Here is a 57,671-nt window from a genome sequence, read left to right on the forward strand (position 1 = left end):
CCCCAACCAGCGTAAGGGCGGCATGTTCAATCTGAAACTGATTTTTGCGAACCACGGTATAAAACAGCAGCAGAAACAACGCAGGCAACAGCAATGACGTGCTGCCTCCGGTACCGATTGGCACGAGGTTCGAAAAATAGAGAGACGGCCAAATCAGGCTCATCATTAGTACGTAGCCGACCAGTCCTGCGAAGCTAAACAGCCGCAGTCCAGCCATTCGTAAAAATTCGTACAATCCTATCGAGGCTAGTAGCACAATGAGCAATGAATACCATTCTTCTCCTGCATAAACAAGGGACAGGAAAATGATGCCACCAATCCCTCCCGTGATGATCCGCTGCTTCAATTGATCCCACCTCTTTATGAGTTACACCGAACCGTAGCGACGAGCCCGTCCTTGATAATCGGCGATGGCTTGATAGAAATCTTCTTTGCTGAAGTCAGGCCAGAGCACATCGGTGAACCAAAGCTCCGTATAAGCCATTTGCCACAGCATGAAATTGCTCAGACGAATTTCGCCACTTGTGCGGATCAAGAGATCAGGGTCCGGAAATTCGCGTGTATACAGGTGTTGTGCGATCAACGACTCAGTAATCTCTTCCGGCTCAAGGCCCCCTTCTTTTACCCGTTGAGAAATCTCTGAAATGGCACGCACAATCTCGTTGCGCCCGCCATAATTCAAGGCAAAATTTAGCTTCAGGCCCGTGTTATTCAACGTTTTTCTTTCGGCTTTTTCCAATGCATCCCGCGTGAAAGACGGCAGCTCTTCCTTGCTGCCCACCATGCGGATGCAAACGTTCCGTTCAATTAATTCATCCAATTCTGTCGATATAAATTCCTGCGGCAGTTTCATCAAAAAATCAACTTCATCCCGCGGACGCTTCCAGTTTTCGGTAGAAAAAGCATACAAGGTCAGAATTTTGATGCCGATCTCATCGGCAGCTTTCACAATCTCCTTGACCGTCTTCATGCCTGCACGATGACCAGCAATGCGCGGCAAGCTGCGCTGTTTCGCCCAGCGGCCATTTCCATCCATAATGACGGCAATGTGCGCGGGCAGCGCCTCCCGATCACGAACTGTATTTTCATTATTAGATTGCCGTTCTTTTCGCGTGAGCATCTGCGAGAGCTTCTCTAACATTAAGCTTTCCCCCAAAATGAGAGATATAGACATAATTCCCCCTCAAACGAGGGGGAAGCTGCATTGGTCTACACTTCCAAAATGTCTTTTTCTTTGTCTTTCACAACTTTATCCACTTCAACGATAAATTTATCTGTTGTTTTTTGGATCGTTTCTTGGTGGCGACGAGATTCGTCCTCCGAAATGGTCGCAGCTTTTTCGAGTTTTTTCAACTCGTCGTTCGCATCGCGGCGGATGTTGCGGATCGCAACTTTCGCCTCTTCAGCGCTCTTGTTCGCGACTTTTACTAAATCTTTGCGGCGCTCTTCTGTCAGCATTGGCACTGCGATGCGGATGACGATACCATCATTTGTCGGCGTCAAACCGAGGTCAGATTGCATGATGGCTCTCTCGATCTCCTTCATCGCACCTTTGTCCCAAGGCTGGATTTGCAGCAAACGCGGTTCTGGCGCATTGACGTTCGCCAGTTGGCTGATCGGTGTCGGCGTGCCGTAGTAATCAACTACGATTTTATCGAGCATGGCTGGATTTGCGCGGCCAGCGCGAAGCGATGCCAAGTCCCTTTTCAGTGCTGCTACCGCTTTGGTCATCCGTTCTTCTGCGTCTTTCAATACCGATTGTGGCATCAGGCATCCCCCTTGACAATAGTTCCAATTTTTTCGCCCATAACGGCTCGCTTGATGTTCCCTTCTTCGGTAATCGAGAACACCATCAACTGAATATTGTTGTCCATACACAAGCTGGAGGCAGTCGAATCCATTACACCCAGACCCTGGTTCAAAACTTCGAGGAACGTGAGCTGGTCGTATTTCTTGGCTGTCGGGTCAACGCTCGGGTCAGCAGTATAAACGCCATCAACTTTGTTCTTAGCCATCAAAATGACTTCTGCTTCAATTTCAGCAGCTCGAAGTGCTGCCGTCGTGTCTGTCGAAAAGTATGGATTCCCTGTACCAGCAGCGAAAATGACAACGCGGTTCTTCTCCAAATGGCGAATGGCTTTTCTGCGTATGTACGGTTCCGCTACTTGGCGCATCTCGATCGAGGTTTGCACCCGCGTTGGCACATTTACTTTCTCAAGACCGTCCTGCAGAGCCAGCGAATTCATAATGGTGGCGAGCATGCCCATGTAATCGGCTGTAGCGCGATCCATGCCTTTGGAGCTGCCAGAAAGCCCTCTCCAGATGTTGCCTCCCCCAACTACGACTGCTACCTGTACACCTAATTCGACGATCTCTTTGATTTGATTGGCGATGGAAAAGATAATTTTCGGGTCAATCCCGTACCCCACTTCTCCTGCCAGGGCTTCTCCACTCAACTTTAACACAACTCGCTTATAAGCAGGAAGTGGCATTTACAGCGGCCTCCATTCATCTACACATTCTCTTGTGCTTCTTATGATTCCTTTAAAAAAGGGAACACATAGGTGTTCCCTTTATTTTGTCTTACTGTTTATTTACTTGCGCCATTACTTCAGCAGCAAAGTCTTCCTGTTTCTTCTCGATACCTTCGCCAACTTGGAAACGAACGAAAGCTTTCAGGGAAGCATTTGCTTCCTTCAAGAGTGCGGAAACTTTTTTGTCCGGATCTTTTACAAACGGTTGCTCTACCAAGCAGTACTCTTCGAAGAATTTGGAGAGACGACCCTCTACCATTTTCTCAACGATGTTTGCTGGTTTGCCTTCTTGCAGCGCTTGGTTTTTCAACACTTCGCGCTCACGTTCGATCTCGTCTGCAGATACTTCTTCACGGTTTGCGAAACGAGGGTTGGACGCTGCTGCGTGCATTGCGATGTCTTTTGCCAGTTCTTCGTTTGTGCTGTTTTCGATCGCAACGAGGGCACCGATTTTACCACCCATATGTAGGTAGGCACCGAACGCGCCGTTGTCTGCTTTTTCCAAAACTGCCATGCGGCGGAAGGAGATGTTTTCACCGATTGTCGAGATTTTCTCGCTGATCACGTGAGCCAGTGTGTTTCCTTCACCTTTGAAAGCTTGCTCCAGAGCAGCTTCAACAGTTGCTGGGCGTTGTCCTACAACATGCTCAGCGATGTCTTTTACGAGTTGTTGGAACTCAGGGTTTTTCGCAACGAAGTCTGTTTCACAGTTCACTTCTACGATTGCGCCAACGTTGCCGTTAACTGCAACTGCAGTCAAGCCTTCAGCCGCTACGCGACCTGCTTTTTTCGCTGCTTTCGCGATACCGCGCTCACGCAGCAGGTCAATCGCTTTTTCCATGTCGCCGCTGGTTTCTTCCAACGCTTTTTTGCAATCCATCATACCTGCGCCTGTTCTTTCGCGCAATTCTTTAACTGCTTGTGCACTAATTGCCATGTTTTTTACCTCCCTGGTTTTCGTACGTCCATAGTCTATCCTTAAAAAAAGAGTGGACGAGGTTCTGAAGCCCTCAGTCCACCCTCGCATGTCTTACGCCGTGGTTGTTTGTTCAGCGCCTTGGCTGCCTTCCAACAAAGCGTCAGCCATTTTGTTGGTCAACAATTTAACAGCGCGGATTGCGTCGTCGTTACCAGGGATCACATAGTCGATCTCATCCGGGTCGCAGTTTGTATCAACAATTGCAACGATCGGGATGTTCAATTTGCGAGCTTCAGCAACAGCGATGCGCTCTTTACGTGGATCAATGATGAACAGAGCGTCAGGCAGGTCGTTCATAGTCGCGATACCGCCCAAGAACTTCTCCAGACGATCCATTTCTTTACGCAGTACGATTACTTCTTTTTTCGGCAGTACTTCGAAAGTACCGTCGGTTTCCATACGTTGCAGCTCAGCCAGGCGAGCAGTACGTTTTTTAATGGTTGTGAAGTTTGTGAGGGTACCACCCAACCAACGTTGATTGATGTAGTAGTGGCCTGTACGTTCAGCCTCTTCCTTCACAGCTTCTTGAGCTTGCTTTTTCGTACCAACGAAGAGGATTTTGCCTCCGTTAGCAGACAGTTCGCGAACGAAGTTATAAGCTTCTTCGACTTTCTTTACTGTCTTTTGCAAGTCAATGATGTAGATACCGTTACGTTCGGTGAAGATATAGCGATCCATTTTTGGGTTCCAGCGACGAGTTTGGTGACCAAAGTGTACACCAGCTTCGAGCAGCTGTTTCATGGAGATAACCGCCATAGCAACACACCTCCTTCAAGAAATGGTTTTTTGTGCCCACCCCCAACCGCATCTCCTACCAAAACTGCGAATCTCGCAGCACCGTTGGCAGGATTGGTTGACGTGCGTATTGAACTGAACACCGTAGAAAACTATATCATATGGCAAATCCAAATGCAAGAAACCCCGCCTTATTTTTTCGGCGGGGTTGTAATACGTTTCACAATATCGTCAATGCTTGTGCCTTTAGGGATTTGATACGTGTTTGCACGGATGCGGTCGAGCTTGCCGGCAGCGCGCAGCGCGTTTACCAGTTGATCCGCGGATTGGATCAATCCTGCATCTGCAAGTAGCTTTCCGGCAGCAGTCGCATTGGTTGCCCCCGGGATGCGCACGGTGACCAATTCCACCGGTATCTCAGGTGATGCAGGTGATGTCGTCTGTGGCTCCTGTGCGGTTGGCTGTGTCACTTGCGGCGCTGCTGATGCGGAATCTGGCTTGCTTGGTGCTGTTGTGTCAGGCGCTTTGCCCGCCTGTGTCGCAGGTTGTACAGGTGTTAATGGCTGCCCCAGCTGTGTGGACGGCGTTGCATCGCCTGCTGCCGGCTGTTTTGGCGCTTGTGTCTGCGGTGCGGTTGGCGAAACAGGCGCTTTCGCTGGAGCTGCTGCGCTCTTATCCGTATTTTTGAGCTTGTCGTATTCCGCCTTGGGCACCAGCACAAGCTGCTTTTGCTGGGCGATAGACGCAAGCTCCTCCTGTGTCAGCGCCTTCTGTCCGGGTAGCGCCGGGTAAAACCACATGACCGCAGCAGCTACAATCAAACCGCTGCCCAATCCATATAAAAAAGAGCGACTACTCATGGGCCCGCCCTCTTTCTTGCGGCGTGGCCAAAGAGAAGATCAGTTCAAGCTCACCGCGGCCTGCTCCCAGCTGTTTAGCGATTTCATCAAGGGACAACCCTTCCCGCTGAAGCGCGAACGCGCGTTGAAACCGTTCCCGCAGAAAGAGTGTATCCTCGTGAACGCGCGGCACTTCTTCGTTGCCCATGGAAAGGGGTTCTTTTTGCGTTTCGCCCATACTGCTGGCTAATTGCTCGCGAACAGCACCAAGCTCGCTTTCGAGGGTCTGGATACGCTCCTCCAGCTGATCCAAATCCGAGCGCAAATTTTCCTTGGTTTTACGCAGGTTCGCGACCACCAATTCGTTTTCTTGCTTCACTTGATGCACAAAGCGCTGCAAGCTCTTCTCCATTTCTTGACGTTCCTGCAGCTTTTGCTCATGCGAACGCGACTGCTCTTGTCCAGAAGCTCCTTTTTGCCGGAGGGTTAAGAACAATGCGATAAGAAGGATAAGAAGGCCTGCACCCATCAAAAGATAGATTGGTTGTTCCAGCATACTCACACACACTTTCTGTTTTTACAATGAGATGTCAACGTGGCGTCCACGCAATGGATCTTTCATCGGAACATGCGGCTTACGCTCTTCCTCTTGTCTGCGTTCTTCCAATTGCTCCATCGCTTCATGCGATTTCCTGCGTTCGCGCTCTCTGTCTTCTTTATTGTACCCTTTTGCCGATTTTTCCAGCTCTTGCGTGCGGACCCTGTTGTGCTGGTCCTCCTGATTCCGCTCGGTAATCATCGACTGCTGCTCATGCCACAGGCGCTGTTGATGATTCTCCTGTTGCCTCGCCAGCTCCTGTGTCCGGGGGATTGCCACCTGCAGCTCCACTGCCTTTAAGCTCATGCCTGTCTCACTCCCCTTACAGAAGTGTCGATGTGCTGATCTCGCCGTCAATCATTACAAATCGGGTATGTGAAAACTCCTGTTTGATAAACCGTACCATCCGTCCGAATACAAGCTTGATGCCTGGATACATCACTGAAAGGATTTCCACCGCTGCTGGAGAGTCACCCTCGATCAGCTTTTCGATTTCCTGTCGTCTTACATCCATTTTCTTACCATCTTTCTCCATGGTAAGACGCGTGTTGGTCAACTTGATTTGCAATGCTCGCTTGTCCGGCGTCAGGTCTCCTGTTGTCTGCATCAATTGGTTCAGAACATTCAGACCTTGATCGGCCTTGCGCATATTTTCATGTATCACTTGTAATTCGCGTTGAATCGTCGCCAATTCGTTACGAAGCTCAGGTTTTGCCCCTACTTCCAAGACGGTCGGAGTTGCACTGGCGTTCCCGAAGACGCGGGCCACGATTTTTTCGCCAGCTTGCAGCGTCCCCCCGATAATGAAGCCTTTGGCACCGCGGCAAATGATGTTTTTTCCCGCACGCACATTGGAAAACATGATGCTCTGCGAAACGATGACATCGCCTTGAGCCGATACGTTGCCATTTTGGATGAATGAAGTCTTGATCGTATTGCCTGCGACGACCGAGCCTTTGTCCTGGGCCACGATGCCGCTTTTGATCTCAATTGATCCGGTTGCTTCCAGTTCAGCACCTTCCACGCTTCCCAAAATACGGATGTCGCCAGACGCCTTGATGCGAAAACCGGTCGGTACATTGCCCCGAACCACAACCGTTCCAACAAAATCGATGTTGCCCACGCTAAAGTCGACGTCGCCTTTCACCTCAAACACGGGGAACACGTTGATTTTTTGATCCTCGGAAAAAGAGACTTGCCCGTCAATTGCAGAGTACAAGAGCGATTTGTCTTCATTCAATACGACGTTTTTACCCGGTTTGATGATGACCTCTTTGCCCTTTTTCGCCATAACAGCTGCTCCTGTAATGTCACAGCCGTCAATACCTGGCGTAGGTGGCACTTTGCGAGCCAACAGCTGCCCACGTGCCACATTGGGAATGCTGACGATATTATAATAATCGACACGGCCATCATCCATTTCTTTCGGTTTCGGCTCATCGCTCATCAGCGATTGGAAAGCAAACTCGACCCGTCCGTCCGTTCCTGGCACCGGCGGCATTCCATCTGCAATTGGCTGGGGCTGGTTCACATAGCGCCGCGGATCATCGCAAATTTGTTCAATCACATGATCCAAAATTCCGAATTTTACCTGCTGGCTCTTTAAAAACTGATGAATCTCACTTTCCGTAATTTCGATTTGCCCAATTTCAGAATGGATGATCAAATCGGCTTGCATACGGTCAGGCGATACCACCAATTCCAAAGAATGTAGCTTTGCGTCCTGCAAACGACTCCCTCCTTGGCATTCAAAATGAAAAAACTTCCTTCGAGGCTGTCCACCGGTGCAAAGCCGCAAATGCTGCGACTTTTGCATTTACGTGCATCAGAACCCCCTTGAGAAGTTACAACTTGCGAATACAGGAAGAAAAACTTCTTGAAGAAGGCCTGAAACATGCTGGTCCAAGCCAGAAATCTGACTTGGTGCCTTGCCTTCTTCTGGAAGTTTTTCTTCCGTCCAAAAAGATTTCATCTTTATTAGTGCCAAAACCTTCTTTTTCGATCGAAAAATATCATCTATTGAAAAAGCTAATTGTTCATTAGCTGATTTTTCCAACGCTGCAGGGCAGTGCGCATACGGAAAATCGCCTTGGAATGCAGCTGGGAAATGCGAGACGGCGACAGACTCATCGCTTCGGCGATCTCTGATAGAGTCAATTCCTCGAAGTAGAATAAGGACACGACCAGCCGTTCTTTTTCCGGCAGTTTATCGATTGCCAAAACAAGGATTTCCTTCAGGTTGTTCTTTTCCGCAACCGATTCCGGCCGCTTCGTTACTTCATCCACGATATAGGAATGGCGCGCCGTCTTCTGCTCGTCTTCATCACCAACCACTTCATCAATCGAAATCATAGAGGCGAGAGATGTGTCATAGACAACCTGTTGAATTTCCTTCTCCGTCATGCCCAAGTAATCGCATAGCTCGCCTTCGCTCGGCGTACGCAAGTTTTGCTGCTCCAGGAGGGTGTAGGCTTCCTCGATTTTTTTTGCCTTATCGCGTACGGTACGAGGAATCCAGTCATTTTCCCGCAAGCCATCAATCATCGCTCCACGGATTCGCCACATCGCATAGGTCTCAAATTGCAAGCCTCGCGTGTGGTCAAATTTAGACAGTGCATCGAGAAGGCCCATTCGTCCATAGCTGACGAGGTCATCCTTGTCCACGTTGCTGGGAAGGCCAATCGCCAAACGATTTGCCACCTTGCTCACGAGCGGCAAAAATTGTGTCACCAAGTCAACCTCGGCTTCTCGACTGCCTTCTTCCTTCCACATTATCCACTTGTCGAATTCTTTTGCTTTGTCTTGGTTGCTTACGCGAGTCATGCAAAAACCACCAACCTTTATTCATCAGCTAACCGCCTAATGATATTTGCAATCTTATCAGGGTCTTCCTCTACTTCCGTTCGGTCCAGCCGCGGTGGCTGAAACGGCGAAAATGATTCTGCTAGATCACTTTCCGCTTCCGCACTTTGAGAGACATGCTCCCCCGCTTCAGGCGTGGCCAAATCGACGTGATTGCCGACATCCGGCGTTACCGCTGGAGAAGCAAACAAGCTGACCAACCAGCGGACAATATAGGTTGCGATAAAAAAGACCAAAAATGCGATGAATGCGCGCCAAAGCGATACCGACCACACATTTTGAAAGACCGCGGAAAGAAACGTGAAGACAAATGCGGCCGCTCCGACAGCGAAATTCAGCACGATTGTTCCCGCCATCGTCTACACTTCCTTTATCCCTTGATTTACGGTGCGTATTTGCAGGATGCCGGTTGTTGCATCCATTTCTATGGTTCGTCCACAATTCCCACCCGTATCCTCCGCCACGATGCGTATGCGTGCCGAGTGCAGCATCTCCTTGCACGCCTCCACATTGCGCGGACCGATCCTCATCGTGTCATTCCCGGACATGAAGGCGAACATTTGCGCCCCGCCGGCCAATTTGGCAATAATGTTACGGGTAAAAGCCCCAGCAGCTTCCATGTCGGCAATCAGTTTCGGGATTGCTGTATCTGCATATTTTCCGATATTGAGGTCGGCAGTTTTACCGAGTGAAGAATCAGGTAGCATGACATGCGCCATGCCAGCGATTTTTTTTGTTTCATCAAAGAGGACAACCCCTACACACGAACCCAAACCGGTTGTGCGCAGACGATCGGGCGGAAATGCGATGCCTAAATCAGCCATACCTATCTTAATAATTTCCATCGAGTGGGACTCCTAATGAGATAAATAGTTTTTCAAAAGAGTCAGGGTCCGGAATTAAGAAGAAATGTCCTTTAACCTGGTTATTGCCTTCAAAGAAGGAGGTGTTGATCGTCAGGGCGAAGTCGCCGGAGCGACCCAACTCAATCAGGCCGTAGCTCAGTACGGCGCCCGCCATATCGATTGCAAGGGCCGGTACCGATGGCTGTAAGTTCAACCTGGTGAAATCCGCCAAGGACGACAAGTACGAGCCGATCAGGATATTACCTATCTCGTGGAGCGCAGAAGCCTCCATATCAGTTAGGCCATAATCATCGCTAACTTCCATTCCCAAAAGCTCTTTGAGCAAATTGCGCGCCGATTGCAAATCGACAATGAAAAACATGCTGCCCGGGCAATCGCCTTCGACACGCAAAAAGACCGTAACGACCACAGCTTCCATTCCGCCAACGAAATCTGCAATCTCGTCAAAGCTTATGACTTTGACTTGCGGCACCTTCATATCCACTTCTTTTTGAATCAGCTTGGAGAGGGCGGTCGCTGCATGCCCCGCCCCAATATTTCCAATTTCCCGAAGAACGTCCAATTGAAAATCTCCATAGTTCGAGAAGTTTGTCATAAGTTAAACCTCAAACGCATCAAGCTGTTTGATTTCTTCTGTATTCAGCACTTTGTCCAAATTCAGCAAAATCAACAGACGTTTCTCTAATTTCGCTACTCCGCGCAAGTAAGCAGCTTCCACGCCTCCCACAACTTCTGGCGGCGGTTCGATGGAGCTGAGTGGAATATCGATGACATCGTTTGCGGCATCAACGATCAGCCCAACTTCCAACTCGCCCACGGCAACGATGATGATCCGTGTCGATTCGGAATACGTCGCTTCATCAAGTGCAAACCGGCTGCGCAGGTCAATGATCGGCGTAACCACGCCGCGAAGGTTGATGACGCCTTTGACGAATTTTGGCGTCCGCGGTACACGGGTAATGTGCTCCAGCTTCTCAATGGATTTTACTTGGCTCACTTCAACGCCGTACTCTTCATCCTTTAACCGGAACACAATGACTTTTACTTCTCGGATAATTTCTTTTTGCTCGATCATTTATGATTCCCTCCTTTACTTGATAAGCGAATTGCAATCGATAATCAACGCAACCTGACCGTCGCCCAAAATCGTGGCACCCGAGATTGCGAACACATTAACCAAGTATTTGCCCAGCGATTTCAGCACGATCTCTTGCTGACCGATAAACGAGTCGACGACGAGGCCAGCCATTTTTTCGCCTTTGCGTACGATGACAACCGCCACCTCATCTTCCTTCGCTACTCCGTTGTCAGGAATTTGGAAGATTTCTTTCAAGGAAACAAGCGGCACTACTTTTCCGCGGAAGTCGATCACTTTTTGGCGATGTGCCATCATGATCTCATCCTGACGGAAGACTGCAGTTTCGATGATGGAGCTGAGCGGCACGGCGAATTTCTCGTCTTCGACCTGCACCAGCATCGCGGAAATGATCGAGAGCGTAAGCGGCAGCTGAATCAGGAAGGTGGTGCCTTGTCCTGGATTCGAATCGACGCTCACAGAACCGCCGAGGGATTCAATTTTTGTTTTCACGACATCCAGTCCGACACCGCGTCCGGAAATATCGGAAATTTGTTCAGCCGTGCTCAAGCCAGAAGCAAACAGCAGTTCATAAATTTGCTTGTCAGAGAGGGAATCAGCATTCGTTTGATTGACGATGCCTTTTTCGATCGCCTTTTTCAATACGCGATCTTTGTTTATCCCTTTTCCGTCGTCTTTCACTTCAATAAAGACATGGTTTCCGCTATGGTACGCTTTCAGCTGGACCGAACCTTCTTCGGACTTGCCTGCTTTTTTGCGCTCGTCTGGCCACTCTACACCATGGTCGATCGAGTTGCGCAGTAAATGTACCAGTGGATCGCCGATCTCATCGATAACGGTCCGATCCAGTTCGGTTTCCGCGCCGAAAATTTCGAGATTGACTTTTTTGTTCAATTCTTTTGCCAAATCGCGAACCATGCGCGGGAAGCGGTTGAACACTTGCTCGACCGGAACCATGCGCATCGTGAGGATAATGTTTTGCAAATCACCGCTAATGCGGCTCATATGCTCAACCGTTTCCTGCAGCTCGCTTTTGCCGAGTTCGCGCGCCAACTGCTCCAGACGGCCGCGGTCGATCACGAGCTCGCTAAAGAGGTTCATCAAAATGTCGAGGCGCTCGATATCGACACGAATCGTTTTGCCTGTAGAAGCTTTTTTCACGGCAGCCTGTCCGCTGTCCGCTTCTTTTTTGCTTCCGTTTCCTGCATCCTCCGTCTTTTGTGGAGCGGATTGGGTAACTTCTGCCTGCTTCTTTTGCAGATCTGCTTCTACATGCTCCTGGAGTTGTACAACCTCAATGAGCACTTCCTCGATTTCGGAAATGTTTTCGATCGCCTTTTTGATTTTTTCGACTGGCTGAGAGGAGAGAAACACCACTTCAAAGAACGAGTCGAATTTCTCGTTCTCGATCTCCTCTGCACTCGGCAGCGATTTGATCACCTCGCCAAGCGACTCCAGTGCATCGAACACCATATACGCACGCGCTGCTTTCAGCAAGCAGTCTTGGCGAAGTGTGACGCGGATGGAATACGGGACATTGCCCGATTCCTTGGATTGGCGAATGATGGTGATTGCATAATCATCCAGTCCGTAGTCGCGGGAGCTTACCTCTACCTTTGCTTCTTCCGGAGCAAACGCGACGGCGCTCGCCGCCACTTCCACAATGGACTGCTCCACTTCCGCTTGCGGCTTTGGCACATCGCCAGAGACGATCGCACGCAATTTGGCAACCGGTTCGGATACGTCCGCTGCCCCATTGCCGCCATCGATGATGTTGTACACCATTCCCTCCAGCAAATCTACACTCTTAAAAATCACGTCCATGAAATCGCTGTTGATTTGCAGCTTGTGGTTGCGAATCAAATCGAGCACATTTTCGGTCTCATGGGTCAGGCTTGCCATATCCTCAAAGCCCATCGTCGCCGCCATTCCTTTGAGCGTATGTGCGGAACGGAAAATCTCATTGACGATCTGAATGCTATTCGGATCATTTTCCAAAAGCAGCAGGTTGGAATTGATGGCCTGCAAATGCTCCTTGGACTCTTCAATAAACATGTCTAGGTATTGATTCATATCCATGATAAATCCACCTCCCAATCAGTTGACGAGCCTTACTAGCGTCTCCGCGATTTTTTCTAGGGGTACTACATGATCTGCCAATCCGGCAACGACCGCCGAACGCGGCATACCGTATACGACGCAGCTTGATTCATCCTCGATGATGCTCGTCACTGGCCCGCCCTCTTTCATTAGTCGTAATCCCTTAGTCCCATCGCTTCCCATGCCTGTCATGATAATTGCCCATTTGCTAACATTTGTCAACTTGCTCACTGATTCGAATAGTACGTCTACTGATGGACGGTGACCACCGCGCGGATCTGCCTGATGTAAATGAATCGTAAGTTGTTTCCCGCTCTGTTCGGCGACTTCCATATGGTAGCCCCCTGGAGCTATGTAGACGGTTCCCGCCTCCAACGCTTGTCCGTTTTCCGCCTCGACGACGTGCAGGCCGCAAAGCGTATCCAATCGTTGGGCCAAGGAACGGGTAAAGCCAGGCGGCATGTGCTGTACGACCACAATCGGCGCCGGAAAATGGGCCGGTATCGCCGTCAGCAGCGTTTGCAGCGCTTTCGGTCCGCCTGTCGATGTCCCGACTGCCACCAGCTTCGAGAACGAGGTACCCAACTGTGAGATCCGATTTTGTTTGATCGGACTTACAGAAGGAGCCGTCGCTTGTGCTGACGCGGTCTCTCTCTCAGCCTGAAACGAAGACGGACGCTGAAAACCTACTGGCTTTTCTGACGGTTGCGGTTGCACAGTGGGACTCGGCGCTGATGAAGAAAACGAAGATTGACTGGACACTGAAGACTTGGGTGCGAATCCGCCCGGCCTGCGCTGTCTCAATCTGGTCAAAGCCGCCGCTTTCACCTTTTCCACGATCCCGTCTGCCACCTTATGTATATCCAAGGAAATCGATCCTGATGGTTTGGTAACGAAATCGATTGCCCCGAGCTCCAACGCATGAATAGTTTGCTCCGCCCCCTCTCTCGTCACGCTACTGAGCATGACGACTGGTACGGGATGCTCTTTCATCAGCTGTTCCAATGCTTCCAAGCCATTCATGATCGGCATTTCAAGGTCGAGTGTGACGACGTCCGGCTGAAGACTCTTCACTTTTTCTACGCATTCTTTTCCGTTTTTCGCCCGATCAATCACTTCGATCGACGGATCTTCTGACAATATATCGGATATGACTTTCCTCATAAAAGCTGAATCATCTACCACGAGAACTCGAATTGTCTTCATTACAGCTGCCCCCTCTCCCCATAAGCCTTTTTCATTCCATCCTATCGAATCATGTTTCTCATTTTGGCGAAAAAGCCTTTGAGTCCGCCTGCTCCAGTTTCTATCGACGAAACAGCCCCAACGCCGCGTGTATAAGCCGAAACCAGGTCTCGGATGCCTTTTGCCGCAGGTGATTGCGGATACGTCAGAAAAAAGGGTTTCTGCTGCTTCACCGATTTCGAGACAATCGCATCATCCGGAACATACCCAAGTGTAGATAGCTCCATGTCGAGAAACCGTTTGGCGACCATCGCCAGTTTGTCTGCCGTCTGCTTGCCCTCCTGATTACTGCTGACACGATTGATCACAAGCCGGATCGCCGTTTTCGGATTTTGCGAATGGATCATTTTGATCAGTGCATACGCGTCTGTAATGGATGTCGGTTCAGGAGTCGTGACCAAAAGAACTTCGTCCGCTGCGAGAATAAACCGCATAGATTCATTGCTGACACCTGCTCCAGTATCGAACAGGAGTATATCGGCATATCCCTGCAAGTTTTCAAGCTGACGAAACATCGTGTCAAGCTTTCCGTCATCGACTTTCATCATTTGTGAAAAACCCGTTCCTCCCGCAATAAACTCTAGCCCGCCAGGTCCTTTTTCGAGAATATCCCAAACGGTTGTCTGCGGTTCGAGCAATTGCAGCAAATGCTTTTTGGAGCTGATCCCCATCAGCACATCCAGATTGGCAAATCCAAGGTCTGCATCGAATACCACTGTTTTTTGCCCGCTCTCCAACAATCCCAACGCAAAATTTAACGTGAAGTTCGATTTGCCGACGCCGCCTTTTCCGCTCGTTACGGTGATGAGCCTCGTCGGCTTCCCTTCCTGCGATTTCTGCAGCCGTTCGCGCAGCTGCGCGGCCTGATCACGCATACGCCTGCTCTCCCAATATCAGGTTGGCGACGACTTCCGGGGTCGCAGTGACGATGTCGTCCGGCACGTTTTGCCCGATTGTAATGTAGGAGAGCTTTAGTCCGAATTCATGTGTCACATTCAGAATGGAACCAAAGATTATCGTTTCATCCGCTTTTGTGAAAATGACTTTATGAATCGGTACATCTTGAAAGTTTTGCACAATCGGCTTCATATCGCTATAGCGGGAAGTTAGGCTTAAAATAAGGTAGTTTTCACTGTCCGTTTCCTTCTCCAATAAGTCCGTTATCCCCTTGACATACTCATTGTTACGGTAATTGCGCCCGGCAGTATCGACTAAAATCAGGTCGCAATGTGCGAGACGATCCATCGCAATCGGCAAATCTTTGGCAGAAAACACAACCTCTATCGGTACGTTCAAAATATTAGCGTATGTCTTGAGCTGCTCCACCGCTCCGATTCGGAACGTATCAGTCGTGATGAAACCAACTTTTCGCTTTTCCTTGAGCATCGCGTCGGCTGCTAGCTTCGCGATGGTCGTCGTCTTTCCAACACCAGTCGGACCAAAGAAAAACGCTACCTTTGTCGACCGGCTAATTTGCGTGGAAACGGGTGCAGCAGCGGTTAATTGCTCTTGGATGACTGTTGCGGCAAGCTGACTCGCATCATCAAGCGCAAGTGATTCAGCCTGTTCAAGCCGTTTAGTCATCTCTTGCAAAACAACCATACAGAGCTCCGGCAAAAGCTCCTGTTCAGCCAACCGATCACGCACCTTGCGAAATGCATCCGGTAGCACCTCAGTGCCATCTGGTTTCAACAGAAGCTTTTGGAACACTTGCCGCATATCGCGAAGCTCTTGGGCGAGGTCTCCGCCTGCCTGCACCACAGCTTGTGCCGGCGCGTGACTTTCTGTGCCAGCCTTCACGCTTGACACCTGTTGCGGCGACGATTCCACGCGGGCAATCGCTGCTTCTGCTTGCGGGACCGGTATGGTCCGTGGCGTTTGGTCCATTTCCGATTTTTCTTGAACCACAACCTGATGCAGCGATTCTTCGGCTTGCGCGACCAGCTCCGCCACAGCAATTGCAGATGATGCAGCAGCCTTGGTCGTTTGTGATCGTTTCGCTTCTGCCAATTCAGGCGATGAACTGCCGACAGTTCGCTGGTAGGCTTGCTTGGCAACATAGGAATTGACCGGAGCAGCCGCTTGCGCAGGCACCCCTTTTTCAGAGCGGTCGTTCGCCTGCTTAGCATCGACCGCCGCGATTACTTCAATCTGCCGCTTGCTGAACAAGCCCATGAAGCCACCCGTTTTCACTGGTTTGGTATTTAAAATAATCGCGTCCTTGCCAAGATCGATCCTGATCTTTTCCAAGGCATCAGGCATCGAATCCACCAGATAACGTTTCACCCTCACTGCACATTCACCATCCCTACACTTTGCACTTCCACATGTGGTTCAAGCTCGCTATACGAGATCACCGGAATATCCGGCATCATGCGCTCCATCAACTGCCGCAAATACATGCGGATCGCAGGAGACGCCAGTAAAATCGGCTGCTGCCCAGAAGCGGCGACTTTGCCAACCTGCTCGGACATGCTTTGGTAAATTCGCTGGGTCGTATCTGGGTCCATCGCCAGATAGCTTCCTTGCTCGGTCTGTTCGATACGATCCGAGATCGCTTTCTCCAGTCCTGGGCCAGCGGTGATCACGACCAGCGGCTGACCGGGCTCGGTAAACTGCAGCGTAATTTGCCTTGCGAGCGCCTGGCGCACATATTCGGTCAGCACTTCCGGATCTTTGGTGTACATGGCGTTATCGGCCAATGCTTCCAAAATTGCTGGCAAATTGCGCACCGAAATTTTTTCTTTCAGCAGCTTTTGTAAAACTTTTTGCACATCACCGACCGAAAGCATTCCAGGAATCAGCTCGTCGACTAGCACCGGCATCATTTCCTTGATGTTGTCGATCAATGCTCTCGTCTCTTGGCGACCCAACAGCTCATGCGCATGACGTTTGATGATCTCTGTCAAATGCGTAGCAACGACCGACGGCGGATCGACCACCGTATAGCCGGATAGCTCAGCAACATCCTTATACTCTTCTGTTACCCATAATGCAGGCAACCCAAACGCGGGTTCTTGCGTCGGAATCCCGACGACGGAATCGTCATCGAATCCTGGGCTCATCGCCAAGTAGTGATCCAGCAGAATTTCTCCCTTCGCGATTTGGTTCCCCTTGATTTTGATGACATATTCATTCGGCCGCAATTGAATGTTGTCGCGAATCCGAATGACGGGAACAACGATACCCAGCTCCAACGCGCACTGGCGACGGATCATGATGACACGGTCGAGCAAATCTCCGCCTTGCTTCGTATCTGCGAGCGGGATCAAACCGTATCCGAATTCGAATTCGATCGGATCTACCTGCAACAGATTGACGACACTCTCCGGCGAACGGACTTCGTCCATTTTTTGCTCCGCTTCCTGCTGAGCTGTTTCCACCACTTTTGTATTCGCCCTTCGCTGAAGCTGCCTGCCTCCATAGGCGAGAATCCCTGCAATCGGAAGCGTTGCGAATATCCCGATTGGTGTCAAAATTCCGAGGAAAGCGATGGCCCCAGCCACGATGTACAATAGTTTCGGATGACCGAACAGCTGACCAGTAATGTCAGCCCCCAAGCTGTCATCGGATGTCGCACGGGTTACGATAATCCCTGTCGCTGTTGAAATCAGCAGTGCGGGGATTTGGCTCACAAGCGCATCCCCTACGGAAAGATTGGTGAAGTGTTTTGCCGCTTCTCCGGCACTCATATCGAGAAAAGCCATCCCTATAATGAAACCGCCGATGATGTTGATGATGAAAATGATAATCCCTGCGATGGCGTCCCCTTTAACGAATTTGCTGGCACCATCCATCGCGCCGTAAAAATCTGCTTCCCGCTCGATTTTTTGACGGCGATTCCGCGCTTCTACGTCCGTGATCATGCCTGCATTCAAATCCGCATCAATACTCATCTGTTTCCCCGGCATCGCATCGAGCGTAAAGCGTGCGGCTACTTCCGCCACGCGCTCCGAGCCTTTCGTGATAACGATGAACTGGATGATGATCAGAATCAGAAACACGATAAAACCGACCACCTGGTTTCCACCGACAACGAATTGGCCGAAGGCCTCGATGACCCTACCGCCCTCTCCGTGTGAAAGGATGTTCCGCGTGGTCGATACGTTCAATGCAAGTCGAAATAGGGTCGTTAACAGCAAAAGCGTAGGAAAGATCGAAAATTGCAAAGCCTCTTTGGTTCTCATCGATACGAGCAAAATCGTCAATGCCAACGAGATATTCAAGATCAACAATAGATCCAAAAGGGCAGGTGGGAGGGGGATTACCATCATGACGACGATGCTGATCACAAAGAATATAATTCCAAGTTCTTTTGCCCCCACGACTGTCTCCTCCTTTTTCGGTTATTTCACTTTGCCCTGCAGCTTGTAGACGTAAGCGAGCACTTCCGCTACTGCTTTGAACATCTCTTCCGGGATTTGCTGGCCAATCTCAACCTGACTATAAAGCGCACGCGCCAACGGCTTGTTCTCCATAATGACGATGCGATTTTTCTTGGCGATTTCCCTGATTTTCAGGGCGATGTAATCCTGTCCTTTGGCGATGACCGTCGGCGCACTCATGGCACCGGCTTCATAGCGGATGGCGACGGAAAAGTGCGTCGGGTTTGTAATCACCACGTCCGCTTTGGGTAATTCCTGCATCATCCGCTGCATCGCCATTTGACGTTGCCGCTGCTTAATCTTGCTTTTGATGAGCGGGTCACCCTCGCTTTTCTTGTATTCGTCCTTGATGTCTTGCTTGGACATTCGCAAGCTCTTTTCATACTCGTACCGTTGATAGACATAGTCGCTTACCGCCAATATGAGGAGAAGAATCCCGATGAACAAGCCCAATTTGACGACTTCATCACCCGTGAAAGCAAGTACGTCTTCCACAGAAGTGAGCGACAGCTTGATCAACGTATCTTTTGCACTCCACAAAATGGTGTATGCGACATAAATCCCTGCCGAAATTTTCAGGATTGATTTCAGCAGCTCCACGATCGTTCGCATCGAAAAAATGCGTTTCGCACCTTGGATCGGATTGATCTTGTCCAGCTTCAGCATCAATGGCTCCGTCGTGAAGTTCACACCGACTTGCATGTAATTCACAGCCAAGGCGACCACGATAGCAAAACCAAAAATCGGCCCCACGATCTTGATCGCCTCAAAGCCGATCTGGCTTACGATTACGCCGAGGTTTTCCTGATTGACGTCCCACAACAGGTATGTTGTCAGCGTCTCCCGGAGTATGCGTTCAAACGAATCGAGCATGGACGATCCGAAAACATACAGCAGCGTGAAAATGCTTGTGATCGCAAAGGCAGGAGACAAGTCTGAGCTTTTGGCGACCTGCCCTTTTTTCCGCGCATCCTGTTTCTTTTTCGGGGTCGCTTTTTCGGTTTTCTCCCCGTTGAAGTATTGGAGATCGACGGGGAAGCGCAACTGGATCCGCAGCATCGTCATCCCCCCAATAGCCTCAGCATCTCAACTAATGCGCGGAACATCCGTTCGAACAATCCGCTGATTACCAAAAAGAAAGCTGGCATTACCACAATCAATAAGAGAAAGCCAGCAATTAATTTTATTGGTAAACCGACAACAAAGATATTAAATTGCGGCACCGATTTGGCGATAATACCAAGAGATAGGTCTACAAGGAACAGCGAGACGACAATCGGGGTCGCCATCAAAAAAGCGCTCGAGAACATATACTCAAACGCCCGCACGATAAACCAGAGCATTTGTTCGCTATTAATTGGAACCCACACTTTGTCGATCGGCACCATCTTGTAGCTGCGCAGCAAGCCATCGATCAGCACGTGATGACCATTGATGCTCAAAAAATAAAGAGTTGCCAGCATGCTTTTGAAGTTACCGGTAATCGGCACATACGCCCCTGTACGAGGGTCGATCACATTCGCCATTGCCAACCCGAGCTGCATGTCCATCAGACCACCGGCAATTTGGATCGCAAAGAAAAACATCTGGCATAAGAAACCAAGCATGACACCGATCAATGCTTCTTTAACGGCTAACATCGCAAAGGTCAAATCCAGTTGAATCGGTTCTACGACTATCACATAAGAAAAACTGATCGCTGCCACCACAATGCCAAACCCGATTTTGAACTGGTTAGGGACACCTCGGTTTGAAAAGATCGGGGCAGAGACGAAAAATGCCGTAACGCGTACTAATACCAGCAAGTAGATCGGAAGAACTTGTAACAAAAATTCCATGTCCCTACCCTACAAACCGATGCAGATTGCCAAAAATATTCATCGTGAACTCGACGAGAATGCGCAGCATCCATGGTCCGAACAACAGCAGTGAAACCATAATCGCTACAATTTTTGGTATAAAGGCAAGCGTTTGTTCCTGGATTTGTGTGGTTGCTTGAAAAATACTGACAAGCAAACCGACAACGAGCCCAATTCCCAGTGCCGGCGCAGAAACCAACAAGATTGTATAGACGGAACTTTGCGCGATCTGCATGATTAATTCCTGTGACATGTCGGCCTCCTTTGCTTGTTAAAAACTGGTCAACAGAGATTTGACGATCAGGTACCAGCCGTCCACCATAATGAACAAAAGTATCTTGAATGGTAGTGAAATCATGACTGGCGGCAGCATCATCATCCCCATCCCCATCAGCACGCTGGAAACGACCATGTCGATTACAAGAAACGGGATAAATATCATAAAGCCGATTTGAAACGCCGTCTTCAATTCGCTGATGGCATACGCAGGCACGAGCGCGGTTAACGGGATGTCTTGAATCGTCTTAGGTCTATCCGCTTTCATATAATCGAGAAAAAGCTGCAGATCTTTCGCCCTTGTCTGCTTGGCCATAAATTCCTTGAACGGAATCGATGCTTTAACCAATGCCTGTTGCTGTGTTAGTTTGCCTTCCATGAAAGGCTGCACCGCCTGTTCATTCACAGCTGAAAAAGTCGGTGTCATGATAAAAAACGTCATGAATAGCGCTAAGCCGACCAGCACCTGGTTTGGCGGCATTTGCTGCGTGGCGAGCGCATTTCGGACAAAGGACAGCACAACCACGATACGAGTAAAGCTCGTCATCAATAAAAGAATCGCCGGTGCTACCGAAAGCACAGTGAGCATCAGCAAAATCTTTAAGGTTGTTGCCGTACCTGATGGCGTTTTATCACCATCGCCAATTTGGAAATCGATCGATGGGATCAAATTCGCAGATCCCGCTGCACCTGCTGGAGCGGCAGATACCATCGTTGGAACGACGAAGACCGAAGCGCTTGTCACAACGAGCAAACAAAGCAGCAGGAGTATGTGATTCTTTTTCATACCTAGTCCCCTTTACCTCGTTTTGACTCATCATCCCAAAGCGCGATTCTCGTTTTGCCCCCGACCTCGTCCCACTCTTTGCCCAACATTTCATCGAATGATCGGGACGTGTCCAGCTCTTCTGTCACTTCAAAACGATCGCCTTGCGGTTTGCGCCGCAATCGGGCGAAGATCTCTTCCCATTTGCCCACACCTGTCGGAGCAATTTCCACATCTGCGAGAATTGCGTCCATTTCATCGCCCGCTTCGATATGGCGTAAAAGCGAAATACTATCGCCCACACCGACTATGTAAAGCGAATCGCCGATCTGAACCACTTGCATTGACTTGCCATTCCCAACAGAGACGGAACTGATGACTTTCATCCCGCCGTTACGTCCTGCTCCGCCAATTTGCCGTTTGGCAAGAAAACGCAGCAGGAAGTAAATCAGGAGGATGATGAAGCCAAGGGAAAAAATGAATTGCACCAGAAGGCCCCATCCGTCCGAGCTTGGAACAAGCGGAGCGTCTTCTGATTTGGTTGGGGCGGTCTGGCCATTTTTCTTCTGGCTATCTAGCTTCAGCTGATCAGCCACAGACATGGAGCCAGAATCGTCCGCCCAGACAATCCCAGCAGGTTTAGCAAGCAGGAGCAAGCACACGAAGCAGAGAAGAAACAGTCTTGCTACCGCTGATGTTCCCTTCATCTCTTAGCCCAGTGTTTTCTTGATCGCTTCAAGCACACGATCCGCTTGGAATGGTTTGACGATGAAGTCTTTTGCACCCGCTTGAATCGCATCAATTACCATCGCCTGTTGCCCCATTGCAGAGCACATGATGACGCGTGCGTTTCCATCAATTTTTTTGATTTCCTTCAATGCGGTAATCCCGTCCATTTCTGGCATGGTGATATCCATTGTCACCAAATCTGGGCCCAATTCTTTGTATTTTTCAACAGCTTGCGCACCGTCGCTTGCTTCACCAACAACGATGTAGCCATTCTTGGTCAGAATTTCCTTAATCATCATTCTCATAAATGCAGCATCATCAACGATCAATACTTTGTTCGACATTACGTAATTCCTCCCAAAAAGTAAATGAAATATTCGTTACTGTAGTTTTTGAACACGATCCCATTGACTGATAATATCCGTCACGCGTACACCAAAGTTTTCGTCGATTACGACAACTTCGCCTTTGGCAACCAGCTTGTTGTTCACCAAGATGTCAACAGGCTCGCCCGCCAGCTTGTCCAGCTGAATAATAGAACCGGCGGATAGCTCCAAGATGTCCTTGATTACTTTTTTCGTACGTCCCAGCTCAACCGTCACCTGAAGCGGAATATCAAGCAACAGGTTCAAATTCTGGTCATCGATCGAAGGCACGCTCCCCATTCCAAAAGCGGAGAATTGGGCAGGTTTTACGCTCGCTGACGGCTGAGGCGTCGCACCCAGTCCTCCGAAATGCTGCGGTGCGGGCGGAGCCGCAGGCGGCTGTTGGTATTGCGGAGGATATGGATAGGGCGGATACGGGTATGGCGGATACCCCGGTGGCGGCTGCATTTGATATTGCTGCGCATACGGGTCCATCTGCGGCTGTCCATACATCGGTGGCTGCATGCCTGGTTGCTGCATCGCAGGAGGCTGCACAGGTGGCTGCTGCGAAACAGGCGGTCTTACCGCTTCAGCCGTAGCTGCAACCGGAGCTAAATTGTCCCACGCAGGCTCTGGCGACGGTGTCGGAGCCGATATGGCCGGTTCCGGTGTGGCTGCAGGCTCTGCTGCCGAAGCTCCTCCCATCAGCATGTCGAGCATCTGTTTCGCAAATGGTACTGGCAATAATTGCATGATGGACGAATCAATCAATTCGCCGTGTTCCCCTACCATTAAACGGAACGATATTTTGACAAGAAAGTCAACATCCGGAATGTTATTTTTTCCTTCTGGTTGTGACAAATCCCAAATATCGATGCCTGGCGGTGAAATGTTTACCAATTTATTGAAAATCGTGGACATTGAGGTTGCGGCAGAACCCATCATTTGGTTCATCGCTTCCTGTACGGCACTCACATGCATCTCGGATAGATCCGTAGTCGCTGGACGTCCGTCGCCACCCATCATCAAGTCGGCGATGATAGCCGCATCATCGACACGGATGACCAGCAGGTTGATGCCTTGAAAACCGTCTGTATACTCAACGTGCACCGCGACATGGGGACGTGGAAATTCATCTTCTAGCGTGCTTCGCTTAATTATTGATACCGTCGGTGTCGTGATGTCTACTTTTTGTCCCAACAACGTGGATAAAGCGGTCGCCGCACTTCCAAATGAGATATTGCCAATCTCGCCAAGCGCATCCTGTTCAAAAGCGGTCAGGAATTCAGTGATGTCAGTGTCATCGTTGTTATTTTCCGGTTCTTCCTCATCGCCCACCAGATTGTTGGCGCGAAGAAGGGCATCTATCTCTTCTTGAGATAACATATCTCTACTCATAGGTCTCCTCCTCTTTTTCGAGGACTTCGTCGATCTGAACGGCTATGCGGCCTTTTGCCGTACCAGGTTGACCTCGAAACTTAATGCGTTCGCCAACTTTGATGCTCAGTTTACTGTCGATTACCTGATCCAATTGAATCACATCGCCTTTGGAAAGACTCAAGAACTCACCTACATTGATCGTCGCCGTACCGAGTTCAGCCACGATCGGCAACTTGGCTGTCTTGATTTTTTCTTGAAGGACAATTTCCTCTCGCTCATCACGCGAGCGTCGCTGCGTTGAGAACCAATACTGTCCGGACAATTTCGGCATGATCGGCTCCAATACGACGTGCGGCAAGCAGATGTTGATCATCCCTGTCGTATCACCTATTTTGGTGCTGAGCGAGATAACCGCCACAATTTCATTGGGCGAAACGATCTGCATAAACTGCGGATTCATCTCCAGCACTTCCAAATAAGGATCGATGTCGATGATTTGCTTCCACGCCTCATGGAAGCTATCCAGCGCTTTGCTGAACACGCGTTCCATCACGGTATTTTCGATCTCAGTGAGCGCGCCCATCTTTTCCGGGATCGCCCCTTGTCCACCCAGCAATCGGTCTAGCATGGCATAAGCGATATTGGGATTGACCTCCATTACCATTCGCCCTTCCAAAGGAGGAGCTTCAAAGATATTTAGGATCGTCATCTTAGGGATTGAGCGAATAAATTCTTCATATGGCAACTGATCGACAGAGGCGACAGTGATTTGAACAAAGGTTCGCAGCTGAGCTGAAAAATACGTGGTCAAAAGCCTGGCGTAGTTTTCATGAATTCGCGTTAATCCGCGTATCTGGTCTTTTGAGAACCGCAGAGCACGTTTAAAATCGTAGACTTTTACTTTTTTCTCGCTATCTTCCTTTTTCAGCTCGTTGGCATCCATCTCTCCAGACGAGAGCGCGGCCAACAGCGCATCTATCTCACTTTGTGAGAGAACCTCGGCCATCCTGATCACCTCCCTAGCTATGTATATTCCTAGTACACGTTATGAAAAGAGGCTCTTAGTCGTAATGACCTGAACGATTTTACCGTCCTGCATGATGGCGCTGATCTCATTCATAATCTTCGCTTCCAGCTTATTCAAGCCTTCCGTTCCTCTGAGTTCATCGCGTTTCAGTCCTGCCAGCGTCTTGATGATAATCTGATTCACCTGTGGCATGCGTTTTGTCAGCTCTTCCTTACCCTTGCTGCTGTCAGCGGTGATGCTGAACCGCGCCACAATGTAGTCATTCGAGAGCAGGTTGGTGGTGATTTCGCCGGAATCTACGGTATATTCCACCATTTCATCGGCGGTCAACGGCTTCACTTCTTCATGTCCTGCTGCTGCAGATTGTGCAGAAGGTGAAAAGTAGAACTGCCACAACACAAACGTCACCGCACCAATCAAGGTAATGGAAATAATGATAATTAAGGCCATGTTAAACAGCTTGTTTTGAAACATCGTAAGCCTCCTGCTATACTATAGAGTCGTCGTCTTCAGGACGTGGAATAACGGTCGCCGAGTTGGCTTTTTGGTAAAATGCGGTGATTTGTTCAGCAATGGCTTTTGCTGGTTCCTTTACCAAAAGCTTTTTCCCGTTCAATAGCGTGATGACCGTATCAGGAGTTGCTTCAACGACTTCTATATGGGTGATATTGAGAAAGAATTTTCCTCCGCTCAATCGAGTTAATTCGATCATCTGACCAACCCTTTCACATGAGGAAGTGGGAGGGCCCAAGGCCCCGCCCTGCTTCCTTTATTTTACCTTACGATCTAGCGTTTCAGGTTGATCAACTCTTCCAATACTGTGTCAGAAGTGGTAATAATGCGGGAGTTCGCTTGGAAACCGCGCTGAGCCACGATCATTTCCGTAAATTCCTCTGACAAGTCGACGTTTGACATTTCCAGAACGCCAGAAACGATCGAAGAGTTGAAGCCTTCATCGGTCGGAGCGCCCAGCTGTACGGCCGTCTCTCCACCTGCATTCGCATTTGGTGTCATTTCATACAGGGAGTTGCCAAGCTTCTTCAGACCGGATGCGTTGTCTACCTTCGCCACGCCAATAAAGCCGAGCGAGGTTGTTGCGCCTTGTGCATCCGTCGCATTGATGCTGCCGTCTTTTCCGATGGAATACGACACATACGTGTTGCGGTCGATTTGGACCGGCTCTCCGCCGCTTGTCAGCACGTTCATCCCTTGGGAGTTAACCAAGAATCCGTTCCCGTCTCGGGTAAAGTTACCAGCGCGCGTCAGGTACTGCGTTGTGCCGCCATCCGGTGTTACGACGAAGAAGGTGTCTCCTTCAATCGCGAGGTCAGATGTCAGATTTGTGGTCATTGGGCTACCAGGCGAGTGCACGACGTCGATCGATGCGGTTGTGGCACCAAGGCCGACTTGTCTAGCGTTAATTCCGCCGAGACCGCCTTCTGTACCCGCAGATGCGCCAGCGACGTTTTGGCTCAAAATATCTTGAAACATGACGCGGCTCTTCTTGAAACCGACTGTATTCACGTTTGCGATATTGTTGCCGATTACGTCCAGTTTTGTTTGAAAGCCACGCATACCAGAAACCCCAGAATACATTGAACGAAGCATTCAACAATCCCCCTAAAGTTGTGTAGTTCCGATTGCCTCAGTCAGTCGGCAATCGCTGGGCTTCCTCGATCGAGGGCCAGCCCCCATCCCTTACGTTTGCTTATACGAAAATGGCACTGTCAATGTTGGTAAACACATTGTCCTTCAGTTGGCCTTGCTCAACGGCAGTGATCACTTTCCGATTGACGATGCTGACGACGAACGCCACATTGTCCATCATGATCAGTGATTCCTTAGCGCCTTTTCCCGCTGCTTTTGTCACAGCGCCCTCCAGCTTCGCGAGGCGAGCGGCATCTAGCTCAATTCCCCGCTCCCGCATTCTTACGGAAGCATGCTGGCTAAAACTGAGCGGCTGTGCTGGCTTTTGCGATGTGCCAGGCAGCGAATCCTGCAGCCATTGCTCAAATGGCTTTTTGGTCGGCGCAGGTGCCATCTGCTTTGCTGGAAATCGTGTTTGGGATGGATAGAACGATTGACCGACGCGAAATTGTTCACTCATGACGGTTACATCCCTCCAACCCGTTACACGGAATATTCCACTTTTGCTTGCTTCGAGGCTAGCCAGCTATCTGCACCACTAGACTCTGTCAATGCGTCAATGTTAAATTCAGCATCGTCCTCATTGGATTGCTTTTTCTGCTCTCCCTGGCGATTCTGCTGGCTTCCACGCTGTTCCTGGAACCCGAATTGCGCTTGCTGGGAAGGCTGCTGCTGCGTCACTTCCAAACGGTCGACCTGCAGACCCAATTGAGTCAAAGCTGCGCGTAATTGTGGCAATTGATTGTCCAACAATTCCTTGCCCGCATGCGTATCAGCAGCGAATTGTGCGGTGATTACATGATTGTTCGCAGTAATTTTCACATCAACTTGGCCGAGTGCTTGCGGATGCAACGTTATTTTCGCTTCAGACATTCCGTTCGCACCCACGATTTTCATTTGCTTCACGAACAAATTCGCAACATCTTTTGGTAAATGCTCCGAACGAACCAGCTCACCGCTCGATTGTGCGGTCGGTGCGTTTGTCTGCTGCGCATTCGGCTGCAGAGCTGTTTGCAGACTACCCGCAAATGAGTTGCTGTTCGTCTGTACATCATCTGACGACGCATTGGTCAGTTCAGCGACGTTTTGCAACGCAGCTTGCAGCAATTGATCCAGTTGTTTTTGCGGCTGTTCCGGACGGATTGCCAAGCCTGGCTGATATTTTGCCAATGCCACCTGAACTTGGTGTGGCAACAAATTAGCCTGTATGGCTGGCTGGAATTGGTTTACCGGCGAATAACGCATGTCCCGTGGATTTCCACCAACCGTTTTCTTGGTTGTGGTGAACGATACTTCAGGGTCATTTGCAACGCCTTCCGGTTGAACCACTTGTTGAACGTCTACCCCGTATTTCGCCAAAATTGCGACCGCCTGTTGTACAGCTTGCTTTACTTGAGGCTGTTGGTCTGGCGATTGTGAACGGGCCAAGGATTCCAACAAGTCAGCCATCTGACCGGCACTCTGATCATCCATCCCCTGTTGGACAAAAGCTGCGACCAAAGCTTGCTTGACATTTGGCTGCAGACTGACTGCCAACTGACCTTGATCCGGCGACTCCGTCTGTGTCACTTGGCTTGCCTGATCAATAGCTTGTTGTGGAAACATGTTGACTGTTCCGCTTTGCAAGAGTTGATCAAGCATAGCGAGCAGGTCACCTACATCATCACCTTTGTCATCTTGCTCAGCAGTCTGAGGAATAAGTGAATCCACCGTTTGCGTCTGGATGTTGGATAGAAGGCCAGTTAGCTCACTAGCCAACAAGTTGCCAAAACCGGCTTGCTGCTCTGGCATCGCCGCATTCTTCCCACCGCCAAGCCCGGTCGCTGCTTGTGCGTCAGCGGTCGTAAACGTAGAAACCGTATTGCTTACGTTCATTGCGTCACCTCCTGCTTTTGAAAAAATTGTTGCTATGTAATCGACAGCCTTTGGGGCTATCGGAGCAACTCGCTGGTAATGCGAGCAGCCAGTGTGGTGTTTTTCTCACCAATTGCGGCCAACACTTGCGCGCGCTTGTCATTGGCCATGCCTGCCATAATGGAAATCGCACGCTTTTGGTTGGTTGTCATCAGCGCGGTTATGATATCTGCAGCGCGGGCTGCCGGCATTTGCGAAAACGAATTGACGAGATTGTCCATACTAGTCGAATCTTGCCTTGTCTCGCTCAGTGCCTTGGTGAGTACCTGCACGCGCTGTTGGAGCGCCGCGATGTCATCATCTTTGCTAATCGTCGTATCCTTCAGCAAAATCGAAATGTCAGCCGCTTTTTTCGGATCCATTTTCGCCAAGAGGTCTGCACGCTGCTCGGGTTTCATTGCGGCAAGCACCGTAACGGCCTCTTCCACCGAAAGATTTTCAACGATCGCCGCAGCGTTTTTCGGCGACATGCTTGTATAAATTTTGGATAAATCCTGGAATTGCTTCTGCCGTTCTGCGGCATCCGTTTTTTTGTCTTCCATCATCTTTTGCAAATCCTGCACCTGTTTTTGCAGGCTTTGGATCGTGGCGTCCTTTTGGGCCGACTCCCCTTGCATTTGCGAGAGCTGCTGCTTGCTTTTGTTCAAATCAGTTTGAGTCGTAACCAATTGGTTCTGCACGTTTTGCTTTTTTGCCGCATCCGGGTCAGCTTCCTGCGGTACATCCGGGACAATTTTTTCAATGTAGGGAATGGTATTCGCCCAGCCTAACACTTTTCCCACTACATTCACGCCCAAGAAGCTTAGCAGAACACCGCCCAGGATACTCGCAAACAAGGCCGGGATGATGATCATATAAAAAATCCATTCCCACTTGCTATACGATTTCTCTTCCTGGGTTTCTTCCATGATGAACCTCCTACCGGCTATCTGCGAACGTACTGAACGAGGCCGATCTCATCCAATATCTGTTGCTCCCGATATTTTGCTGCCTCGTCGTATTTGAGGCGTTCTTTTTCTTTGAGTTTGCTCCACAGTTGGTTTTCCTGCATTTTGGACGTCATCGTCCGCTTGCAGCTCTCCACGTTTCGGTCGCACGCAGAGATAGTGTCAACCTGCTGCACGATCGCCTTGTCGATCGCCAGGCGGAATTGATTCATTTCAATCAGCTTGGCTGCTGTGCACGCTTGCTCCTGCAGCTTGTGCAGCGTATCGGTCAGCTGATCCCTACGATGATGCAGATGAACCAGCTTCTCTTCTTCTTCGGTCTTTTTTTGAACGGACTTGCCGAAAGCCCATTCGGCCTGCTCCTGTTCCTTTTCCTTTAAATCGAGAATCTTCTGGAGATGAAAGCGAAATACCGCCATTAGTTCAGCCCTCCAAAATGAGCGATCAGCGCATTGATGGTTTTCTCCAGCTCTGCCGGTTCATGTGTCCCTTGAGCCGTGAAGCCGGTAATCACATCCCGAAAACGAATGGCCGCATCGATGTCGCGATTGCTGCCTTGCTTATAGGCACCGATGTTGATCAGGTCTTCCGCTTCTTTATATGTAGCCATATGCCGCTTCAGCGTACGTGCCGCATCGAGATGCTGATGCGTGCAAATTTCGTTCATGACACGACTTACGCTTTGTAGAACATCAATTGCCGGGAAATGCCCTTTTTGGGCGATTTTCCGATCCAGCACAATGTGACCGTCCAAAATCCCCCGCACCGCATCGGCAATCGGATCGTTCATGTCGTCCGAGTCGACAAGCACGGTATAAAAAGCCGTGATGCTTCCTTGGTGGGAGGTCCCTGCACGCTCCAATAAGCGCGGCAGCATGGCAAATACGGAAGGCGTGTACCCTCTCGTTGCCGGCGGCTCGCCAATCGCAAGTCCGACCTCACGCTGTGCCATCGCAAAGCGAGTGACAGAGTCCATCATGAGCATGACGTTCAGCCCGCGGTCGCGAAAATATTCGGCGATGGATGTCGCCAGCATCGCGCCTTTGATACGAATCATGGCAGGCTGGTCAGAGGTAGCCACGACCAGGATGGATCGTTTAAGGCCCTCTTCACCGAGATCGCGCTCGATGAACTCCTTTACCTCGCGTCCACGCTCTCCGATTAATCCGATCACATTGATATCTGCCGATGTGTTTCTTGCGATCATACCCAAGAGTGTACTTTTCCCTACGCCGGAACCGGCAAAAATACCGACACGCTGCCCTTTGCCAACTGTCAACAGACCATCGATGGCCCGAACGCCGACATTTAATTTCTCTTCAATGCGCGGACGGGTCAATGGATTTGGCGGCTGATTCTCCGTCGGATACGACGTCAATCCATAAGGAAGAAACGAACCATCCATCGGTCTTCCAAGACCATCGAGCACATAGCCGAGTATCTCTGGTCCGACCTTGACGGATAGTGGTTTGCCAGTCGCTACCACATCACATCCAGGCCCAACTGCGGTTAACTCGCCAAGCGGCATCAGCAGCACTTTGTGATCACGGAAGCCGACAACCTCAGCCATAATCGGTTCCTGCGCGTTCTGTGGGTATATCAGACAAACCTCACCTAGCTTTGTCTCCGGACCATGTGATTCAATTGTTAGTCCGATGACCTGTGTTACTTTTCCGTTCACTCTAACGGGGTCCATCTGCTCGAGTGCGTATAAGTATTTTTTCAGATCAAGATGGCTCATCTGCTTCACTTCCCCGTGCAATCTCGATCAGTGCTTGTTTTATTTCGGTAAGCTGCGTATCAATGCGCGCATCGATGCTGCCAAGCGGCGTTCGGATCACGCAGCCTTCATCCTTGACGGTATGGTCTGGAAAAATTTGCAGCTCAGCTTGTCCATCGAACAAGGAAGCCAATTGCTGCCTGTACTCGGATAGGAAGGGATAGTTCGCATGATTGACATACAAGGAGATTTCTCCGTGCACACGGGAGCGGCGCAAGTACCTGCCCACGAGCTCTAGCTTCTTCATTTGATCCAATTCCAGTTCATCCCCGATGATTTTCCGAGCAATTTCTGTTGATAAATCTACGAGAAACGGCTCTGCTTCAGCGATGATCGTCCGTTTTTCCGCATAGGCCTTTTCCAACACTTGCTTGGCCATCTGGACGGTTTGCTCTTCCTCTTGAAGCGCTTGCTGCTTCCCTTCGATCAGCCCTTGCTGGTACCCTTCCTGGCGCGCCTGCTGGCGATCTTGTTCGATTTGGACTTCTGCCTGCCTCCGCTGCTCCTGTGTCCATTGCTGAAAATCGGCTTCTGCCTGATTTTTGTTCAACTCTGCCTGTTCGACCGCTTCAGCCAATATCCGCTTTGCCATTTCTTCGGCATCGCGAAGGATGGTTTGCGCTTCGAGTTGAACCTCATTCAAATATTTCTCACTTTCCTGCAACCTTTCTCCAAGATCTTCCGTCTTAAGAGGCAATGAAGCTTTTACAGAAAGGAGAATCTTCTCATCTGAATGCTGATAGCTAGACGCTTTAAAAATCCTAGACAATGATATCATCCCCTCCGCCGCGGGCAATGATAATTTCACCCGCCTCTTCTAAGCGGCGAATTGTAGCGACGATGCGCGACTGCGCCTCTTCGACATCCCGGAGACGTACTGGTCCCATAAATTCCATTTCTTCTTTGAACGTTTCGGCCATGCGCTTGGACATATTTCGGAAGACCGTCTCGCGTACCTCTTCGCTCGCAACTTTGAGCGAGAGCTGCAGGTCTGCGTTCTCGACATCGCGTATAACACGTTGAATCGAGCGATTGTCCAACGATGCGATGTCTTCGAATACGAACATCCGTTTCTTGATCTCTTCCGCAAGCTCGGGGTCTTGGATTTCCAGCGAGTCAAGAATGGTTCGCTCCGTACTGCGGTCTACGCCATTCAGGACGTTGACGATCGCCTCGATACCGCCCGCTTGCGTATAATCTTGCGTAACGGTTGCAGACAGTTTTTGCTCCAAAACCTGTTCGACCTGCGTGATGACTTCCGGCGATGTGCTGTCCATCAAGGCGATGCGCTTCGCAACATCCGCCTGTCGTTCCTGTGGCAGCGAAGAAAGAATGAGAGCAGCCTGCTGAGGCTCCAAATAAGCGAGCACCAGAGCAATCGTTTGGGAGTGCTCGTTCTGTAAAAAGTTCAAAATTTGATTCGGGTCTGCTTTTCTCGCAAAGTCAAACGGTCGTACCTGCAAGTTCGCTGTCAAGCGATTGATAATATCCATCGCTTTCGTTTCGCCCAGCGCTTTTTGCAAGATTTCTTTGGCGTATGTGATCCCGCCCTGGGAGATAACATCTTTGGCTACTGCGATTTGATGAAATTCGGCTAAGATCTTATCTTTTTCCTCGTTATCCACTCTTCTGACATTAGCAATCTCCAATGTCAACTGCTCAATTTCGTCTTCTCGCAAATGTTTGAACACCTGTGCCGAAACTTCCGGCCCAAGCGAGATGAGAAGAATGGCAGCCTTCTGACGGCCTGTCAATTCCTTGGCACCGCGCGCCATAACCTCACTCCCTAATCTTCAGCTAACCAGGTACGGAGCAAGACGACAAACTCGTCCGGCCTACTACGCGCCAGTTTTTCGAGTTGTTTTCGCACAACAACCTCATCGCTATTTTCATCGTATTGTAGATCGGGAACCTCGAAAATTTGAGGTTCTGGAATGTCAGTAAATTCTTCTTGCAATTGCTGCGCTTGCTTGCGACGGCGGAATACCATGAAGCCCACGGCTCCAAGTGCCAGAAGCGCCAAGACACCTGCTCCGATAAGCAAGGAAGGACTTAAGCCTGTCTGCTGTTCGACCACAACTTTACCCGAGAATGTACGTGGGAAGATGGAGATGCGTTGATCGAGTTCATCCTGTGTCAGCGATACACCTTTTTCGCTCAGCGATACTTTTACCACGTTGCGCAACACTTGACGGATGCTATCCATCGTTTGTTGGTCAAGCTGACCGCCCGTTGGAGGTTCTACCCCGACGTTGATCGACAGGTCTACAAGCTTGTACGGGCTTTCCACGATATTGCGTGTAATCCGGTTTACTTCTCGGTTTACGATATCATCTGTTTTTTCATAATTGCTGTTTGAGCCACTTTGACTTGCTCCTGGAAAACTCGGTACATCGTTTTGTCCTGTTCCGGCAGTACCTCCCGGCGGTGTCCCTTGTCCTGAGAATGTTTCCGACAACTTTTTCGCACTGATGACTAAGCCTTCGTTATTGGTCGTATCCGGTGCTGTCACCAGTTTTTCTTCACGCTTCTCATTGGCAAAGTCCATTTTCACGGCTGTTTGCACAATGACTTTATCTCGCCCCATAATGACGCCGAGGAAATTATAAATATCTTTTTGAATATTTGCTTGAACTTCCGCTTTGATTTTCTCTTGCTGCTGATAAGCAGACATCGAGTTGGTTGAATCGTCCGTGTCAGGCAGCTTCAGCAAATTCGAGTATTGGTCGGTAATTGTAATTTGATCGGTTGGCAAGTTCGGTACACTTCGAGAAACAATAAAATATAAGGCCCTTGTCTGTTCGGGTGTTAACTGTTTGCCTGGTTCGATCTGCACGATCACCGATGCCGATGCCTGTTCCTTCGTCTCAGTCACCCACACGTCATCATTCGGCAACGTGAGCATCACTTGTGCGGTCTGTACTCCATCTACCCGCTCAAGCATTTTTTTCAATTCGGCCTGCAGCGCGTCTTTTTTCAGCACATCGAATTGGCGATCAGTGATCCCAAAGGAGCTTGTCCCGGTGAAAATTTGTGTGCTGATTCCCGCCGTGCTCGGAATCCCTTTTGCTGCCAAATCCACGATGACATCCTGCGCATTCACTTGCGGCACTTCAATTCCTGTACCGTTGTTTATGATATGGTAATCTACTTTGCTGGAATCCAGCTCCTGCTTGATCGTTCCGATCTCTTGTTCACTCAGCGGTTGCTTGAATAAAGAAACATAAACCGGTCTCGACGCAATGTATATGTATAGGCCGAGTGAAACGAGCAGAAAGATGACAATCGAGGAAAAAATCAATTTTTGCTTTCTCGTTAAACTATTCCATTTTTCTACAATCTGATTTTTATATTGTAAAAGACGTTCGTTCATGTTTCACCTCGCCAGAGAAAATAACCACGATTCGTTACAACGGCATGCGCATAATTTCTTGATACGATTCAATCACTTTATTGCGCACTTGCGTCGTAAGCTGCAAAAGGATCGTCGCTTTTTGACCGGCAATTGTTACCTGGTGCACATCCTGGACTTGACCAGCAGCAAATTGTTGCGTAAGTTTGTCAGAAGTAACTTGTGCTTCATTAACGTTATCGAGTGCGTTGGACAAGTAGTCACCAAACGATTTTGTTGTTTCAGCAACTGTTGGTGTCTTCGGTGTCGTCAGTTGCATCATGCTGACATTAGATAAGCCGTTGATCTCCATTTTTTACTTTCCCCTATCTCCCATTAATGTCTAGCGCCTTCAGCATCATGCTCTTTGCCGCATTCAAAGCTGTCACGTTCGCTTCATAAGCGCGCGATGCAGAAATCATGTCAACCATTTCCTTCATGGTATCCACGTTAGGAAGAAAGACGTAGCCATCTTTATCAGCATCCGGGTGCTCAGGATTATACACGCGGCGAAATGGTGTGCTGTCTTCACGAATGGCAGTCACACGCACGCCGTTTTCGACTTGGGGCGAAACGGAGCCCATTGCCATCTGCAAAAAATTGTCGAACGATTCATTCGTTTTTGGCGAAAGATCCACCATTTTCCGACGATATGGTTGCCACACGCCGTTTACCATTTGCGCTCTCGTCGACTCTGCATTCGCCAGGTTGGCTGCAATCACATCCAGACGCAAACGGTTTGCGGTTAGGGCAGAAGCACTTGAATCAATTCCTTGAAACATTCCCACTACTTTCTACCTCCCGCCATCTATGACACTCTTCATTTTGACAAAATAACCGTTGGTCATATCCGCCAACCCTCGATAGTAGAGCTGTGTTTTTGCTAACTGGGTTTCTTCATACTCAACATCGACGTTATTCCCGTTATTTTGCATGATCAAACCTGAATTTGAAGTAATCGTCGGCAGCGGAATTGAGCCCGTGTCAGAAAACGGTATGTGGCGTGCATCAGTGCGGTAGGCTGGCAAATTTTCACTATCACCATTCAGTTCCGCTTGCAACATACTTTCAAAAGCTACCTGTTTGCTTTTGTACTGCGGCGTATCCACATTGGCGATATTGTTTTGAATCGTGCGTAGTCTGAGGGAGGAAGCATCCAGCGATCTCTCCATAATCCCCAAAGTCTGATTAAATAACACTCGCAATCCCTCCATTACATAACTACCAGTTCAACAATTGACTCCATAATTCCTGCTAATTCGACAACTCAACACGAATAATCATATCAAAATCATATTTTGTAAAAAAGCCCTATCTTATGGAAGCTCCCAATTTGATTCATAAGCACTATTTCACTATTTTTATATTTTCAACCTACAAATAGTTCCAAATGTAAGGAAATATCATCCAACGAGGAATTCTCTGAATTTTCCCCATACAAAAAAACAGCTTACAGTTGTAAGCTGTTTTTATCGTAGGCTCGTAGTAGTAGTTACCTATACCTAGCTTTAGGAAGTTTTCAGCTTCTCCAGTTCTGGGAGCAGCTTTTCGTTCAAAATTTTGATGAACGTTCCTTTCATCCCAAGGGAGCGGGACTCGATTACGCCTGCGCTTTCCAGCTTGCGCAGCGCGTTTACAATCACAGAACGGGTAATACCGACGCGGTCCGCAATTTTAGAAGCAACGAGCAAACCTTCTTTTCCTTCCAGCTCATCGAAAATGTGTTCAACTGCTTCCAGTTCGCTGTAGGACAAAGAACCGATCGCCATTTGCACAACCGCTTTACTACGCGCTTCTTCCTCAATCGCTTCCGCGCGCTCACGCAAAATTTCCATACCGACAACCGTTGCACCTACTTCAGCCAGGATCAAATCATCCTCAACGAAGCGATTGTTCAGGCGGGCCAAAATCAGGGTACCCAGACGGTCACCACCGCCGATGACAGGAACGATCGTTGTCAATCCGGAGCGGAACACATCTTTCATTTCCACAGGGAACGCTGTATATGGGCTATCGATATCCAGGTTTGCTGACGTTTCTTCTACTTTCAGCAGGTTGTTGTTATATGCTTCTGGGAAACGGCGTTCTTCGACCATTTTGCGAATGCGGTCGTTGTCCACTTCTTGCGCAACTTCATACCCTAACAGTTTCCCTTTGCGGGACAACACATAAATATTTGCATCGATGACGTCGCTCAAGACTTGCGCCATTTCGTTGAAATTGACCGCATGTCCTGCAGATTTTTGCAGCATCCGATTGATTCTTCTTGTCTTAGAAAGCAAATCCATTTTAAAGTCCTCCTGATATTCACTTTTCGCAGTGGTAGTTTTACAAGATGTATTGACTCAAATCACGGTTTTTCACGATGGTTGCCAGCTTTTCCTGCACGTACGCCGGCGTGATCTGCACAACCTCCAGATGGATGTCAGGCGCTTCGAATGATAAATCTTCGAGCAGCTTTTCCAAAATGGTGTGCAACCGTCGTGCCCCGATGTTGTCTGTCGATTGATTCACTTCAGTAGCCAAAACGGCAATCTCGCGGATAGCCTCTGGCGTGAACTCTACCCGGACCCCTTCGGTTTCGAGCAAAGCGACATACTGCTTGATCAGTGCATTTTTGGGCTCCGTCAAAATCCGAACGAAGTCGTCAACTTTGAGGCTGCTCAGCTCCACACGAATCGGGAATCGCCCTTGCAATTCTGGTATGAGATCAGACGGTTTTGCGATATGGAACGCCCCTGCGGCGATGAACAAAATGTAGTCCGTTTTCACTGGACCATATTTGGTCATCACAGTTGAGCCTTCCACGATTGGCAAAATATCGCGCTGCACACCCTCACGTGATACGTCGGGCCCGCGTCCGTCTTTGCCAGCAATCTTGTCGATCTCGTCGATGAAAATGATGCCATGCTGTTCCACCCGATTGATGGATTCTTGAATGACTTCATCCATATCCACCAGTTTTTGCGCTTCTTGCTGAATTAATACCTTTCGCGCTTCTTTAATTCGCAATTTTCGTTTCTTCGTCTTTTTGGGCATGAGGCTACCGAGCATATCCTGCATCTGCATCCCCATTTGCTCCGCCCCCGGAACCTGAAACATATCGAGCATCGATGGTGCCTGATCCTCTACCTCGATCTCTACCATCTGCTCTTCTAACTGGCCAGCTGCCAATTGGAATGCGACTTGTCTGCGCGTTTGTTGAATGTTTGCGTCCTCTGGATCGTTTTGCGTGTTCTGCTGTTGGTTTTGATTGCCAAACAGCATTTCCAGCGGATTTTTGAAATTGCTAGCCTGTTTTTTGGATGGAACCAGCAGATTGACTAGCTCTTCGTTTGCCAGTTTTTCCGCTTTGTCTTGAACGGTCTCCATCTTTTCGTTTTTCACAATACGAATGGCAGATTCGATCAAATCGCGAACCATCGATTCAACATCTCGGCCGACATAGCCGACTTCCGTAAATTTGGTCGCTTCTACCTTTACAAACGGCGCACCTGTCAGCTTGGCAATCCTGCGGGCTATCTCTGTCTTCCCTACGCCAGTTGGTCCAATCATCAAAATGTTTTTCGGCACCACATCTTCTTTAAGTCCTTCGGGAAGCTTGCTGCGTCGATAGCGATTTCGCAGGGCAACGGCGATCGCCTTTTTGGCTTGCGCTTGCCCAACGATATATTTGTCAAGATGTTCGACTATAGATCTGGGAGTTAACTGTTCTAACGCAAGCATTTGACATCCTCCCTTTCGCTTAGCTCTTTATCTCTTCTACCACTAGATTGGAATTCGTAAAGACGCAAATTTCCGCCGCTGTCAGCAATGAAGCCTCTGCTATTTCTCGCGCCGTAAGATGTGGAGCATATTTTTTCAAGGCACGGCCAGCCGAAAGAGCGAAACTGCCTCCCGAGCCGATTGCCAAGATTCCGTCATCCGGTTCGATGATTTCGCCATTTCCCGATATGAGCAACAGATGGGAAGTATTCATGACGATCATCATCGCTTCCAGCTTGTGCAGAATCTTATCACTCCGCCATTCCTTGGCGAGCTCCACCGCTGCGCGCTGCAGGTTGCCGTGATACTCCTCCAGCTTCCCTTCAAACTTTTCAAATAGCGTGATGGCATCGGCCACAGAGCCCGCAAAACCAGCTACAACTTCACCGCGATAGAGCCTGCGCACTTTTTTTGCCCCATGCTTCATAACCATGCTGTTCGCGAACGTAACTTGACCGTCTCCCGCCATCGCCCCAGCACCTTGATGATGAATTGCAAAAATTGTTGTCGCATGAAATTGTTCCATCGTCCTTCACCTCCCGTGTTTCTCTGCCCGTGGATGAGCAGAATCGTACACTTCACGAAGCCGTTCTTTGGTCACATGTGTATAAATTTGCGTGGTAGAGATGTTCACGTGTCCAAGCAATTCCTGAACCGTCCGCAAATCCGCCCCTGCATTCAACATATGGGTAGCAAAGGTATGCCGAAACGTGTGCGGTGAAATGCTCAAATGTAAAGCCGTTTCCTCTACGTATTTATCGACGATGCGGCGCACGCTGCGATCTGTGAGCGGTTCTCCGCGATAGTTGAGCAACAGCATACCTGAGTCGGCTTTTCCCGCAAGTAATTGCGGTCGACCGGAAGCAAGGTAATCCCGGATCACTGAAATGGCATAGCTGCCAATCGGAACATACCGCTCCTTCGCTCCTTTTCCAAACACAAGCGCAACGCCCATCGAAAGATTAATCGCCTTTACTTCTAGTGTTACCAGTTCTGACACACGAATTCCACTTGCATACAACAGTTCAAAGATCAATTGGTCCCGCTGCCCGAGCGGTGTCGTGGCATCAGGAGCAGTCAGCAATCGTTCGATCTCTTGCGGATAGAGAAAGGAAGGTAGCTTCTTTTCTACTTTCGGTGTAGATACAGCTTGAAACGGATTCTGCGTCACAACCCCTTCGCGCATCAGAAAGCGATAAAAGCTCCGCAAACTAGACAATTTCCGGGCGATACTCCGGCGCTTCAACCCTTGACCTGCCAAGCGGGCCAAAAAAGAGCGCCCGTGCAAAGAAGAAACAGCAGCCAATGAGTTGATTTGGTGCTGTTCCATAAATGCAACAAATTCATGTATATCTGCAACGTAGTTGTTGATGGTATGAAGCGAGGCGTTTTTTTCCACCCTCAAGTAATCCGTGTAAGCATCGACTTCCCGTGAAAATTGAGCAGAGTTCATTTCTGAAGCACTCCCCCCAAAAGCACCTTTATAGTACCACAAGCAAATTTAGATATTCAACCAATTGTGTGTCGTTTTTGTGTAAAATTCTGAATTGTATTCAACGCACGTTCTGCGATTCGCTCGTTTTTTTCTTTTTTGTTGCGGATTCGTTGAGGCAAATCGGGCAACAGACCAAAGTTCGCGTTCATCGGTTGAAAATGCTTGGCTGCCGTCGTGGTGATGTAATGAGCCATGCTACCCATCACCGTTTCTTGCGGTAGTACCATAAGCTCTTCACCCTTCACCAACCGCGCTGCATTCAACCCTGCCAAAAGTCCGGAAGCGGCTGATTCCACATAGCCTTCCACACCTGTCATTTGCCCCGCAAAAAACAGGTCGTCGCGCTCGCGATATTGATAGGTTGAACGCAAAAGCTTCGGTGAGTTGATGAACGTATTGCGATGCATGACGCCATAGCGGATAATCTCGCAATTTTCCAGACCAGGAATCATCGAAAAGACTCGTTTTTGATCCGGCCACTTCAGATGCGTTTGGAAACCTACCATATTATAAAGCGTTGCAGCGCTGTTGTCCTGTCTCAGCTGGATAACGGCATACGGCTGCTTCCCGGTGTTCGGATCAATAAGTCCTACCGGCTTAAGCGGTCCGAATAACATGGTCTGACGGCCTCTATTTGCCATCACTTCAATCGGCATGCAACCTTCAAAGAAAATTTCTTTCTCAAACTCTTTCAGCGGTACCGTCTCCGCCGTAATCAACGCCTCATAGAATCGATTGAACTCTTCCTCTGACATTGGACAGTTGAGATAAGCCGCCTCACCTTTATCGTAACGAGAAGCTACGAAGACTTTGTTCATGTCGATCGAATCTTTTTCAATGATTGGCGCCGCCGCATCATAGAAATACAGGTACTCTTCACCGGTCAGTTCTTTCAACTTAGAAGACAGTGCCGGAGAAGTGAGTGGACCGCTCGCAATCACGGTCGGCCCTTCCGGCAACTCGGTGATTTCATCAGTAATGACTTCGATGAGCGGATGGTTACGCACCGCTTCCGTGACATAATCGGCAAATTCATGCCGGTCAACTGCAAGTGCGCCACCTGCCGGAACTGCACAGCGATCCGCTGCTTCGATAATGACGGATCCGAGTCTTCTCATTTCTTCCTTTAATACGCCTACCGCATTGGTTAGCGAATTGGCGCGAAGTGAATTGCTGCAGACCAATTCTGCGAATTTTTCCGTATGGTGCGCAGGTGTTTGCACTTTCGGGCGCATTTCGTACAGCTTGACAGGAACGCCAGCCTGGGCAATTTGCCAGGCTGCCTCACTTCCCGCCAATCCAGCGCCAACTACAGTTACATAAGATTTTGTCATGCTGACTTCCTCCACTGCTTTAGTATCTCGGTCCCGATCAGGTGTCTGCTTCCTCCATGTAGTCACAGCTCGTGCACACGACGCTGACCCCTTGTTTTTTCCGTTTTTTCTCGACCATCAAGCTGTTGCACTTTGGACATGGCCGTGATATCGGTTTGTCCCATGACACGTATTCACATTCCGGATAGCGGTTGCAGCCGTAAAACACCCGGCTCTTTTTGCTTTTCCGTTCGATGATGGAACCTTCGTGACAAGAAGGACAGGTCACGCCAATTTCTTTGACGATTGGTTTTGTATTGCGGCAATCCGGGAAGCCGGAGCAAGCGAGGAACTTGCCAAAGCGGCCAAGCTTATAAACCATAACGCTGCCGCACAGTTCACAAACCTCGTCCGATTCTTCGTCTTTTAGCTCGACTTCTTTCATCTCTTCTTCTGCCACTGTAACGCGTTTGGCAAAGTCACCATAAAATTCATCAAGCACTTTGATCCAATTGATTACTCCATCCTCAATGTGGTCGAGCTCCGACTCCATTTGGGAGGTAAATTCTACGTCGAGTATTTCAGGGAAAAACTCCTCAACCAACGAGATGACGATTTCTCCAAGTTCAGTCGGCACAAACCGTTTCTCATCAAGCGCTACATAACCGCGCTTCTGAATTGTCTCAAGTGTAGGCGAATAGGTGGATGGACGTCCGATTCCGTTTTCCTCCAGCGTTTTGACAAGCCGCGCCTCTGTATAACGTGGTGGAGGCTGAGTGAAATGCTGGTTCGGTTCGATATTTTCCTCCTGCACCTCGCGCCCTTCTTCAATCGGAGGCAAAAATTTTTCATCCTCATTGCCGCCGTCATCGTTGCCTTCCACATAGACTTTCATGAATCCAGGGAATTTAATCTTTGAACCGGTCGCTCGGAAGATCACCTGGTTAACCTCGATGTCCACGCTCATCGTATCGAGAACGGCAGAAGACATTTGACTGGCAACAAAGCGTTCCCAGATCAATCGGTATAGACGCAGCTGGTCCCTACCCAAAAAGGCTTTCATCTCTTCAGGCGTTCTCAATACCGAAGTAGGCCGAATCGCTTCATGCGCATCCTGAGCCCCTTCGCTTTTGCCGTGAACTCGCGCTTCTTCCGGAGAGTAGGTCGGTCCATACGTGGAGACGATAAATTCTTTTGCCTCATTTTGCGCAGTCTGGGAGATGCGGGTTGAGTCAGTACGCATGTATGTAATCAAACCGACAGTACCTTCTTTACCCAAGTCGATCCCTTCATACAATTGCTGTGCCAACATCATCGTTTTTGCAGTGCGGAAATTAAGCTTTCGGGCCGCTTCCTGCTGAAGCGAGCTGGTGGTGAATGGCGGTGCAGGATTCCGTTTGCGTTCCTTCTTGGTAACCTTTTTCACGATGTACGATTTGTCTTTGATCCGAGCGAGCACTTCCTGTACTTCCTGTTCAGAATGCAGCTCTACTTTTTCACCATCGTAGCCATAAAAGCGCGCCTCAAACGGCTTTCCTTCATACAGCATCGTATTCGTGATCGTCCAATACTCTTCAGGGATAAATGCATTGATTTCTTTTTCCCTGTCGATAATCATTTTGACCGTTACCGATTGGACGCGTCCAGCACTAAGACCTTTGCGAACTTTTTTCCACAGAATCGGGCTGATATTATAACCAACAAGCCGGTCGAGAATACGCCGTGCCTGTTGGGCATTCACCAAGTCCATATTGATATGGCGCGGATGTTTGAATGCATCCTTAATCGCTTCCTTGGTAATTTCATTGAACACGACGCGAAGCGGCTGGCTTGTATCCAATCCCAGATATTGCGCCAGATGCCATGCGATTGCTTCTCCTTCGCGATCCGGGTCGGCTGCGAGATATATTTTCTTCACTTTTTTCGCAGCATCCTTTAAAACCTTCAGTACATCTCCCTTGCCGCGAATCGTGATGTATTTCGGTTCAAATCCCTTCTCTACATCTACACCCATCTGACTTTTGGGGAGATCTCTAACATGGCCCATCGAAGCTTTTACAATATATTTTCCACCGAGGTATTTTCCAATTGTTTTTGCCTTCGCCGGGGACTCGACGATCACTAGCGCATCTGCCAATTCCTTCCTCCCCCTTCAGGTATAGAATCTCCCCTATTATTCAATAAGCAAGTTGCATTTGTCAAACATTTGGCAGGATAAGCTCTTGATTTTTAGTTTTTGACATAAAAACCGCCCGGCAAACTATGGATCAGACCCTTTGTCTCAAGCATCAGTAGATGCTTGTTGAGCATGCGGTTTACTTCAGCCGGCACCATGTCCGCGAGCTGGTTATGATGGAGCGGCTCGTGCGTGAGCAATGCCAATACTTCCCGCTCTTCATCATTTACCTTTGGTTTTTCGCGCAATGATATGTGTGCACTTGTGGCAAGCTGTCCGATCCACTCTTCCGCCAAATCAGCTGCATTTGTTACTAGCTTTGCTCCCTGTTTTATCAAATTATGCGGACCTGCGCTCATTTCCGAAAAAATCGGTCCCGGCACCGCGAAAACGTCCCTTCCTTGCTCTAATGCGCAGTCGGCCGTGATTAAAGAACCACTTTTTTCCGCTGCTTCCACCACCAAGGTCCCGAGCGAAAGTCCACTGATGATGCGATTTCGTTCAGGAAAAAGCCCCGGTACTGGGCTAGTGCCATACGGATGTTCACTTAGTAGTAAACCTTTTTCCTTGATTTGTGCAAAAAGCCCGGAGTTGGAGCGCGGGTACACGATATCAATTCCGCATCCGAGCACGGCGATCGTCGTTCCTCCCGTTCGAATCGCTGTCTGATGGGCGATTGCATCGATCCCAAGGGCAAGACCGGATACGATTCCTAACCCAAGATTCGACAGTTGTTCTGTCAAAAATTGACAAGACGCTCTTCCGTATGAAGTTGGTTTTCGAGCACCGACGACAGCAACCAACGGCTTTTGCAGTAAGGACAACTCACCAGCATAAAACAACAGCATCGGTGGGTCTGGGATTTCGCGCAAACTCTCCGGAAACTCTGGATCTAGGATGCAGATGAAGCGTTGCCCCGCCATGACGCGTCTTTGTTTCTCCCATTCGATTTGCTCGGGGACCAGTTGTGAGAGAATAGCCGCACCTATTGTTGGCGAGATTTGTAGCTCACGGCTCAATTCTTCTTGATCAAGCTGTCTTATTACGGAAAAACATCCATACCGTTCAAACAGACGCTGCAGCATCCGTCTTCCCACACCTTTTCTTATCCGTAACGAATAAAGCCAATCTCGTTCTAGCAGACTCTCTTTCACTCCGTGCTCCCCCTCCTTTTTCTCTATATTATAGGAAGAGACAGAAGCATTCGCAAAAATATGAATCTTGTTTCACCTTTTGAGCGTAAAAAAAGAAGACGGCACAGCCGTCTCCCTTTTAAAAAGCATATTACTTGCTCATTACTTTTTCCAGCAAGCCTTTTTCTTTCAATACTTCTACCAGCGTTTCGCCGATCACAGCAGGTGTTTTCGCTACGCGAACACCGCAGGATTCGAGCTTCGCGATTTTTTCAGCTGCTGTACCTTTACCGCCGGAGATGATCGCACCAGCATGGCCCATGCGTTTTCCTGGAGGTGCAGTTTGACCGCCGATGAAGCCGATTACTGGCTTTTTCATGTTAGCAGCGATCCATTCTGCCGCTTCTTCTTCCGCTGTACCGCCGATTTCACCGATCATGATTACTGCTTCTGTGTCTGGATCTTCGTTGAACAGGCTCAGTACATCGATGAAGTTGGTACCGTTTACAGGGTCTCCACCGATACCGACTGCAGTGGATTGACCAATGCCACGAGTAGATGTTTGGTGTACTGCTTCGTACGTGAGGGTACCGGAGCGGGAAACGATGCCCACTTTACCTGGTGTGTGGATGTAGCCAGGCATGATACCGATTTTGCATTCGCCTGGAGTAATAACGCCTGGGCAGTTTGGACCGATCAGACGAGTCTTTTTGCCTTCCATGTAGCGTTTCACTTTGATCATGTCGATTACTGGAATACCTTCTGTGATGCAGATCACGAGATCCAACTCAGCGTCAACTGCTTCCATGATCGCATCAGCAGCGAATGGAGGAGCGACATAAATAACAGACGCGTTTGCACCTGTAGCAGCTACAGCTTCAGCAACGGTGTTGAAAACTGGAATGCCTTCAACCTCAGTGCCACCTTTACCTGGTGTTACACCGCCAACCATTTGTGTACCGTATTCGAGGGCACCTTTCGCATGGAACAGACCAGTAGCACCAGTAATCCCTTGCGTAATTACTTTTGTATTTTTATTAACGAGGATACTCATCGCGTATAGTTCCCACCTTTTCTTACGTATCGGTTCATAAGAAAAACTTCTCGCCAAAGACATTGCCTGTGAGCAAGCCCCTTGCAGACAAAGGTTTTTCTTCTGGTCCAACCAAGTCAGCGCGTCATTGCGCATGCACTTTTTGGAACGATGAAAATGCTTACTTCACGAGAGCAACGATTTTCTCGGCACCATCAGCCATGGATTCAGCAGCTACGATGTTCAAGCCGGATTCGTTGAGGATCTTTTTGCCCAGCTCAACATTCGTACCTTCCAGACGAACTACCAGCGGACGATCCAATTTTACTTGTTTCGCTGCACCTACAACACCGTTTGCAATGATGTCGCACTTCATGATACCGCCGAAGATGTTAACAAAGATACCTTTTACTTTTTCATCGGACAAGATGATTTTGAAGGCTTCTGTTACTTTCTCTTCAGTCGCTCCGCCCCCTACATCGAGGAAGTTCGCAGGTTCGCCGCCGTAGAAGTTTACGATATCCATAGTCGCCATTGCGAGACCTGCACCGTTAACCATGCAGCCGATGTTACCATCAAGCGCGATGTAGGACAGATCGAATTTGGAAGCCTCGATTTCTTTCGGATCTTCTTCTTCCAGGTCGCGCAATGCCACGATGTCAGGATGACGGAACAGTGCGTTGCTGTCGAAGTTCAGTTTGGCATCCAGCGCCATAACTTCACCGTCGCCAGTTACAACCAATGGGTTGATTTCAGCGATAGAGCAATCTTTATCTGCGAATGCTTGGTACAAGCTCATCATGAATTTAACCGCTTTGTTCACCAATGCGTTCGGAATGTTGATCGCATAAGCAAGGCGGCGAGCTTGGAACATATTCAGACCTGTTACTGGATCGATAACTTCTTTGAAGATTTTTTCTGGGCTATGTTCAGCCACTTCTTCGATTTCAGTACCGCCCTCTTCGGACGCCATCATCGTAATGCGGCCAGTTGCACGGTCAACAACCAGACCTACGTAGTATTCTTTCTTGATATCGCAGCCTTGCTCGATCAAGAGGCGTTTTACTTCTTTACCTTCTGGGCCAGTTTGATGTGTAACCAGCACTTTGCCCAGGATTTGTTCCGCATATGTACGAACTTCATCCAGGTTTTTCGCAACTTTAACGCCGCCAGCTTTACCACGGCCACCTGCGTGGATTTGCGCTTTTACGACGCAAACAGAAGTTCCCAATGTTTTTGCTGCTTCAACTGCTTCTTCAACAGTGAACGCTACGCGCCCATCAGGAACTTTCACACCGTACTGTCTCAGTATCTCTTTACCTTGATACTCATGAATGTTCATTCTCCATCCTCCTATGTCAGATCGTAGAGCAGATCAGCAGTGCTCTGACTCAGTGAGAAGGTTTTCCAAGTTCTCCCCTGTGTCAAAATCCTGCCACAAATCTGTACAACAAGACTATATTACGACATAATCTGCAAATATGGTAGTCCATTTCACTTCTAAAAATCTCGTTTCCTATATCCTTGCCCATTCTTGCGGTTTCCATGAATCGCATTTATTTGCTGATAATCTGGCGATAATCCCTCAAAAGCTCCTGCAATTTGGATTGTTGGTACATTTTTCCTTCATAGCGAAACGTGTCGCCATAAACGCGGATCGTGTGCTCCGTATTCCCGGTCATCACACGTAAATAATAGGCTGGTGAAGTTGTTGGGGAAGGCGTCGATAAAGGATGGGCACGTTTCAATTCCCGGACGGTTTCATGCAGCAACCCCATATAGCGGCTTGATTCAGCCGGATCATAGGTCAATGTGTCGGACATCCCCTCACCGGTTGGGGCGAGAATGACTTTTGTCGCTTGCAGCAACGGGTCAAACACATCCCGTACTCCCTCTTTTTCCGGTGGGAGCCAGTTCGCGACTGCAGAAAACAAATCCGTGGAAACCGTGTAAAACAAATGTTCTTTACCGAGTGATAAACCGATCAGGCTCGGGGAAAGGAGTCGGGCTGCAATAGCGCGTTCCGGCGTATTGATCACCAGCTGATAGCCTGGATAAAGGGAGTATTGCAATGGTTCTGTGGTTTCAGAAAAGGTTGCGGATGTGAGAAGCTTGTTTATTTTTGCCGTTTCTTCATCGGTCGGAATGTAGTGCTGGTCCAAGTCAGTTGCAGACAGTTCCAGCGTACGAATATGAATTTGTTGGAAGACAACCTCTGCTGTCTCTTTGCGAATCCAATGGTATAAGACGTTCATGGCTTCGCTCCCAGGGCCAATTTCCAACACAAAAGGCGCCGATTGTGAACGGTAGACAATCAGCGTGAAGCGAGCATCGTCTGTTTTCACCTTTTCAAGTTCCTGGGGTAAGAACGCCGCCATTTTTTCGGCGTTTTGCATAAATTCCTTTTTATCCAGGAAAATCTCCTGGCCATCAGTCGTCATAACCGATACTTTATCAATCGTGCCGAACTGCTCTTGGATCTTAGAAGTTGCATGGGAATCGTTGTCTGTCACAGGCTTCGTGGTAACTTCAGAGCAACCCGCAGAAATAGAACATGCCAGTATCGCCAGGAACATTGTCCAAGCATGCAAGCAAGCTCGCATTGAGCGTCCTCCTTTCGTAATTCCCCCTGCTCCCTTTTTCGTGATGCTTTTCTCTGTCTATTTTGCTTTTTACAGCAAACCCAAACGGCGGCTCACTTCCGTACCAAGCTTGCGTTTCACGTAGATTTCACCGATTTGATGCGGATCGCGGACGATGATGGAGCGATTATTCGTCCGAATTGAGACAAATTTTTCGTTGTTTTTGTCCAATCCGCAAATCAGCTCCGATCCTACTTCGACAAAAATGCACGCTACATACTTATCGTCCACTTTTTTGATCGAAATCTTTGGAAAGGGAGCCAACAGCGGCGTTGTTTTGTCTTGAATATACTGGGTAATCGCGAGCATGTATTTGTCTTGATCGCCGTAATGGGCCAACTCCTCATTGATTCCCACAATCGTGTTATCGTCATTAATTCCAAGGTATAAATTGCCGTTGTTGCTGTTCGCAAAGGCGACGACCGCTTTGATGATGGCGCTCTTGGAGTTGAGGAAGTCACGCTTGAATTCAATCATGTCGTTTTCTCCCAGCTGTGTTGCGGTTAGCGGGTCATCGATTTTGCCCAAATAGCGGAAGCGGCTCAGTGCGCCCAGGCGATACACATATTCTTCAAAGATGTCCGCAGGCAAATTGATCTCTTCAATCGCAGCATCGGAATTTTGCCACAGCTTATAGGTTTGCGGGGAGAAGCACATATCGAACAGCACGTTGGTCCCCAGAGACTTGATATTCATACCGATCGCCACTGCATGGACTTGTGTTGGCTGATAGCTTTCCAATCCCTGCATCTCTAAAACACCGCTATGTATCAAAAAATCAAAATAGCGGTTCGGAAGCGAAACGGATGACTTTACCAACCCCCGCGTCTGATCGCCGTAAAGCGGTTTCGTAATGTGATAGAGATCAAAGAAAATCGTATCTTCAGTTGCATGATGAACAATTGCCAAAAAGTAGCATGGATTTCTCATAGCTCTCCCTATCATCGTGTGGAATCGTATTTTGAAAACAAGCCAACTTTGGTGCCAATTTATTTTGCAGCCAGAAAGAATCGCCCTAACGATTCGGGTTCTTTCCGACTGCAAGTTTTTCCATACTTACCAATAGCCGATTACCATCATTCTCCGCAGTAAGCAAATAGTACCATTCGCATTTCCAGTCATACAAGTTTTTCTCTCGTAAAAATCTCGGGATTAGCTCTCTACCTGCGTGATGGTTCGAATTGCCGAGCGACAGAACCAACCCAATGCCGCACCTGTAAAAATAAGAGCGGCCGCTACGTCATACGTTGCCCGGATGCCGAAATGGTCGGAAACATAACTCAACCCGATGGCGGAAAAGCCAAATGTGATATACGCCAAAGCTGCTTGTGCAGACAATACTTTTGGCAGCAAATTCGTCGGGACGACACGTTGGTATAACGTTTGTTTAGCGATTGCTTGCAGTTGATAAACTGGCCCAAACAGAGCGGATATGACAAGAGCCCAAACCGGAACACTGACATAGATGAAGCAAAGTGTCAACAATCCGGTACAGAGCGTCCCGCCGATCACTGTGACGAGAAGTCGTCTATTCAACTGATTGGCGAGCGCGATCACAATCACGCCCCCGGCGATCGTCCCCAGAAAATAGCTCGCGTTGATAAATCCCCACCACTGTTCACCTTGATGCAAAACTTCATTTACATAGACGAGTAGAATGGCAGCCATCCAGACGCCACCCGCGATCCCTTCGAGAAAATCCATCGTTGTCAAAATGCGAATCGGCTTCATCGTCCAAATGTACGACCAGCCTTCTTTCAAGGAGTCACGTATACCTGGTCTATTCTTTTCCTGCGATCGCTCCGATTTTGGCAATCGGATGAAAAAAAGTGAGAGTGCAGAAAGTGAAAACATCGCAAATGTTAGCCATAAAACAGTCGTGCCGCCCAACCAAGCGACGAGGACTCCCCCCATTGCCCAACCAGCCATTTGCACGCTTTGATCGACCGTAGACATAAGGCCATTGGCGCGCATCAGCTGATCTTTCTCAACCAATAGCGGGATCATTGCGTTTCTCGCAGGTGTCGTCCACCCATCAAGCAACGCCATCAAAATAATAAATCCATACAAACCATATAATGGTGAATGCGCGTCGATTTGTGCCGAGTAAACCGTCAACCCCAATAACAAAATGGTCTGCCCAAGCTGAGATGCGATAATGATGGAACGGAGCCGAAATCGATCCAGCAGCAGCGGCGCCAAAATGCCGCTCGTGAATTGTGCCAAGCAACGAAGTGCAGGGAACATCGCTGTATATACAGCAGTACCCGTAATCGTATAGACAAGCGTAATCATCGAGACAATGTAAAAGACATCGCCGATATTAGCCAATGATTGGCCGGCGACGAGAAAACCGAACTGTTTTTTTCCCATGAGGTAATAGCCCCTTACGTTCTCAATTTTGTATTGATTTCGTTATGAGATCGTAAAGGATTCCTACACTGGTTTCGCCTCTTTCGTTCTAATAGTACAATTATTTTGAATCATTTATGATTTAACTATACCAAGCAAATGCGCTTGATTCAATCCTTTCATGCGATGAAAGACTTCAACGGAAAAACAGAGGAGATATTCGCTACCATCGTTACGTGATTGGTAAGCTTATTCGCTTTAGCTGGTATTTCCAGCGGAAACAGTTGAATCGTCTGGAATATTTTACAAAAATGAGCGCAATTTCTTTTGCACCTGATGCCCAGTTTCTTTGCATGATTTGTGTTGACAGGCAGTCGGTCTGTGATGCCGCTGCGATTTTGGAGCAAAAGAAATTGATCTTTTTCTCCTTCTTGGTTGGGCGGAGAGCAGATAGTTGTAAGTGGGAACACAAAGGATACGGTTAGACAATTGGATAAATGCTATAAACCGCAGTACTGTATGAAAATGAAAGGAGCGTACGATGACATGTACGCTCCTATTATATGACTTGTAGGTCGGAAGATTACCAATTGGAATGCGCCACTGATCTTTTCTGATCGGGCGATTATTTTTTTCTTTCCTTATCTTATACGCGGTTGCCACCCATCGAAACGACTCATGTGCACCGAGTCCAAATCGCCAACAAAAAACGATTTGCCATCGGCTGCCCACCCCAAAAATTGGATGTTGTCGATGGTATTGAGAAAGGGTCCTCCATCGAATGGATACACAAATGTTTTGTTCAGTGTTTTGATCACCAACTGCTCATATGCATCTTGCGCATTTGATGTAAACAGATATTTTTCCGCGACATAATTATGGCCGATCGGAGACCAGAATACTTGAATCAAATCACGCTCCAACGATTGTGGATGCTCCCCTGTTGGAGTACTCTTGCCCGTTTGCAGGTCGGTCATAAAACCGTTCCCTTCCTTGACATCAAACCGCAGCTTCATATCGTTGGAATAAGCAGGGAAGCTTTTAAATGAATGCGTATATTTTAGTCCGGTCGGCAAATCCAGCTCTTTAATCGTACCGTTGGCCTTGTACAAAACTTTTTTTGACGTGGGTATCCAATAGATCAACGCTACCGACTGTGTGCTGCTCACCTCACGATCACTGAGGAAAAATTGGTCGTTGACCTTCATTTTGAGCGTATTCATATCCTGCAGATAAAGCTGGTTGCGTTTTTGTGAATCAGGCTCTTTCTTATTTGCTTGAATAAATGTGAGATAATGACCATCAGGTGAGATTGCATAGTCGAGGATCGGTGTGTCAGCAGTCCCAGTTACAAGTAATGTTTTTTGTTTTGTGAGCGGATTAAACCGATACAAACTGCCTTTATCCATGATCAACAATTCGTCCTTGCCCGTAGCCCACTTGGCGAAACCACTTAACTGGCTAAGCTGCTTGGTTTTCGTATCAAATAAATAAGGAACTGTCTGCTCATCTTTCTTGAATCCCTGCTTTTCCGCATATAGAAAACGGCCGCTTGGTGACATGCTTGCTCGGTGCATCGCTTGGAACTGCGCGACGAGCGCTTGCTTTTTTCCATCTATGCCAATCTGATAGATTTTGGTCGGGGGAGCCGTCGTGTTTGTCGCAGCAGGAACTGCTCCAGCTGCGTTTGCTGTATATAATGATAACAGGGAACAAACGGAAGCTGTGAAAAGCACGGTCGCCAGAGCAACACTTTTTATTTTCATCTAATGTCATCCTTTCTGTGCCATATAGACGTCTGAAAGGTTTGAAATGTTACCAAAAAGGGTAAAAAGATCGCATTACAGCGAACTGGCGGTGATTCAAATGTCTCTGATGGCTCCTCGAACCATTGAACGTGAACGCAAGAAAAGCTTGATCAAAGATTTTTCGCAGATGCTTGATCAGTTGCAAAACTCAGACGATCCGAAAGCGGTTGGACTACTGATTACGTACCTGAACTCTCTTTTGCGCGTGAAAGATGTGACTCCACCCTTAAGTGAAATCATTAGCATTCTCAAATGGCAAAAACCAACGTTATTTCATCACGCCCGTCTTACTCTTCCTTCTACCAGCCACCTGACAATGGTTTTTCAGATTGATTTGAATCCTCATGTCGCACTCAAACGTTTGGAACAGTATGTGGAAAAATAAAGGTGCTACGCCACATTAGGCTAGAACCCCGCGATCCAAGGTACGATACCGGATTGCTTCCGCTACATGGTGAGCTTGCAGCTGTTCAGCGTTGTCGAGATCCGCAATGGTACGCGCGACTTTGAGGATTCTATCGTATGCCCGCGCACTTAGTTTCAATGTTTCAAATGCTGCCTGTAGCAATTCTTTCCCGTCTTCATTAAGCTGCGCATGTTTACGCAAATCTTTGCCGTTCATACCGCTATTGAACGGATACGCTGGTCTGCCAGAAAAACGTTTGGTTTGTACCGCTCTTGCGTGTTCTACTCGTTTGCAAATCGTCGCGGACAGCTCTTCCTGACGGCGTTCGCCTAGCAATTCAACGGGAACGCGTGGGACTTCCAGATGAAGGTCGATACGGTCCAACAACGGTCCGGAGATTTTCGAACGGTATTTCATTACCTGTAACGGTGTGCACGTGCACTCCCGCTGATCCGGGGACAAATAAAAGCCGCACGGGCAAGGGTTCATCGATGCGATCAGCAGAAATCGTGCAGGGTACGTATATACTTGTTTGGCCCGTCCAATCGTCACATACCCTGCCTCCAGCGGTTGCCGGAGCACCTCCAGAACGGCTCGTGAAAATTCGGGCATCTCATCAAGAAAAAGAATGCCGTTGTGTGCCAGACTGCACTCTCCTGGCCGTGGAGCGTGCGAACCTCCGCCAGCGAGCGCTGCTGCCGTAATCGTATGGTGGGGTGAACGAAACGGACGCTTTCCGATCAATCCACCGTGGGCGGACAGTTGTCCGGAGATACTGTAGATTTTTGTGACTTCAAAAGCTTCCTCCATGCTGAGGCCAGGCATGACGGATGGCATACAGTTGGCCAGCATTGTTTTGCCAGAGCCCGGTGGACCGATGAGCAGCACATTGTGAAACCCTGCTGCCGCAACCTCTAACCCTCTTTTCACAAAAGCCTGTCCCAGAACTTCACCAAAATCCCCCGCATCCTTCTGCACATTTTGGTCAAGTACCGGGGCATGCGGAAGGATGATTTCTTCCGATTGCTCCTCTTCTTCCAGCCGTTCGTTCTCACTTCCATTTGCATTTGGATGGAGCCAACTGCGCACCGCTTCTTTAAGTGTGCGAACCGGACGTATATTCAGATCGACAAGCCCTGCTTCAGCTTTGTTATGCAGCGGAACGATGGCATGTGTAAATCCGTGCCGACGGGCTTCCAGCAAAATAGGCAGCACGCCTGTTACAGGACGCACACTCCCATCCAAAGCAAGCTCTCCCAAGACAAGCATTTTCACCGGTGTCTCTTTGATCTGTTCGGATGCAGCCAAAATGCCAAGTGCAATGGCCAAATCAAAGCCAGACCCTTCTTTTCGCATATCAGCCGGCGCCAAATTGACCGTGATTCGTTGGATTGGGAATTGGCATTCGTTATTACGTAAAGCGGAGCGGACACGGTCACGCGATTCCTTTACCGCTGATCCGCCCAAACCGACAACGTCGAACTGTGGCAAGCCGTTGGCAATATCAACCTCGACCGTGACGATCAAGCCGTCAATTCCGTGGACGGTGCCTGAAAAGGTGCGTGCATACATGGTAACCTCCCCCTCTTGATTGTAGTGTAGGAAAAGATAGAGGGGTGGTGCAAATAAAGTTAGACTCTTTCTACTGCTCCTCATTCGGGATAGTCATTCGTTTTATCTCTTCAAAAGAAACCGGCGTATAATCCCACAGTTCCACACTCACGTTTATATAGTGGTTGCCTTCATACTTTTGCCCATGGATATGGCCGTGAATGTTAACATAGGGCATATTTTTGTTCATGTACATTGGTTCGTGCGACAGAAAATAAAACCCGCCGTAAACTAAGGGATATTCACTGACTTCATCAAATCCTACATCAAGCCACCATTTCTTCGTTCGTCCCCGGTCGTGGTTCCCCATAATCAAAAACTTGCTCCCGTATAACTGCTGCACAATGTCCCTTGTCTTTTCACGATTCAAAAAGGAGAAGTCGCCGAGATGAAATACTTTGTCTTCCTTGCCTACGACAGCGTTCCAGCGCTCGATCATCTTTGTTGTCATCTCGTCGACATCATGAAACGGCCTGGACTCAAAATCAATGATTTGTTTATGACCAAAATGATGATCCGAAATTACGAAGGTTTTTTGCATGGATTTGCCCTCCATCACTTATTTTCCAACCGCTAGCTCCTCTTACAGGAGGTATCTTAACGAAAAAGTCTACCCGCATGTTACGCGCTATCCCCCATGCTTATACTTAGGATTTCCGATACGACCTCACACTACCGCTTTTCCATTTCCGATATACTTGCATGCCACCGTTGATGATTAGAAGCAAAAAACCGATATTGATCGCATGGTCCGCCAGGTTGAGAATTCCTTTGCCTGACGGGGACAGCAAAAAGTCTGTTACTTGTCCGAACAAAAATCGGTCGATCGCATTCCCGATTGCAGCTCCAACAAGAAACCCTAAGCTGATTTCCAGCAGTGTTCCTTTTTGCTCCATCTGTTTTCGAAAGTAAAATACGCCTGCTACGAACAAAATAGCCGCAACGCCAAACAATCTCGCGTACCCTTGAAACAAGCTATGGGCCATGCCGGCATTTTCGTAATGCGTAAGCTGCATGCCCCAAAAAAGCAGTGTATCACCTTCCGAAATGTTGACGCGGACCAAATATTTTGTCACTTGATCTGCGATGATGACCAATGCTGCGACGATGTAAAACGGCATGCTAGTTCCCCTGCTTTCCACTGTCGTTAATAATGATCGTTTCATCCTTCGTTTTTCCAGAATAATTACCATGTTTTGCTGTATTACTATTTTTCAGAATAGATGCTACCTTAAAAATAGATTTCTTTGGAAATCATCCATCACGAATACACCAGGAGGTACTTATGAAGAAAGTCATAGCCATGAGTTCGGTCCTAGCAGCGAGCTTGCTGTTTTCAGGCATCGCTACTGCCGCTGCGAGCAACCAATACACCATTAAAGCGAATGACACGCTGTGGTTAATCGCCAACAAGTATAACATAAGTCTCTCCAGCCTCATGTCCGCAAATCCGAACGTAACCCCAACCAATTTGATCGTCGGTTCCAGCATTACGATCCCCGCACAGAAAGCCCAAAAGTGGTCCGAGAAAGCGGATGCGATCATTGCAACGGGCATGACGCAGTTGGGAGTACCGTATGTTTTCGGCGGAGACCAACCGGGTGTAGCGTTTGACTGCTCCGGATTCATCCAATACATATTCAATCAAAATGGATATTATTTACCTCACTCGTCTTCCATGCTCAGTGAAATGGGGACTCCCGTCTCGAAATCACAGCTGCGCAAAGGCGATTTGGTATTCTTGAGCGGCACGTATCAGGAAGGTGTATCACACGTAGCGCTTTATTTGGGCGATAACAAAGTCTTGCAAGCCGGCACAAAAGGCGGCGTACGGAATGTGAAAATCAGCACCTTCTTTGGTGATCCGTATTACGATGAGCACTATTGGGGAGCAAAGCGGATCATTACAAACTGATCGCCACTTTTGGTAGTAGTGCGTTCCATTAAAAGGTATAAGCCTCTTTTCTCTAGTCCACCATCCTATAACAACTCAACGGCAGTCTAGACAGTGATTTTTTGTCCTAGGCTGCCTTTTCGTATTATCAGATCATGAGCGATATCCTTCCTATCGTTGCTCTATGACATCCATGAACGGTATATTTTTTTATAAAAATTCGCAACCACGTTGATATGTACATAAATAATATAACCTTTCGATTCTACCGAACGTTATTTCTCCTTCACAGCCGTACGATAACGCCCGTACAAAAATGTGAGCAGCATCAAAACATGATAGTACAAAACAGCGGCAATTGCCCCCAACACAAAGAAGATCAGGTTTTCGCGAATCGCTTCTGTAAGCAACCTGCCTTGGCTGTTGATTAGCAACAAGAGAAATGTGACCAATACCCCTGCGATTAGATAGGCGCAGACGTTAAAAAAATACAAGCCTACTCTGTTTGTTAGGGCTATTCTTCTTTGGAGCATTTCAATCAGAATGGCGCTCGGTATCCCACCCAGTATGTAAACAGGGCCAGCATAAATCAGAAACAGCACCAGCAAGTCAAAAAAGGAAGAATAGAACGAATTCGGGTCGTGTTCTATCATCGGGACATAGCTAACGATGGCGAGTGACAAGCAAAATACAAGGGAAGAAACCAGCGCTGTCGTTACTTTTGCTACCATGTTCTTTCTCCTTTCTGCTATCAATGAGTGATTGTACGCTACATTTTATACGCATGGTCTGCATGTACGGTCTGGTAGTATTCTTCTAAGGTCAGATTTTTCTCTTGCAACACTTGCGCCATGTCTTTCCCGACATAACGAATATGCCATGGTTCGTAAGAATAACCGGTGACTTTTTCCTTGTCTTGAGGATAACGAATAATAAAGCCAAATTTATAAGCGTTTTGTGCCAACCATTTACCTTCTGCGGTCGTTCCAAGCTTTTCCGTCAATTGATTTTTTACCACTGGGCTGGATATGTCGATTGACAACCCCGTTTGATGCTCGCTTTGCCCCGGGATAGCGGAGGTTCGGTTCGCTTCTGCAAATCCCTCTGTTTTGACGTTGCTCGCAAAAATGGCTTCCTGTAAATGATAAGGACGATAACCGGAAACGCCGACCAGCTTGATCTTCTCACTAGCTGCCTGGGCAACCAACGATTCCAGTGCTTCCGCCGCTTCCTTGCGCAGCATTTTCTTTGGACTCTCTCCAGAGAAGGAGAACGGGATGTTGATTTTAACCAGATCACTCGGGATATAGGAAGAAGGAAGTGCGTTTTGCTTGTTAACGAGGACATGTAAATCAGTTGCGGTAGTGTTGTCCATTAGTTTTGCTTGTGGCAATGGCTTTGCAGTTGTTTTTGAACTTGCTATTCCCTGTTTGGTTGCTGATTTTGTAGCTGTGCTGTTCGGTGACATATTCGTTGGGGTATTTGCCGAGTGCTGGGTTGTTTTTTCTGTCTTCGGCATGGTCCCTGTGTTTGGTGTTTGGTGAGGCTTCGTACTGACGGCTTGTTGGGTCCCTTTGTCTAGCGTTGACGTTACCATGACATTTGCAGTACCCGATGTTCCTTTGCTCGCTGATGGTTGTGTTACAGTACCGACCCCTGACTGAGATGCCGTACTTCCCGTCGGTTGTGTTCCGATGTTCGTCTTTATGTCTGAGCCTTTCTT

At 48.7% G+C, this 57,671-nt stretch carries 62 protein-coding genes (2 of these 62 only partly in view); 2 read left to right on the forward strand and 60 right to left on the reverse strand.

The genetic code is table 11. From position 1 onward, the window contains the following. The 55 genes from EDM56_RS03580 to EDM56_RS03855 all read right to left on the reverse strand — a co-directional run. Positions 1–346, reverse strand: partial view of a phosphatidate cytidylyltransferase gene (locus tag EDM56_RS03580; RefSeq protein ID WP_122916506.1) — the 5' portion only. 455 nt of this gene lie to the left of the window's left edge; 346 of the gene's 801 nt are visible here — the first part of the coding sequence; it begins with the start codon at positions 344–346; its stop codon lies off the left edge, out of view. Between the two features lie 21 nt (positions 347–367). Next, positions 368–1,141 (reverse strand): undecaprenyl pyrophosphate synthase, encoded by a 774-nt coding sequence (locus EDM56_RS03585; protein WP_122916507.1) that lies wholly within the window; start codon positions 1,139–1,141, stop codon positions 368–370. Positions 1,142–1,209: 68 nt separating this feature from the next. Continuing rightward, positions 1,210–1,767 (reverse strand): ribosome recycling factor, encoded by a 558-nt coding sequence (gene frr / locus EDM56_RS03590; protein ID WP_122916508.1) that lies wholly within the window; start codon positions 1,765–1,767, stop codon positions 1,210–1,212. Next, entirely contained in the window at positions 1,767–2,492 is a 726-nt protein-coding gene (gene pyrH, locus EDM56_RS03595) for a UMP kinase (protein WP_122916509.1), read from the reverse strand. Before pyrH ends, frr begins: the two co-directional genes overlap by 1 nt. A gap of 91 nt (positions 2,493–2,583) precedes the next feature. Beyond that, complete coding sequence (gene tsf, locus EDM56_RS03600) at positions 2,584–3,471, reverse strand: translation elongation factor Ts (RefSeq protein ID WP_122916510.1); 888 nt, start codon at positions 3,469–3,471, stop codon at positions 2,584–2,586. 93 nt (positions 3,472–3,564) lie between these two features. Beyond that, positions 3,565–4,269 carry a 30S ribosomal protein S2 gene (gene rpsB / locus EDM56_RS03605; RefSeq protein ID WP_122916511.1) on the reverse strand — a complete coding sequence of 235 codons (705 nt, stop codon included), beginning with the start codon at positions 4,267–4,269 and terminating at the stop codon, positions 3,565–3,567. A gap of 170 nt (positions 4,270–4,439) precedes the next feature. Continuing rightward, positions 4,440–5,108, reverse strand: coding sequence for a hypothetical protein (locus EDM56_RS03610; RefSeq protein WP_122916512.1), 669 nt, complete (start codon positions 5,106–5,108; stop codon positions 4,440–4,442). After that, positions 5,101–5,643 (reverse strand): DUF6115 domain-containing protein, encoded by a 543-nt coding sequence (locus tag EDM56_RS03615; RefSeq protein ID WP_122916513.1) that lies wholly within the window; start codon positions 5,641–5,643, stop codon positions 5,101–5,103. The genes EDM56_RS03610 and EDM56_RS03615 overlap by 8 nt, the downstream gene beginning before the upstream one ends. Positions 5,644–5,664: 21 nt before the next feature. Continuing rightward, a complete protein-coding gene (locus tag EDM56_RS03620) occupies positions 5,665–5,991 on the reverse strand; it encodes a hypothetical protein (RefSeq protein WP_122916514.1) in 327 nt (108 codons plus the stop codon). Between the two features lie 16 nt (positions 5,992–6,007). Further along, on the reverse strand, positions 6,008–7,414 hold the full coding sequence (locus tag EDM56_RS03625) for a flagellar assembly protein A (protein ID WP_281274938.1): 1,407 nt from the start codon (positions 7,412–7,414) through the stop codon (positions 6,008–6,010). A 299-nt stretch (positions 7,415–7,713) separates the two neighbouring features. Next, complete coding sequence (locus EDM56_RS03630; protein WP_122916516.1) at positions 7,714–8,508, reverse strand: FliA/WhiG family RNA polymerase sigma factor; 795 nt, start codon at positions 8,506–8,508, stop codon at positions 7,714–7,716. Positions 8,509–8,525: 17 nt separating this feature from the next. After that, positions 8,526–8,903, reverse strand: a complete 378-nt coding sequence (locus EDM56_RS03635) for a hypothetical protein (protein ID WP_122916517.1) — start codon at positions 8,901–8,903, stop codon at positions 8,526–8,528. 3 nt (positions 8,904–8,906) lie between these two features. After that, entirely contained in the window at positions 8,907–9,392 is a 486-nt protein-coding gene (locus EDM56_RS03640; RefSeq protein WP_122916518.1) for a chemotaxis protein CheD, read from the reverse strand. Beyond that, positions 9,379–10,008 carry a chemotaxis protein CheC gene (locus tag EDM56_RS03645; RefSeq protein WP_122916519.1) on the reverse strand — a complete coding sequence of 210 codons (630 nt, stop codon included), beginning with the start codon at positions 10,006–10,008 and terminating at the stop codon, positions 9,379–9,381. Before EDM56_RS03645 ends, EDM56_RS03640 begins: the two co-directional genes overlap by 14 nt. A gap of 3 nt (positions 10,009–10,011) precedes the next feature. Next, a complete protein-coding gene (locus tag EDM56_RS03650) occupies positions 10,012–10,488 on the reverse strand; it encodes a chemotaxis protein CheW (RefSeq protein WP_122916520.1) in 477 nt (158 codons plus the stop codon). A 15-nt stretch (positions 10,489–10,503) separates the two neighbouring features. Further along, positions 10,504–12,588, reverse strand: coding sequence for a chemotaxis protein CheA (locus EDM56_RS03655; protein WP_122916521.1), 2,085 nt, complete (start codon positions 12,586–12,588; stop codon positions 10,504–10,506). An 18-nt stretch (positions 12,589–12,606) separates the two neighbouring features. Then, on the reverse strand, positions 12,607–13,815 hold the full coding sequence (locus tag EDM56_RS03660) for a protein-glutamate methylesterase/protein-glutamine glutaminase (RefSeq protein WP_122916522.1): 1,209 nt from the start codon (positions 13,813–13,815) through the stop codon (positions 12,607–12,609). 41 nt (positions 13,816–13,856) lie between these two features. Next, positions 13,857–14,729 carry a MinD/ParA family protein gene (locus tag EDM56_RS03665; RefSeq protein WP_122916523.1) on the reverse strand — a complete coding sequence of 291 codons (873 nt, stop codon included), beginning with the start codon at positions 14,727–14,729 and terminating at the stop codon, positions 13,857–13,859. Further along, positions 14,722–16,146 (reverse strand): flagellar biosynthesis GTPase FlhF, encoded by a 1,425-nt coding sequence (gene flhF, locus EDM56_RS03670; protein ID WP_122916524.1) that lies wholly within the window; start codon positions 16,144–16,146, stop codon positions 14,722–14,724. Before flhF ends, EDM56_RS03665 begins: the two co-directional genes overlap by 8 nt. Continuing rightward, on the reverse strand, positions 16,143–18,128 hold the full coding sequence (gene flhA / locus EDM56_RS03675) for a flagellar biosynthesis protein FlhA (protein ID WP_425456280.1): 1,986 nt from the start codon (positions 18,126–18,128) through the stop codon (positions 16,143–16,145). Before flhA ends, flhF begins: the two co-directional genes overlap by 4 nt. 72 nt (positions 18,129–18,200) lie before the next feature. Next, positions 18,201–19,298, reverse strand: coding sequence for a flagellar biosynthesis protein FlhB (flhB, locus tag EDM56_RS03680; RefSeq protein WP_122916526.1), 1,098 nt, complete (start codon positions 19,296–19,298; stop codon positions 18,201–18,203). A gap of 2 nt (positions 19,299–19,300) precedes the next feature. Then, positions 19,301–20,077, reverse strand: coding sequence for a flagellar biosynthetic protein FliR (fliR, locus tag EDM56_RS03685; protein ID WP_122916527.1), 777 nt, complete (start codon positions 20,075–20,077; stop codon positions 19,301–19,303). 4 nt (positions 20,078–20,081) lie between these two features. After that, entirely contained in the window at positions 20,082–20,351 is a 270-nt protein-coding gene (gene fliQ / locus EDM56_RS03690) for a flagellar biosynthesis protein FliQ (protein ID WP_122916528.1), read from the reverse strand. A gap of 18 nt (positions 20,352–20,369) precedes the next feature. Then, positions 20,370–21,161, reverse strand: coding sequence for a flagellar type III secretion system pore protein FliP (gene fliP / locus EDM56_RS03695; RefSeq protein ID WP_122916529.1), 792 nt, complete (start codon positions 21,159–21,161; stop codon positions 20,370–20,372). A 2-nt stretch (positions 21,162–21,163) separates the two neighbouring features. Beyond that, the gene (locus tag EDM56_RS03700) at positions 21,164–21,847 is read right to left on the reverse strand and encodes a flagellar biosynthetic protein FliO (RefSeq protein ID WP_246009243.1); all 684 of its coding nucleotides are present in this window, start codon (positions 21,845–21,847) and stop codon (positions 21,164–21,166) included. Positions 21,848–21,850: 3 nt separating this feature from the next. Next, positions 21,851–22,213, reverse strand: coding sequence for a response regulator (locus EDM56_RS03705; protein ID WP_122916530.1), 363 nt, complete (start codon positions 22,211–22,213; stop codon positions 21,851–21,853). 36 nt (positions 22,214–22,249) lie between these two features. Next, the gene (gene fliY / locus EDM56_RS03710) at positions 22,250–23,632 is read right to left on the reverse strand and encodes a flagellar motor switch phosphatase FliY (protein WP_122916531.1); all 1,383 of its coding nucleotides are present in this window, start codon (positions 23,630–23,632) and stop codon (positions 22,250–22,252) included. Then, a complete protein-coding gene (gene fliM / locus EDM56_RS03715) occupies positions 23,625–24,620 on the reverse strand; it encodes a flagellar motor switch protein FliM (RefSeq protein ID WP_122916532.1) in 996 nt (331 codons plus the stop codon). Before fliM ends, fliY begins: the two co-directional genes overlap by 8 nt. A gap of 39 nt (positions 24,621–24,659) precedes the next feature. Next, positions 24,660–25,115 (reverse strand): flagellar basal body-associated FliL family protein, encoded by a 456-nt coding sequence (locus tag EDM56_RS03720; RefSeq protein WP_122916533.1) that lies wholly within the window; start codon positions 25,113–25,115, stop codon positions 24,660–24,662. A gap of 13 nt (positions 25,116–25,128) precedes the next feature. Then, positions 25,129–25,353 carry a flagellar FlbD family protein gene (locus EDM56_RS03725; protein ID WP_122916534.1) on the reverse strand — a complete coding sequence of 75 codons (225 nt, stop codon included), beginning with the start codon at positions 25,351–25,353 and terminating at the stop codon, positions 25,129–25,131. Positions 25,354–25,427: 74 nt separating this feature from the next. Then, positions 25,428–26,249: a flagellar hook-basal body complex protein gene (locus EDM56_RS03730; protein WP_122916535.1), complete on the reverse strand. Its 822-nt coding sequence runs from the start codon at positions 26,247–26,249 to the stop codon at positions 25,428–25,430. A gap of 100 nt (positions 26,250–26,349) precedes the next feature. Next, positions 26,350–26,748 (reverse strand): TIGR02530 family flagellar biosynthesis protein, encoded by a 399-nt coding sequence (locus tag EDM56_RS03735; protein ID WP_122916536.1) that lies wholly within the window; start codon positions 26,746–26,748, stop codon positions 26,350–26,352. Positions 26,749–26,771: 23 nt separating this feature from the next. After that, the gene (locus tag EDM56_RS03740; protein ID WP_246009244.1) at positions 26,772–28,163 is read right to left on the reverse strand and encodes a flagellar hook-length control protein FliK; all 1,392 of its coding nucleotides are present in this window, start codon (positions 28,161–28,163) and stop codon (positions 26,772–26,774) included. Between the two features lie 56 nt (positions 28,164–28,219). Continuing rightward, entirely contained in the window at positions 28,220–29,110 is an 891-nt protein-coding gene (locus tag EDM56_RS03745; RefSeq protein WP_122916537.1) for a magnesium transporter MgtE N-terminal domain-containing protein, read from the reverse strand. Between the two features lie 17 nt (positions 29,111–29,127). Beyond that, a complete protein-coding gene (gene fliJ, locus EDM56_RS03750) occupies positions 29,128–29,568 on the reverse strand; it encodes a flagellar export protein FliJ (protein ID WP_122916538.1) in 441 nt (146 codons plus the stop codon). After that, positions 29,568–30,890, reverse strand: a complete 1,323-nt coding sequence (fliI, locus tag EDM56_RS03755) for a flagellar protein export ATPase FliI (RefSeq protein WP_122916539.1) — start codon at positions 30,888–30,890, stop codon at positions 29,568–29,570. Before fliI ends, fliJ begins: the two co-directional genes overlap by 1 nt. Beyond that, positions 30,877–31,593 carry a FliH/SctL family protein gene (locus EDM56_RS03760; protein WP_342772367.1) on the reverse strand — a complete coding sequence of 239 codons (717 nt, stop codon included), beginning with the start codon at positions 31,591–31,593 and terminating at the stop codon, positions 30,877–30,879. Before EDM56_RS03760 ends, fliI begins: the two co-directional genes overlap by 14 nt. A 97-nt stretch (positions 31,594–31,690) precedes the next feature. Beyond that, a complete protein-coding gene (gene fliG / locus EDM56_RS03765; RefSeq protein WP_122916541.1) occupies positions 31,691–32,704 on the reverse strand; it encodes a flagellar motor switch protein FliG in 1,014 nt (337 codons plus the stop codon). An 11-nt stretch (positions 32,705–32,715) separates the two neighbouring features. Continuing rightward, positions 32,716–34,302: a flagellar basal-body MS-ring/collar protein FliF gene (fliF, locus tag EDM56_RS03770; RefSeq protein WP_122916542.1), complete on the reverse strand. Its 1,587-nt coding sequence runs from the start codon at positions 34,300–34,302 to the stop codon at positions 32,716–32,718. 34 nt (positions 34,303–34,336) lie between these two features. Then, entirely contained in the window at positions 34,337–34,633 is a 297-nt protein-coding gene (fliE, locus tag EDM56_RS03775) for a flagellar hook-basal body complex protein FliE (RefSeq protein ID WP_122916543.1), read from the reverse strand. Between the two features lie 13 nt (positions 34,634–34,646). Then, a complete protein-coding gene (gene flgC, locus EDM56_RS03780) occupies positions 34,647–35,108 on the reverse strand; it encodes a flagellar basal body rod protein FlgC (RefSeq protein WP_122916544.1) in 462 nt (153 codons plus the stop codon). Positions 35,109–35,114: 6 nt separating this feature from the next. Further along, positions 35,115–35,519, reverse strand: coding sequence for a flagellar basal body rod protein FlgB (gene flgB / locus EDM56_RS03785; RefSeq protein ID WP_122916545.1), 405 nt, complete (start codon positions 35,517–35,519; stop codon positions 35,115–35,117). A 309-nt stretch (positions 35,520–35,828) separates the two neighbouring features. Then, positions 35,829–36,608, reverse strand: a complete 780-nt coding sequence (gene codY / locus EDM56_RS03790) for a GTP-sensing pleiotropic transcriptional regulator CodY (RefSeq protein WP_122916546.1) — start codon at positions 36,606–36,608, stop codon at positions 35,829–35,831. A gap of 40 nt (positions 36,609–36,648) precedes the next feature. Beyond that, positions 36,649–38,046: an ATP-dependent protease ATPase subunit HslU gene (gene hslU, locus EDM56_RS03795; RefSeq protein WP_122916547.1), complete on the reverse strand. Its 1,398-nt coding sequence runs from the start codon at positions 38,044–38,046 to the stop codon at positions 36,649–36,651. A 19-nt stretch (positions 38,047–38,065) separates the two neighbouring features. Further along, positions 38,066–38,611: an ATP-dependent protease subunit HslV gene (hslV, locus tag EDM56_RS03800; protein ID WP_122916548.1), complete on the reverse strand. Its 546-nt coding sequence runs from the start codon at positions 38,609–38,611 to the stop codon at positions 38,066–38,068. A 6-nt stretch (positions 38,612–38,617) separates the two neighbouring features. Next, positions 38,618–39,538, reverse strand: coding sequence for a tyrosine recombinase XerC (xerC, locus tag EDM56_RS03805; protein ID WP_122916549.1), 921 nt, complete (start codon positions 39,536–39,538; stop codon positions 38,618–38,620). A 56-nt stretch (positions 39,539–39,594) separates the two neighbouring features. Beyond that, a complete protein-coding gene (gene trmFO, locus EDM56_RS03810; RefSeq protein ID WP_122916550.1) occupies positions 39,595–40,914 on the reverse strand; it encodes an FADH(2)-oxidizing methylenetetrahydrofolate--tRNA-(uracil(54)-C(5))-methyltransferase TrmFO in 1,320 nt (439 codons plus the stop codon). A 37-nt stretch (positions 40,915–40,951) separates the two neighbouring features. Next, positions 40,952–43,030 carry a type I DNA topoisomerase gene (gene topA, locus EDM56_RS03815; RefSeq protein ID WP_122916551.1) on the reverse strand — a complete coding sequence of 693 codons (2,079 nt, stop codon included), beginning with the start codon at positions 43,028–43,030 and terminating at the stop codon, positions 40,952–40,954. 92 nt (positions 43,031–43,122) lie between these two features. Next, complete coding sequence (dprA, locus tag EDM56_RS03820) at positions 43,123–44,223, reverse strand: DNA-processing protein DprA (RefSeq protein WP_246009245.1); 1,101 nt, start codon at positions 44,221–44,223, stop codon at positions 43,123–43,125. A gap of 130 nt (positions 44,224–44,353) precedes the next feature. Further along, entirely contained in the window at positions 44,354–45,256 is a 903-nt protein-coding gene (sucD, locus tag EDM56_RS03825; protein WP_122916553.1) for a succinate--CoA ligase subunit alpha, read from the reverse strand. 160 nt (positions 45,257–45,416) lie between these two features. Further along, entirely contained in the window at positions 45,417–46,577 is a 1,161-nt protein-coding gene (gene sucC / locus EDM56_RS03830; protein WP_122916554.1) for an ADP-forming succinate--CoA ligase subunit beta, read from the reverse strand. A gap of 214 nt (positions 46,578–46,791) precedes the next feature. Further along, entirely contained in the window at positions 46,792–47,838 is a 1,047-nt protein-coding gene (locus EDM56_RS03835) for a hypothetical protein (RefSeq protein ID WP_122916555.1), read from the reverse strand. Positions 47,839–47,907: 69 nt separating this feature from the next. After that, positions 47,908–48,807 carry an AlbA family DNA-binding domain-containing protein gene (locus tag EDM56_RS03840; RefSeq protein WP_122916556.1) on the reverse strand — a complete coding sequence of 300 codons (900 nt, stop codon included), beginning with the start codon at positions 48,805–48,807 and terminating at the stop codon, positions 47,908–47,910. A gap of 222 nt (positions 48,808–49,029) precedes the next feature. Next, positions 49,030–50,250 carry an MFS transporter gene (locus EDM56_RS03845; RefSeq protein ID WP_122916557.1) on the reverse strand — a complete coding sequence of 407 codons (1,221 nt, stop codon included), beginning with the start codon at positions 50,248–50,250 and terminating at the stop codon, positions 49,030–49,032. 620 nt (positions 50,251–50,870) lie between these two features. Beyond that, positions 50,871–51,995, reverse strand: coding sequence for a hypothetical protein (locus EDM56_RS03855; RefSeq protein ID WP_122916559.1), 1,125 nt, complete (start codon positions 51,993–51,995; stop codon positions 50,871–50,873). 46 nt (positions 51,996–52,041) lie between these two features. Between EDM56_RS03855 and EDM56_RS03860 the strand changes: the two genes are divergently transcribed. Then, positions 52,042–52,422 (forward strand): hypothetical protein, encoded by a 381-nt coding sequence (locus tag EDM56_RS03860; RefSeq protein ID WP_246009246.1) that lies wholly within the window; start codon positions 52,042–52,044, stop codon positions 52,420–52,422. A gap of 15 nt (positions 52,423–52,437) precedes the next feature. Here the strand turns inward: EDM56_RS03860 and EDM56_RS03865 are convergent, their stop codons facing one another. The 3 genes from EDM56_RS03865 to lspA form a co-directional block, all read right to left on the reverse strand. Next, on the reverse strand, positions 52,438–54,015 hold the full coding sequence (locus EDM56_RS03865; RefSeq protein ID WP_122916560.1) for a YifB family Mg chelatase-like AAA ATPase: 1,578 nt from the start codon (positions 54,013–54,015) through the stop codon (positions 52,438–52,440). A gap of 70 nt (positions 54,016–54,085) precedes the next feature. Further along, positions 54,086–54,595, reverse strand: a complete 510-nt coding sequence (locus tag EDM56_RS03870) for a metallophosphoesterase (RefSeq protein WP_122916561.1) — start codon at positions 54,593–54,595, stop codon at positions 54,086–54,088. 106 nt (positions 54,596–54,701) lie between these two features. Next, positions 54,702–55,220: a signal peptidase II gene (lspA, locus tag EDM56_RS03875; RefSeq protein WP_246009247.1), complete on the reverse strand. Its 519-nt coding sequence runs from the start codon at positions 55,218–55,220 to the stop codon at positions 54,702–54,704. A 119-nt stretch (positions 55,221–55,339) separates the two neighbouring features. Between lspA and EDM56_RS03880 the strand changes: the two genes are divergently transcribed. Continuing rightward, positions 55,340–55,969, forward strand: a complete 630-nt coding sequence (locus tag EDM56_RS03880; RefSeq protein WP_122916563.1) for an NlpC/P60 family protein — start codon at positions 55,340–55,342, stop codon at positions 55,967–55,969. A gap of 254 nt (positions 55,970–56,223) precedes the next feature. Here the strand turns inward: EDM56_RS03880 and EDM56_RS03885 are convergent, their stop codons facing one another. Beyond that, positions 56,224–56,679 carry a hypothetical protein gene (locus tag EDM56_RS03885; RefSeq protein ID WP_122916564.1) on the reverse strand — a complete coding sequence of 152 codons (456 nt, stop codon included), beginning with the start codon at positions 56,677–56,679 and terminating at the stop codon, positions 56,224–56,226. Positions 56,680–56,717: 38 nt separating this feature from the next. Next, positions 56,718–57,671, reverse strand: partial view of a D-alanyl-D-alanine carboxypeptidase family protein gene (locus EDM56_RS31770; protein ID WP_246009248.1) — the 3' portion only. 243 nt of this gene lie beyond the right edge of the window; 954 of the gene's 1,197 nt are visible here — the last part of the coding sequence; its start codon lies beyond the right edge, outside the window; the stop codon is at positions 56,718–56,720.

Source organism: Brevibacillus fluminis (genome assembly GCF_003710825.1).
Lineage (GTDB): Bacteria > Bacillota > Bacilli > Brevibacillales > Brevibacillaceae > Brevibacillus_D > Brevibacillus_D fluminis.

Coding starts and splice junctions, on each gene's coding strand:
- EDM56_RS03585 (WP_122916507.1), bottom strand. CDS start 1,141: ATGTTAGAGAAGCTCTCGCAGATGCTCACGCGAAAAGAACGGCAATCT.
- frr (WP_122916508.1), bottom strand. CDS start 1,767: ATGCCACAATCGGTATTGAAAGACGCAGAAGAACGGATGACCAAAGCG.
- pyrH (WP_122916509.1), bottom strand. CDS start 2,492: ATGCCACTTCCTGCTTATAAGCGAGTTGTGTTAAAGTTGAGTGGAGAA.
- tsf (WP_122916510.1), bottom strand. CDS start 3,471: ATGGCAATTAGTGCACAAGCAGTTAAAGAATTGCGCGAAAGAACAGGC.
- rpsB (WP_122916511.1), bottom strand. CDS start 4,269: ATGGCGGTTATCTCCATGAAACAGCTGCTCGAAGCTGGTGTACACTTT.
- EDM56_RS03610 (WP_122916512.1), bottom strand. CDS start 5,108: ATGAGTAGTCGCTCTTTTTTATATGGATTGGGCAGCGGTTTGATTGTA.
- EDM56_RS03615 (WP_122916513.1), bottom strand. CDS start 5,643: ATGCTGGAACAACCAATCTATCTTTTGATGGGTGCAGGCCTTCTTATC.
- EDM56_RS03620 (WP_122916514.1), bottom strand. CDS start 5,991: ATGAGCTTAAAGGCAGTGGAGCTGCAGGTGGCAATCCCCCGGACACAG.
- EDM56_RS03630 (WP_122916516.1), bottom strand. CDS start 8,508: ATGACTCGCGTAAGCAACCAAGACAAAGCAAAAGAATTCGACAAGTGG.
- EDM56_RS03635 (WP_122916517.1), bottom strand. CDS start 8,903: ATGGCGGGAACAATCGTGCTGAATTTCGCTGTCGGAGCGGCCGCATTT.
- EDM56_RS03640 (WP_122916518.1), bottom strand. CDS start 9,392: ATGGAAATTATTAAGATAGGTATGGCTGATTTAGGCATCGCATTTCCG.
- EDM56_RS03645 (WP_122916519.1), bottom strand. CDS start 10,008: ATGACAAACTTCTCGAACTATGGAGATTTTCAATTGGACGTTCTTCGG.
- EDM56_RS03650 (WP_122916520.1), bottom strand. CDS start 10,488: ATGATCGAGCAAAAAGAAATTATCCGAGAAGTAAAAGTCATTGTGTTC.
- EDM56_RS03655 (WP_122916521.1), bottom strand. CDS start 12,588: ATGGATATGAATCAATACCTAGACATGTTTATTGAAGAGTCCAAGGAG.
- EDM56_RS03660 (WP_122916522.1), bottom strand. CDS start 13,815: ATGAAGACAATTCGAGTTCTCGTGGTAGATGATTCAGCTTTTATGAGG.
- EDM56_RS03665 (WP_122916523.1), bottom strand. CDS start 14,729: ATGCGTGATCAGGCCGCGCAGCTGCGCGAACGGCTGCAGAAATCGCAG.
- flhA (WP_425456280.1), bottom strand. CDS start 18,128: ATGATGGTAATCCCCCTCCCACCTGCCCTTTTGGATCTATTGTTGATC.
- flhB (WP_122916526.1), bottom strand. CDS start 19,298: ATGCTGCGGATCCAGTTGCGCTTCCCCGTCGATCTCCAATACTTCAAC.
- fliR (WP_122916527.1), bottom strand. CDS start 20,077: ATGGAATTTTTGTTACAAGTTCTTCCGATCTACTTGCTGGTATTAGTA.
- fliQ (WP_122916528.1), bottom strand. CDS start 20,351: ATGTCACAGGAATTAATCATGCAGATCGCGCAAAGTTCCGTCTATACA.
- fliP (WP_122916529.1), bottom strand. CDS start 21,161: ATGAAAAAGAATCACATACTCCTGCTGCTTTGTTTGCTCGTTGTGACA.
- EDM56_RS03700 (WP_246009243.1), bottom strand. CDS start 21,847: ATGAAGGGAACATCAGCGGTAGCAAGACTGTTTCTTCTCTGCTTCGTG.
- EDM56_RS03705 (WP_122916530.1), bottom strand. CDS start 22,213: ATGTCGAACAAAGTATTGATCGTTGATGATGCTGCATTTATGAGAATG.
- fliY (WP_122916531.1), bottom strand. CDS start 23,632: ATGAGTAGAGATATGTTATCTCAAGAAGAGATAGATGCCCTTCTTCGC.
- fliM (WP_122916532.1), bottom strand. CDS start 24,620: ATGGCCGAGGTTCTCTCACAAAGTGAGATAGATGCGCTGTTGGCCGCG.
- EDM56_RS03720 (WP_122916533.1), bottom strand. CDS start 25,115: ATGTTTCAAAACAAGCTGTTTAACATGGCCTTAATTATCATTATTTCC.
- EDM56_RS03725 (WP_122916534.1), bottom strand. CDS start 25,353: ATGATCGAATTAACTCGATTGAGCGGAGGAAAATTCTTTCTCAATATC.
- EDM56_RS03730 (WP_122916535.1), bottom strand. CDS start 26,249: ATGCTTCGTTCAATGTATTCTGGGGTTTCTGGTATGCGTGGCTTTCAA.
- EDM56_RS03735 (WP_122916536.1), bottom strand. CDS start 26,748: ATGAGTGAACAATTTCGCGTCGGTCAATCGTTCTATCCATCCCAAACA.
- EDM56_RS03740 (WP_246009244.1), bottom strand. CDS start 28,163: ATGAACGTAAGCAATACGGTTTCTACGTTTACGACCGCTGACGCACAA.
- EDM56_RS03745 (WP_122916537.1), bottom strand. CDS start 29,110: ATGGAAGAAACCCAGGAAGAGAAATCGTATAGCAAGTGGGAATGGATT.
- fliJ (WP_122916538.1), bottom strand. CDS start 29,568: ATGGCGGTATTTCGCTTTCATCTCCAGAAGATTCTCGATTTAAAGGAA.
- fliI (WP_122916539.1), bottom strand. CDS start 30,890: ATGAGCCATCTTGATCTGAAAAAATACTTATACGCACTCGAGCAGATG.
- fliG (WP_122916541.1), bottom strand. CDS start 32,704: ATGGCGCGCGGTGCCAAGGAATTGACAGGCCGTCAGAAGGCTGCCATT.
- fliF (WP_122916542.1), bottom strand. CDS start 34,302: ATGAACGAACGTCTTTTACAATATAAAAATCAGATTGTAGAAAAATGG.
- fliE (WP_122916543.1), bottom strand. CDS start 34,633: ATGGAGATCAACGGCTTATCTAATGTCAGCATGATGCAACTGACGACA.
- codY (WP_122916546.1), bottom strand. CDS start 36,608: ATGGATTTGCTTTCTAAGACAAGAAGAATCAATCGGATGCTGCAAAAA.
- hslU (WP_122916547.1), bottom strand. CDS start 38,046: ATGCTTGCGTTAGAACAGTTAACTCCCAGATCTATAGTCGAACATCTT.
- hslV (WP_122916548.1), bottom strand. CDS start 38,611: ATGGAACAATTTCATGCGACAACAATTTTTGCAATTCATCATCAAGGT.
- xerC (WP_122916549.1), bottom strand. CDS start 39,538: ATGAACTCTGCTCAATTTTCACGGGAAGTCGATGCTTACACGGATTAC.
- trmFO (WP_122916550.1), bottom strand. CDS start 40,914: ATGACAAAATCTTATGTAACTGTAGTTGGCGCTGGATTGGCGGGAAGT.
- sucD (WP_122916553.1), bottom strand. CDS start 45,256: ATGAGTATCCTCGTTAATAAAAATACAAAAGTAATTACGCAAGGGATT.
- sucC (WP_122916554.1), bottom strand. CDS start 46,577: ATGAACATTCATGAGTATCAAGGTAAAGAGATACTGAGACAGTACGGT.
- EDM56_RS03835 (WP_122916555.1), bottom strand. CDS start 47,838: ATGCGAGCTTGCTTGCATGCTTGGACAATGTTCCTGGCGATACTGGCA.
- EDM56_RS03840 (WP_122916556.1), bottom strand. CDS start 48,807: ATGAGAAATCCATGCTACTTTTTGGCAATTGTTCATCATGCAACTGAA.
- EDM56_RS03845 (WP_122916557.1), bottom strand. CDS start 50,250: ATGGGAAAAAAACAGTTCGGTTTTCTCGTCGCCGGCCAATCATTGGCT.
- EDM56_RS03855 (WP_122916559.1), bottom strand. CDS start 51,995: ATGAAAATAAAAAGTGTTGCTCTGGCGACCGTGCTTTTCACAGCTTCC.
- EDM56_RS03860 (WP_246009246.1), top strand. CDS start 52,042: ATGTTACCAAAAAGGGTAAAAAGATCGCATTACAGCGAACTGGCGGTG.
- EDM56_RS03865 (WP_122916560.1), bottom strand. CDS start 54,015: ATGTATGCACGCACCTTTTCAGGCACCGTCCACGGAATTGACGGCTTG.
- EDM56_RS03870 (WP_122916561.1), bottom strand. CDS start 54,595: ATGCAAAAAACCTTCGTAATTTCGGATCATCATTTTGGTCATAAACAA.
- lspA (WP_246009247.1), bottom strand. CDS start 55,220: ATGAAACGATCATTATTAACGACAGTGGAAAGCAGGGGAACTAGCATG.
- EDM56_RS03880 (WP_122916563.1), top strand. CDS start 55,340: ATGAAGAAAGTCATAGCCATGAGTTCGGTCCTAGCAGCGAGCTTGCTG.
- EDM56_RS03885 (WP_122916564.1), bottom strand. CDS start 56,679: ATGGTAGCAAAAGTAACGACAGCGCTGGTTTCTTCCCTTGTATTTTGC.